This window comes from Streptomyces sp. NBC_01525 (assembly GCF_045040405.1).
GTDB lineage: Bacteria > Actinomycetota > Actinomycetes > Streptomycetales > Streptomycetaceae > Streptomyces > Streptomyces benahoarensis.
Genome location: NZ_CP109397.1, coordinates 1 through 57,671, shown reverse-complemented (window position 1 = coordinate 57,671; position 57,671 = coordinate 1). Strand labels below are relative to the sequence as shown.

Genomic DNA, 57,671 nt, shown 5'->3' with positions numbered 1-57,671 from the left:
AGGCCCGCCAACTAGCCCCGCTGTACGCCGAGTTCGGCGTGGTCGGCGGCGTCGCGTCGCTGGTGGCGGGCGTCTCCGGGGAGAACGTACGCCGGATGCGGCTGGAGTCGTACGTCCTGGCCGCCCGCCTGGAACAGGTCGCGGTGGTGGCGGGGGAGCGGCTGCAGCGGATGTCGGGCGGCCGCTACACCCTGGTGCACACGGACGCGCGCAGTGCCGGGTCGCGCCGCTCCGGCCTGGGACTGCGCGTGATCGACGCCTGGACGGGACGCGAGCGGGACACCTCCAGCCTGTCGGGCGGGGAGACGTTCTACGCCTCGCTCGCCCTGGCGCTGGGCCTCGCCGACGTGGTGACGGACGAGGCGGGCGGCACCCGCCTGGACACCCTCTTCATCGACGAGGGCTTCGGCAGCCTCGACGAACAGAGCCTGGACGAGGTGCTGGACGTACTGGACGGGCTGCGGGAACGGGACCGCAGTGTCGGCATCGTCAGCCATGTCGCGGATCTGAAGGGCCGCATCCCGGCTCAGCTGGAGGTCCTGAAGGACCGGTCGGGGTCGGCGGTGCGGCATAGGGGTGTGGGCGGGTAGGGCGGGCCGTCCGGAGAACGGGGTGCGCGGGAACGTCGCGGACCCCTGCCGGCGTGCGAGGTCGCGCCGGTACCAGGTGCCCGGCTTGCCGCCGAGGTCGGCCGGGTCCGGCGGGGCCGGCCGTGAGGAAACCGGCCTTGGCCAGCACCTTCCGGGACGCGGCATTCCCGTGGGCGGTGGCCGCCCTGAGGGTGCCCGGCCCGTACCGCTCCGCCGCCAGGTCGCACAGCTCCCGGACGGTCGCGGTCGCCGCACCGTGCCCGGCGACGTGCCGTGCGACCCGGTAGCCGAGTTCCGCGGTGCCGTGCTCCCCGACCGGCGGTCGTTGCCGCTGCTCGTCGGCGCGGGGCTGAGGTCCGCTCCCCCTACCCTCCCCGCCCGGCGTGTTCGCCCGCGCCGTTGAGGGGGGAGGCTCCCCGACGGTCTCGGAAACCCGCAGCGGTTTCGCGATCCGAGGCGCGTAAGTGCCAGGAACCCGGCGTATTCGGTGAGTGGGGGAGGCTGTCGATGAGGGTGAAGTTGCTCGGTACCGCCGCGGGCGGGGGGTTCCCGCAGTGGAACTGCGGGTGCGCGCTGTGTGCCCGGTGCCGCCGTGGCGAGCTGCCGTCCCGGTTCCAGGACTCCGTCGCCGTCAGCGGCAACGGCCGTGACTGGTGGCTGCTGAACGCCTCGCCGGACATCCGGGTCCAGCTGGAGGCGACGTCCGCGCTGGCCGCGGGCCCGGGGCCGCGGGACACCCCGGTGCGCGGCGTCCTGCTGACCGACGCGGAGGCCGACCACACCCTCGGCCTGGCGGTGCTGCGCGGCGGCGCGGACCTGACGGTGTACGCGGCGCCGCCCGTCCACGAGGCGCTTTCCACGGCGCTGCCGCTGCGGGGCCTGCTGGACCGCTACGCGCCCTGGCGGTGGCAGGACACCGACCCCCTGACCACGCAAGGCTCCACCGACCGGACGGCCGCCGCCTCCGCCCCGTTCACGCTGTCCGGGGGCCTCACCGCCACCCTGCACCCGGTCGGGACGAAGGCCCCGAAGTATGTCGCGGCGCCCGCCACCGATGTCCCCTGGGCGAGCGCGGTACGGATCGAGGACCCGGCGACCGGCGGGGCGCTGCTCTACGCGCCCTGCCTGGCCACCTGGCCCGACGGCTTCGACGACCTCCTCGCGTCGGTGACCTGCGCCCTCGTCGACGGGACGTTCTTCAGCGCGGAGGAGCTGGGGCAGGCGGTACGGTCGCCGGACGCCGGGCAGTCCCTGATGGGCCACCTCCCGGTGAGCGGCCCCGGCGGCACCCTCACCCGCCTCGCCCGCCACCCGGACCTACGCCGCCTCTACACACACTTCAACAACACCAATCCGCTTCTGGATCCGTCGTCCGATGCCGCAGATGAGGTGCGGCGCGCGGGGGTGGAGGTCCCGGAGGACGGGAGGGAGCTGACGGTGTGAGGGAAGGGGACAGGGCCGGGCGCCCGGCGGCCCAGGTGCACCGCATGGACCGGGCCCCGTCCCCCTGGACTCGTCCTACGAATCAGCCCCTACGCCGAGAACGGCGGCCGCGCGCCCGACCACGGCGCCGCCTCTTCGAGCTGGGAGGCCAAACGGATCAGCACGTCCTCCCGCCCGTAGGCCGCGACCAGTTGGACGCCGATCGGCAGGCCCTCGGCGTTGCGGTACAGGGGCAGGGAGACGGCGGGCTGGCCGGTGAGGTTGAAGGGCAGGGTGAAGGCGATGCCCTCGGTGACGCCCGCCACCAGGTCCATCGGCTCCTGCGCCGTCGGCGCGAGCTGTCCCAGCGGCCGCGGCGGCGTGGACACCGTCGGTGTGAGCAGGACGTCCACGTCGTCCTCCCAGAGCGCGGCCACACCGCGGGCCCAGCGCTGCCACGTCTGGAGGCCGGCGAGCCACTGCGCGGCCGTGACCGAGCGGCCCGCCTCCGCGAGCGCCCCGTTCATCGGCTCCAGGTCGCCGGGTTCGAGCCGCTCGCCGATCCGCTCCGACCAGTACGCCAACTCCCAGGTGACGATGGCGGCGAACAGGTTCGGCAGCGCCTCGAAGAGGGCGGGGGAGTCGAGGGCGGGCGCCGGTTCCGGGGCGACGCGGTGGCCGAGCGCGTCGAGCAGGTGCGCGGTGTGCTCGACCGCCGCCACACAGTCCGCATGGGCCGGGGCGGACGCGCCCGGCGGCGCCGTACGGAACCCGATGCGCAGGGCGCCGGGGTCGGCGCCCACCTCCGCGCGGTAGGGCCGCGCCGGAGCGGGGGCGGTGTACGGGTCACCGGGCGCCATCCCGGCGGTGGCGTCCAGGACCGCCGCGGTGTCGCGGACCGACCGGGTCAGAACGTGTTCATGCGTCCCCGGCCCCCAGTACTCGCCGAACTCCGGCCCCAGTGAGGTCCGGGCCCGGGTGGGCTTGAGGCCGACGAGCCCGCAGGCGCTCGCCGGTATCCGGATCGAACCGGCCATGTCGTTGCCGTGCGCCACCGGGACCATGCCCGCGGCGACCGCCGCCGCCGAACCGCCGCTCGAACCGCCCGGGGAGCGGGTCAGGTCCCACGGGTTACGGGTCGGGCCGTACGCCAGCGGCTCCGTGGTCACGCTGGTGGCCAGCTCCGGGACGTTGGTCCGGCCGCAGATGACGAATCCGGCGGACCGGAACCGCTTCGTCAGCGTCGCGTCCTCCGGGGCGCGCCAGCCGCGGTCGCGCAACGCGCGCATACCGCTGTGGGCCGGATCGCCGGCGGAGTGGCACAGGGCGTCCTTCAGCAGCAGGGGCACCCCGCGGAACGGGCCGTCCGGCAGCTCGGCCGCGCCCGCCGTGGCGAGGGCCTTCTCGAACAGGGGCGTGATCACCGCGTTGAGCTTGCCGTTGAGCCGCTCGATCCGGGCGATCGCCGCCTCGACCAGCTCGGTCGGCGACAGCACACCTCGGCGGACCAGATCGGCCTGTGCCGTCGCATCCAGCCAGGCGAGTTCTTCGTCCGGTGCCGGCGTCCCGTCCGGTATGCGCCGGTCGCCCCGAGTCTGACCATCTGTCATCTCTGCCTCTTCTCCTCGCGGTTGTGCCGCCGCTCACCGTAGGGGCGCGGAGATCGTGTATGTCGCGCCGGGCGCGCGCGGAGGTGCGCTTCACGTCACCCTCCTCAACCCGAGGGAATTCCGTGAATCGACGGCCTTCCGGGGCCCGGGAAAGGAGAGTGCATTCCGGTGCGTGGGGTGAGGGACGTGCCGAGCGGTGCGTCCGGGGAGAATTCCGGGAGAAGGATATAAAAATATTCTCGGGTTTTTCCGGAGGTGTGTCCGCCAGATTGTTACGGGGCATTACCGGAGCCAGGGTAATTCTTTATCCGTGACTCGCGGGTTTCGGTCGATTCGCGCCAACTTGATTCGCCGCCGAAGCGCCGAGCGGGTGTTGCTGCGTCTGCCGCATTGTACTCTTTGTGTCTTTTGAGGCCCGCGGCAGTGCCCGATAAATAGCATTTACATGCTTTCTGTGTGGGTGTGGTGAAGGTTCATGTCCCCTCTGGGGCGCCGCGTGGAGGAGAGGGAGATCCGCAGGTGGCGGACGCCTCCCGGGGAATTGCGCGGGACGGGGAGCCGGATATTCCGATGCGGGACGGTGATCCTTTTCCGTTCGCCGCGGGCCGGTGCTTTTTGTGGCCTGCACCCGGCTGGTTCGGGGGAGAGGGCGGTTCTACGTTCTTCAACGATCCCTTCGGTGGGGACGGGAAATGGGGGAGCTGTGCGGGAGAAAAGCGAGCGGTACGCGGACGACGCCGAAGGCGGCCGTCCGGATTCCCCGGGCGCCGCCACGCACCGATGAACCGCGGGTGCGCACCCCCTGACCCGCCATCGCCCCTCCGGCCCGACCACCACCGCACCTCGCCCGCGCGTACGGGCACGACGCGTCCAAGGAGTTCACGTGGGGAGAGAAGAACCGACCGGAACCACGCCCGGCCACCCGGACGGTGCCGCCGCACCGGCCACCACAGCCACCACGAACGGGACCGAGCCGACGGCCACCACGGACGGATCCGCACGGACTGCCGTGGCGAACGGATCCGCGCCGGCCGCCACCCCGGACGGGCCCGCCCCGGCGCCCGGCCCGCCCCCCGTCCTAGAGACCGTCCTCGCCGCCATCCTCGCCGAGGTCCTGCACGCCGAACGGGTCCCCGCCGACAGTCACTTCTTCGACGACCTCGGGGCCGACTCCCTGGTGATGGCGCACTTCTGCGCACGCGTCAGAAAACGCGGGGAGCTGCCCGCGGTCTCGATGAGAGACATCTACCGGCACCCGACCATCGCCGCCCTGGCGACGGCCTGCGCCGACGCCACCCCCGAGAACGAGGCCGCCCCCGAGCCCGGCACCCCCGCCGAACCCGAGGCCCCCGCCGGGCCACCGCCCGCGCACCCCACCGCGCGCTACCTCGCCTGCGGCGCCGCGCAACTGGCCTTCTTCCTCGGCTACTCCTGCCTCATCGCGTTCGCCACCACCCGCGGCTACACCTGGGTCTCCCACGCCTCGTCACTCCCGGCGCTCTACGGCCGGGCGGTCGTCTTCGGCAGCGCCGAGTTCACCGGCCTCTGCGCCTTCCCCGTCCTGATCAAATGGCTGCTCATCGGGGAGTGGACGGCCCGCGACTTCCCCGTCTGGGGCGTCACCTATCTGCGCTTGTGGATCGTCAAGGTGCTGGTGCACGCCAACCCCGTGGTGCTCTTCGTCGGCAGCCCGCTCTACGTCCTCTACCTGCGGGCACTCGGCGCGAAGATCGGCCGGCACGTCACCATCCTGTCCCGCACCGTCCCCGTCTGCACCGACCTGCTCACCATCGGCGCCGGATCCGTGATCCGTAAGGATTGCTTCTTCCTCTGCTACCGGGCCCACGCCGGACGCATCCGCACCGGCTCCGTCACCCTCGGCCGGGACACCTTCGTCGGCGAACGCACCGTCCTGGACATCGACACCGCCATGGGCGACGGCGCCCAGCTCGGCCACACCTCCACCCTCCGGCGCGGCGACGCCGTCCCCGCGGGCGAGCGCTGGCACGGCTCCCCGGCCCGCCCCACGGACGTGAACTACGTACGCGTCGCCCCGAAGCGCTGCGGGACGCTGCGGCGGGCCGCCTTCGGCGCGGTGGACCTCGCCAGGACCCTGCTCATCGGCATCCCGCTGCCCCTCTCGCTCCTCGCCCTGCTGTGGACCGGCGTACCGGTCCTCGGCGGCCACGGCGAACTCGACGAACAGCCCCTGACCTCCGCGGTGTTCCACCTCAACGCGCTGCTGCTGTCCGGGACGCTCTTCTTCGGGGCGGTCACCCTGGGGCTGGGCGTGCTCTTCACCGTCCCCCGCCTGCTGCGCCGGGCGATCGAACCGGGCACGGTCTACCCGCTGTACGGCCTCCGCTACGGCACCCACCGCACCATCGCCCGCCTGACCAACCTCAAATTCTTCATCCAGCTCTTCGGCGACAGCAGCTATATCGTCCCCTACCTGCAACGACTGGGGTACGACCTCTCCCGCGTCGAACAGACCGGCTCCAACTTCGGCAGCCTCGTCCAGCACGACTCGCCGTTCCTCAGCTCCATCGGCAGCGGCACGATGATCGCCGACGGACTCTCGCTCCTCAACGCCGAGTTCTCCGGCTCGTCCTTCCGCGTCACCCGCACCGCGATCGGACGGCGCAACTTCCTCGGCAACTTCATCGCCTACCCCTCCGGCGGCCGCACCGGCGACAACTGCCTCCTGGCGACGAAGGTGATGGTCCCGCTCGACGGCGAGCTCCGCACCGGCGTGGGACTCCTCGGCTCCCCCAGCTTCGAGATCCCGCGCACCGTCGAGCGCGATGCCCGCTTCGACCACCTCCGCACCGGCGACACCCTCCGCGACCGCCTCGCGGCGAAGAACCGCTACAACCTCCGCACCATCGCCCTCTTCCTGCTCATCCGCTGGGCCCACTTCCACGGCATCATCCTGCTGAGCCTCGTGACCACCGGGCGCGACGACGCGATCGGCACCCTGCTGGAAGCCGGATTCCTGATCGGCGTCATGACGTACACCGCCGTCTACTACGCCCTCGTGGAACGGTGCCTGATCCGTTTCCGGCCCCTGCGGCCCCAGGTGTTCTCCATCTACGAACGGGACTTCTGGCACCAGGAACGCCTGTGGAAGGTGCCCGAGACCCACTTCAACGCGTTCAACGGCACCCCCTTCAAGAACGTCCTGTGGCGGCTGCTCGGCGTCCGGATGGGCCGCCGGGTCTTCGACGACGGCTGCTTCCTCACCGAACGCACCCTGACCACCATCGGCGACGACTGCACCCTGAACGCCGGAAGCAAGATCCAGTGTCACTCCCAGGAGGACGGCACCTTCAAGTCCGCCCACAGCACCCTCGCCGCCGACTGCACCCTCGGCGTCGGCGCCCTCGTCCACTACGGCGTGACGATGGGCCGAGGCGCGGTGCTCGGCGCCGACTCCTTCCTGATGAAGGGCGAGGACGTCCCCGCACACGCCCACTGGGCCGGCAACCCGGCAGCCCCGGCGGACCCCAGCCGCCAGCCGTCCCCGACGCCGCCCCGGCCCCGCGACCCCGGCGCCACCGCCCCGGAACACGCGCCGAGCTGACCCGCCGAGAGCCGGCCCACCACCCGACGACGCCGTACGAGCTGCAGCCCCGCCGCGCCCCGCCCACCCAGCAGGAAGGATTCCTGATGACAAAACCGACCGACAACGACCGGGAGTACTGGCGCACCGTCCTGACCGACGCAGGATTCACCCCGGTCCCACGGTGGGCCCCCCACCCCGTGCCCGGCGTCGACACCCATGAACTCCCGCTGTCCGGCGAGCTGATGGACCGGCTCGACCGCTGGGGCGGCGAGCACGGCGTCCCCCGCGAAGCGATCCTGCTCGCCGCGCACACCGGAGTGCTCGCCGCCCTCTCCGGGGAACGGCAGGTCACCACCGGCTGCACTGTCGCCGCCACCGGCCCCGCACTGCCCTGCCGCCTCTCCGCCGCACCCGACACTTGGCGCGAACTGGCCCAGGAGGCCGCCCGCGTCCTCGCCGACCTCACCGCGCACCGCCGCTGCGCGGTGCCCCGCCTCGCCGCCGAACTCGGCCTGGACACCGTACTGTTCGAAGCCGAACTCGACCCGTACGGCCACGGCGGGGACCCGCTCGGCACCAGCGTGCTGCGGCTGTCCGTGACCCGCCACGGCGCGGGCGCGCGACTGCGGACGCGCCACCGGACCGACGCGCTGGACGCGGCGAGCGCCGCCCGGATCGCCGGATACCACCGCACCGCCCTCACCCACTTCGCCGCCGACCCCGACGCCCCCTACGGACGCCTCAGCCTGCTCTCCGACACCGAACGCCGCTTCCAGCTGGACGAGCTGGCCGGGCCGCGCCGCGCCCTGCCCGACCGCCGCTTCCACGAACTCTTCGAGGAACGCGTCCGCACCCACCCGGACGCCGTCGCCGCCGTCCACGGCGGCCGGCACCTCACCTACCGGGAACTCAACGACCGCGCCAACCGCCTCGGCCACGCCCTCCTGGCACAGGGCCTGACCCGCGAGGGCGTGGTCGCCGTCGTCACCGAACGCACCCTCGACTGGATGGCCGCCGTCCTGGCCGTGTTCAAGGCGGGCGGCGTGTACCTGCCCGTCGAACCGCACTTCCCGCCCGACCGCATCGCCGCCATGCTCACCCGCGCCGGATGCGGCCTCGCCCTGACCGAACCCGGCAGCACCACCACCCTGGACCAGGCCCTCGCCGCCCTCCCCGCGGTCCGCACCCTCCGCATCGACACCGCCCTCGCCGCCGGTCACCCCACCGACGACCCCGGCGTACGGGTCGCCGCCGACCAACTCGCCTACATCTACTTCACCAGCGGCTCCACCGGCGAGCCCAAGGGCGCGATGTGCGAACACGCAGGGTTCCTGAATCATCTCCACGCCAAGATCGCCGACCTGGGCATCGCCGAGGGCCACACCGTCGCGCAGACCGCACCCCAGTGCTTCGACATCTCCCTGTGGCAACTGGTCGCCGCCCTGCTGGCCGGCGGCCGCACCCACCTCGTCGAACAGCGGGTGATCCTGGACGTGGAACGCTTCGTCGACACCCTCGCCACCGCCCGCGTCACCGTGCTGCAAGTCGTCCCGTCCTACCTCGAAGCCGTCCTCACCCACCTGGAACGCAACCCCCGCCCGCTCCCGGACCTGCGATGCGTCTCGGTCACCGGGGAGGCGCTGAAGAAGGCACTGGTCCAGCGCTGGTTCGCCGCCCGCCCCGGCATCCGGCTCGTCAACGCCTACGGGTTGACGGAGACCTCCGACGACACCAATCACGAGGTCATGGACCGGGCCCCGGACGGCGACCGGATCCCGCTCGGCCCGTGCGTCCCCAACGCCCGCGTCTACGTCACCGACGAGCACCTGGAACCGGTACCGCTCGGCGCCCCCGGCCAGATCGTCTTCTCCGGCGTCTGCGTCGGCCGCGGCTACGTCAACGACCCCGAACGCACCCGGCTGGCCTTCGGCGACGACCCGCACCGGCCGGGCCAACGGCTCTACCAGGGCGGTGACTTCGGCCGGTGGCTCCCGGGCGGCAAGCTGGAATTCCTCGGCCGCCGCGACGCCCAGGTGAAGATCCGCGGGTTCCGCATCGAGATCGGCGAGATCGAGAACGCGCTGCTCCGCGTCGACGGCGTACGCGACGGAGCCGTCGTGGTGGGCGGCGACGACGGCCGCGGCACCCACCTGGTGGCGTTCTACAGCGGCCCGCGCCCCCTGGAGACCGACGTCCTGCGCGCGCGGCTGGGGGAGTCGCTGCCCGCGTACATGATGCCGACCGCCTTCCACTGGCACGCCCGGCTGCCGCTCACCGGCAACGGCAAGATCGACAAGCGGACCCTCGCCGCGCGCGCCGCCCGCCCCGCGCCCCCGGAGGAGCGGCACCGTCCGCCGCGTACCCCCGCCGAACGGCGCCTGGCCCGGGCCTGGTCCGACGTCCTGGGCGTCCCCGAGGAGACCGTCGGGCGGCACGACCACTTCTTCGACCGCGGCGGTACCTCGCTGGCGGCGGTGAAACTCGTGATCGCCCTCGACCGGGCCGTCTCCCTCAAGGACCTCACGCGCCGCCCCGTCCTCGCCGACCTGGCCGCCCTGCTCGACGACGACCGGGCCCCCGACCCCGGACTGCTGCACACCCTCGCCGCACCGGCGGACGCGCCCCGCGGCCACCTGGTGGGCTTCCCCGGCGCGGGCAGCAACGCCCTCGGCTTCCGCCCGCTCGCCGAGGCGCTGCGCACGGCCGGGTTCGCCGTCCACGCCGTCGAACTGCCCGGCCACGACCCGGCCGACCGCACCCCCCTCGTGCCTCTGGAACGGGTGGCCGAGGCAACCGCCGACGAGATCACCCGGCGCGGGATGACCGGAGTCGTCCTGTGGGGCCACTCCGCCGGTGCGGCGCTCGCCGTCGCCACCGCCCGGCTCCTCCAGGACCGCGGCGCGCCCGCCCACCATGTCTTCATCGGGGCACGGTTGCTGGCGGAGGCGAGCGAGGGGTCGGTGGCGCCCGGCGATACGGCGGAGGGGCGCGGCGATCCGGGGGAGGGGCGCGGGGGCCCCGGCGATACGGGGGAGGGGCGCGCGGCCTCCGGAAGCTCGGCCGAAGGGGCTGCCACCGGCCTGGCCGCCGACGGTACGACGGGCCTCGGCGCCGCCCGAACTGCCGCTGGCGGTGCGGCACTTACCGCGGCCCGAGCCACCGACGGCACGACGGCCCCCACCGCCGCCCCCGCCACCGGTGGCGGGGCGGGCCTTGCCACCGCCTCCGCCGCCCGCGCCACATCCCCCGCCGGCGCCCCACCCACGGACACGGCCACACCCCCGCCCCCTCCCGGCGACATCCCGGCCCCCGCCCTCCCCGACGACGTACACGCAGCCCGCGCCGCCGCCCAGCGGCACGACAGCGCGGCGGCCCACCGCTACCTCGCCGCCGCACTGGACCAGGACGGTCCGGGGCCCGCCCGGCTGACCGCGCCGCTCACCCTGGTGCTCGCCGACGACGACCCGCTCACCCGCACCACCGGTCAGCCGCACCACGCCTGGCGACGTCTGGCCACCGACGTCACCCTCCACCGGCTGCCGGACGGCGGCCACCACTTCCACCACACCCGCCCCGCCGCGACCGCCCGGGCCGTACTCGACGGCGTGGCCACGCCACCCGCCTGAACCCACGACCGACGCCCGAGCCGTCACCCACCTGATCGGCATCGCCCGCCCCCACCGAGTCCTCAGGCCACCAACCCATCAGGCCACCCCGCCACCAAGCAGTCCGCCATCCGTCACACGGCACCCGTCACGGAAAGAGGCCCCATGGCATCGCCCCCTTCACCGCCCCTGCCCGTCCCTCTCCTCCGGCCCGACCGGCCACCGGTCCTCCTCGTCGAGCCCGGCGGCGACCCGGCGCGCTGGGCGGCCCGCCACCGGGACGCCCTGCGCGCCCTCGTCACCGAACACGGCGCCCTCCTCGTCCGCGGCCTCGGGCTGCGCGACGCCGCCGGGACCGCCGCGGTCTTCGCCGCCCTCTCCGACGACCTGATGGCCGAGACCGAGAGCTTCGCGCCCCGCCGGGCCCGCGCCACCGGCACGTACACCACCACCCCGTGGCCACCCAACCAGCAGATGTGCCCGCACCACGAGCTGAGCTACGCCATGGAGTTCCCCGGCCTGATGTTCTTCGCCTGCCTGAGGGCGCCCGACGACGGCGGGGCGACGGCGGTGGCGGACGCGTCCGCCGTCCTCGACGCGCTGCCCCGGCGGCTGGTCCGGCGGTTCGCCCGGCAGGGCTGGCTGCTGACCCGTACCTACAACGGTGAGATCGGCGCCTCCGTCGCCGAAGCCTTCGGCACCGACGACCGCGCCGCCGTCGAACACCACTGCCGCACCCACGCCATCGCCTACCGCTGGCAGCCGGACGGCACCCTCTGCACCCGCCAGCGCCGCAGCGCCGTGGTCCGCCACCCGGCCACCGGCCGACGCTGCTGGTTCAATCAGGTTGCCTTCCTGAACGAATGGACGCTCGCCCCCGACATCCGCGCGTACCTGGTGGACAGCTACGGCCCCGACGGCCTGCCGTTCAACACCCGCTACGGCAACGGCGACCCCCTCGAACCGGAGACCGTCGAGCTGCTCAACGGCGTCTACCAGGCCCACACCCGCCGCACACCGTGGCGCTCGGGCGACCTGCTGCTCGTCGACAACATCCGTACCGCACACGGCCGGGAACCGTTCCACGGACGCCGCGAAATCCTGGTCGCCCTCGCCGACCGGGTATCCCTGACCGACTGCTCGCCCACCATCGAGGTGACCGCCGTATGACCATCACCCCGCACCCCACCGCCCCCACGCCGTCGTTCGCGGTGATCCCCGGCAACCAGGTCCAGCGCGCCCTGACCGGACGGGCCCGAGAGATCGTCGACCTCGTCGAAGCCACCTACCGCCTGCACGGCGACGGGAACTCGGTCAACCCGCCCTCGTACTTCCTGAAGTTCCCCGACCGCCCCACCTCCCGCATCATCGCGCTGCCCGCCTCGCTCGGCGGCGGCTCCCCGGTGGACGGCATGAAGTGGATCTCCAGCTTCCCCGCCAACGTCGGCGCCGGGATCCCCCGCGCCTCCGCGGTGCTGATCCTCAACGACCACGACACCGGCTACCCGTTCGCCTGCCTGGAGAGCTCCATCATCAGCGCCACCAGGACGGCGGCATCCGCGGCGCTCGCCGCCGACCGGCTCAGCCGGGGCCGCCCCCGCCCCCGCCGCATCGGCTTCTTCGGCACCGGCCTGATCGCCCGCTACATCCACACCTACCTGGCGGAGACCGGCTGGGAGTTCGACCACATCGGGGTGCACGACCTGTCCCCAAACAGCGCGGCCGGATTCCGCCTCTACCTGGAACAGTCCGGCGCCGGACCGGTCACCGTCCACCACGGCGCCGAGGACCTGATCCGCACCAGTGACCTCGTCGTCTTCGCCACCGTCGCCGGACAGCCGCACGTCGACGACGTCTCGTGGTTCGACCACCACCCGCTGGTGCTGCACATCTCCCTGCGCGACCTCGCCCCCGAGATCGTCCTCTCCGCCGCCAACATCGTCGACGACATCGAGCACTGCCTCAAGGCGGCCACCTCCCCGCACCTCGCCGAACAGCGCACCGGCAGACGCGACTTCCTCACCGGCACCCTCGACGACGTCACGGCGGGCCGGGTGACCGTCCCCGCCGACCGCACCGTGATCTTCTCCCCCTTCGGACTGGGCGTCCTGGACCTCGCGGTGGGCCGGTACGTCTACGACGAGGTGGCCCGCGCGGGCGAACTCCGCCGCGTCGACGACTTCTTCCACGAACTGCGCCGACATGGCTGACCGGCCGGGAGCGCTGCTGCCGAGGAGGGAAGCAGCATGACGATCATCTCCGGGCCCGCGGAGTTCAACGCCGAGGACCTCTATGTCGACCTGCGGCCCATCGTGGACCACTCCCTCTTCCTCAAATGCGAGGGCTTCAACTTCGCCGGTTCCATCAAGCTCAAGGCGGCCGCCGCCATGGTCGAGGCGGCCGAACGCGACGGCACCCTCAAACCGGGCTCCGTCCTCGTCGAATCCTCGTCCGGCAACCTCGGCGCGGCCCTGAGCATCATCGCCGCCAGCAAGGGCTACGGCTTCCTGTGCGTGACCGACGCCCGCTGCAACCTCTCGGCGCGCCGGTTCATCGAGGCGATGGGCGGCCGGGTGCACATCATCGCCGAACCGGCGGCCACCGGCGGCCTGCTCGGCGCACGGATAGCCCACGTCACGGCGTTGTGCGCCGCAGACGACCGGTACGTATGGCTCAACCAGTACACCAACGCCGACAACTGGAAGGCCCACTACCGCACCACCGCACCGGGCATCGCCCACCACTTCCCGCGCCTGGACGCCCTGTTCGTCGGCGCCGGAACCACCGGCACCCTGATGGGCTGCGCCCGCTACTTCCGCGAACGCCACCCGGCGGTGAAGGTCGTCGCGGTGGACAGCGCCGGTTCGGTGACCTTCGGCGGCGAACCGGGCCGCCGCATGATCCCGGGCCTGGGCACCAGCGTCCGCCCGGCCCTGCTCGACGAGTCCTACGTGGACGAGGTGATCCACGTCGAGGAGGCCGACACCGTCCGCGCCTGCCACCGCCTGGCCCGTCGCGGCTTCCTCTTCGGCGGCTCCACCGGCACCGTCGTCAGCGGCGCCACGGCCTGGCTCGCCCGCCACGGCACCCTCCGCCTCACCGCCGTGGCCATAGCCCCTGACCTCGGCGAACGCTATCTGGACACCATCTACCAGACCAACTGGCTGCACGCCCTCTACGGCGAGGACGTCCTCGGCCCCGACCCGGTCACCCCGGACCTCGAATCGGCCTGACGCCCCGGGACGGACACCGCCCGGCCCCGGGAAACCACCCCCGGGCCCGGGCGGCGCCCCGCCTGTCCTGATCCCGCTCACTCGTCCGAGTGGAGGTCGGGGAGAGCGGGGTGGGGATCCGGAGAACGCCTGTGGCGCTCCCTCCGGGGTCGCCAGGATGAGCACATGAGACATGGTGAGGTGAGCCCGGGCCGGAGCCGGCCGGTCGTGGTGAGATACCCGGACGGCCCCGTCGAGGCCGTCATGGAGGCCGACGCGCTCGACGCGATGTCGGACGTCGACGCGATGCTGGTCCGGGGCCCGTTGTTCGGCGTCGCGGCCCAGAGCCCCGAGGACGCGCCCCGGTGGCGGGTGGTCGTCCCGGTGACGGCGAGCAGCCCCCAGGAGGCCCGCGACAGCCTCAACTCGTGGCTGTGGTTCCGGGCGAAGGACGAGGCGCAGAGCAGAGCGGAACGCCGCGCCCTGCTGGCCGGGGTCGCCCGGCTGGAGAAGGAGCCGGTCGACGAACTCACCGTCCAGGACACCCGCTACCGCGTCGTACGCGCCGAGGAGTACGCGGGCAGCGGACGCGACGGCATCGAGCAGCCCCGCGCGACCGACCCCGAGCCCGCCGTCCCCGACTGGGAGCGCAGCGTCCGCGACCGGATCGACGACAACCTGCTCCTGGACCCGGAGGAGCCGGTCACCCCTACGCAAGCCGCCGAGCGTCTGGCCCTGCGCGCGCTCGTCTACGCCGGGTCCCGCTTCCCCGAGGAGGTGTGCCACGACTCCGAGTTGATCCGCGAGAGCCACCCCGACGTGGTGCTGCTGCCGCCCGCGTTCCGGGTCGTGGAGAAGGACGACATCGGCTGGAAGACGGGCAGCGGTCTGCACGCCAGCGCGCACGAGGCCCGCAAGACCCTGGACTTCTCGCTGACCTGGTTCGCGCCACGCCAGCAGGGACTCATCCCCTGGGACCTGCCCGACCGCACCGCCGACGCCCGCGCGGTGGCCGCCGAGTGCGATGAGGCGACGGCCGGTGAACTCGCCGAGTACCTCCGCGCCGCCGACCGCCTCCGCACCGAACGCGCCAACCAGATCGAGGTACGGGGCACCGTCCACCGCATCTGCCGGGCCCGCCGCCTGCTCCGCTGGGGCCCGGACGGCCCCGAAGGACCCCGCCCGTCCGACACCGACAGCCACCTCCCCGACAAGCTTCACCCGTTCCTCGACGAGGACGGCGTCGTGCACTTCGATCACGAAGGCGACGACAGCGAGGGAGCCGACGACGTCTGACGAAGGGGTGCGGGGCGGCACCACCTCCCGGCGCCGCCCCGCCCCGCGTCACGCCTTCCGCGCGAGCCCGCCGACGATGAGCTGTTCCCAGACGGTCAGTTCGGCCTCCGCCGCCCCGGCGTGGAGCGGGTCCGACGCCACATCCGGGCGCCACAGGGAACTCGGCACGATCCCCGGCTCCAATATCTCCAGGTCGCCGAAGAGCGCCCGGATCTCCGCATCGCTACGCCACCGGCCACGGCCGAACGCCGACTGGAGCACCGCCTCCGCCTCGGCGGTCTGCGGGTTGTCGCCGCTGCGGAAGTGGGAGATGAAGAAGTAACTGCCGGAGGGCACCTGCTCCTGCCAGTAACGGACCAGGGCGCGGGGGTCCTCGTCGTCGTTGAGGTGGTGCAGGATCGCGCTGAGGACCACCGCCACCGGCCGGTCGAAGTCGATCAGTTCCACGGTGTCCGGGTGCTCCCGGATGGCCTGCGGGTCGCGGACGTCCGCCTGGAGGACACGGGTGTGCGCGTGGTCCTCCAGCAGCGCACGCCCGTGCGCCAGCACGATGGGGTCACTGTCGATGTAGACCACGCGGGCGTCGGGGACCTGGCGCTGCGCGACCTGGTGGACGTTGTCCGCGGTCGGCAGTCCGCTGCCCATGTCGATGAACTGATCGATACCGGCGAGCGCCAGCTCCCGCACGGCACGCACCAGGTTCTGCCGGTTGGCGTGCGCGATGGCCACCGAGCCCGGCATGTCGTGCTTGAACGTATCTCCTACGGCACGGTCGACGACGTAGTGGTCCTTGCCGCCGAGCAGATAGTCGTAGACCCGGGCGATGCTCGGCTTCGACTGGTCCACGCCGGAATTGCCCTCGGTCATCGCCACTCGCGTCGTGGACCCAGCCCAGCCGGGCGGTGTCGCCGACCGTCAGCCGGGCTTCTTCGGCGGCCTCGCGCCGCAGCGTGGCCTCGAGGGAGACGTCGGCGGGCTCGACCGTGCCACCGGGGAGCATCGGATAGCGCTTCTCGGGATCGACGACGACCACCACCCGGCCGTCGGGCACGAACAACCAGCCCCACACCTGGGCCACGGGCATCCCGGCCGGGACCGGGCCGGTGTGCCAGGGCCAGCTGTGCCCCGGGCGGAGCCGGGGCAGCACCCGATGGCGATCCAGCGGCGGCGCCTCTCCCACATGCCGTCCGGATGCGAGGTCCGCGGTCGTACCGGACAGCCGTGCGCGCAGCGCGGCCGCCATGATCTCGGCGTCCACGGGAATCATGCGCTCCGCGGCTTCGGCGGCGTCGAGGAACACGAAGTCCGCCAGTTCGTCGGCGGGCAGGTGCAGGGCGGCGATGTCCGGCTCGGTGAGGACGCCGCCGTCGTACACGTACCGGATGTCCCCGGGAAAGGGCAGGTCAGGGGCGACATCCGGGTGGCCCGGCGGGAGAAAATGGGTGGCCAGAAGCCTGTCGGGACGCCGTACGAGCCCCAGCTCCTCGGCCACCTCGCGGGCGGCAGCCACCGAGGGTGGGCTTCCGGGGCGGTCCGTCGCGAGAGGGCTGGGTGGCCCGGTCTCGGGAGAGGCGGCGGGGCCGGGGAGGAACTTCGCGGTTTTGAGGGCCAGTTGGTGGCGTAGGTAATCCTCGGCGTCATCGGGGCGCATCCGTTTCAGCGCGACCAGGGCGGTGATGACCACGTCCGCGACCTCGGCGTGTACCTCCTCCCAGGGGACGGTCGCCTTACGGGGGTTGGTGCCGCGCGCGCCGATCACCGCCTGGGCGGCCTCGCCGGTCTCCTCCGAGATCTTCAGCACCTGCAGCGTCCACTGCTCGACTGCGCTGAGCCCCCGCGCGGTGTCGTGCGCGGTGAACCGCCCGGCGAGCCGCCCAACGGTCGCCGCGACGGAATCGCCCACCGGCCGCTCAGCGCCCGGGAGACGTACGGCATCGGCTACCCAGGCACCCGCACCGGCACCGGCTTCGGACCTGGCCAGGGCGCCGGTGCCGGGCTCGGCCGCGTGCCGGAACACCAGCTCGCGCGTGGAGTCGGTCAGCACCAGCCGGTGGAGCACCTCTGGCGTGAACCACCGGAGCATCACGCCTTCGGCCAGCCCCACGCGGTCGGCGTCGCCGTTCCAGCGGCCCGTGTAGATCTGGACGGGTACGCACAGTCCGTCGGCGCCGGTGACCTTCTCCACGGCGAACGGTTCCAGGGCGAGCGGACCGATACCCGGTGCCTCCTCGGCCAGTTCGCGCCGGACCGTGTCGAGCAACGACCGGTCCTGCGGCTCCCGGCCACCGCCCAACAGCCCCCACGCGCCGGGCTGCCGGATGCCGGGGCGGTTGTCCCTCAGGTGCAGCAGATAGCGTCCCTCGCCGTCATGGAGAAGGGCGGAGGAGTGCACCGGCTGCGGATGGCCGTCCACGCCACCGCCGTGCAGCTTGGCCCGCAGCGTCGGCGGGCCGACCTCGTCGGAACGTCGCCACTCCACGCCGGTGACCTCTTCCTCACGCACCACGATCTCGGGGGCGGTGTCGTGGGCCAGTTGGAGGACGAAGGTGACGTCGATGTCGTAGCGGCGGTGGGCGGGTGCGGGACTCCCCGTCGCCACGGCGGCGTCGGTGCCGTGCACGCCGATGTCGATCGGTGTGCCACCCAGCTGCGGCGTCAGGCACAGGTCGCCGGGACGGAGCCCGGTCTCCTGGCCCAGCCCCCGCAGCGCGGCGGCGAGCGGCGTCGCATCGTCAGGCTCCATGGGGCCGCCCGGGAGCGACACCCGGCCGCCGTCGGACCGGCGACGGAGGTGCAGGACGCGCCGGGCCCGGTCGATGACCACGGCACTACAGGTGAGGCGGCCCGGCGGCGTCGCCTCGCTCGCCTGGGCATCCAGCGCTGCCAAGAGTCCTTTCAGCGCCGGACGTTCGTCGGGGCGGCGTGCGAGGTAGGCGTGGACGAGGGCGCGGATCGTGGATCGGGCGGGTGTCATGGCAGTACCTCATGGGGTCGAGGCGGCCGTCGGCACTGTGGCGGACGGCCGCAAGGCGGTGCGCGTGTGGCGGCGCGGGGGCCGGGTCCCTCCTTCATCGGCGGCGCACGGAGGCGGACCGCCGACGAAGGGAATCGTCAGTGACGCCGACGCGTGCGGAGCCACGGGCAACCCGCGACCGGGCCGGGCTCCGGCGCCCCGGGACCGCTCACGCGGGCGCCCCGTACCGATCACCGTCACCACACGCCGTATCGGAAGTGATCTGACAGCCCAACAGCTCCCGGAACAGCCCGTCGTCCTCGGCGAGTTGTCGGTACGTGCCCTCCTGTACGACTCTGCCCCCGTCGAGGACGACGATCCGGTCGGCCACGGCCAGGTTGGTGAGCCGGTGGGTCACCAGCAGGACCACCTGGTGCCGGGCCAGGGACCGTAGCCGCTGGAAGATCCGGAATTCGGCCAGTGGATCCAGATTGGCCGTCGGCTCGTCGAGGACCAGCAGGCCCGCTCGGCGGAAGAAGGCCCGGGCGAGGGCGATGCGCTGCCACTGACCGCCGCTCAGCTCCTCCCCGTTGAGCCACTCGCGGGCGAGGAGAGTGTCCAGACCCGAACCGAGCGCCTCGACGACCTCGTCGGCGCCGGCTGCCTCGCACGCCTCACGCACCGCCGTGTCACCACGCGACGCAGGCTGCCCCAACGTGACGTTCTCGCGTGCGCTCAGCGGCCACCGCGCGTACTCCTGCGGTACGAGGGCGACCTGTTGCCACAGCGCCTGCGGATCGGCGTCGGCGGTGGGGACGCCGTCCCACCGGACCTGCCCGGAGCTGGGCAGATACAGGCCGCTGACCAGCTTCGACAGCGTCGACTTCCCCGAACCGTTGAAGCCCACCAGCGCGGTGATCTCGCCCCGGCGCAGGGTGAGGGAGACGTCGGACAGCGCGGGGCGGTCCTTCCCGGCGTAGTGGTGGGTGACCGACGTGATCTCGATCTTCTCGGGCGGCCCGGCGCGGTGGGTGCCCCGCCGCATCCGGAACCCTCCGGCCTTGTCGAGGAAGCCGCTCCAGTCGTCCATGTACAGCCCGGTGCGTACGGCCCGGGCGCCGACGCTCACCAGGCCGCGGACCGACTGCCCCACCGTCTGCAGCGCGAAGACCGCGGTCCCGGCGCGGCCGACGCTGATGCGACCGGTGGCCAGCAGGAACACGACCACCGCCCAGACGACTGCCGATCCCACACCGCCGCACACCGCCCCGACCAGGGACATCCGGGCCCCTTTGTCGGCCGCGATCCGGTCCTCACGGTTGATCCGGCTGACCGTGTCCCGGTACCGGCCGGAGAGGAACGCGGCCATGGTGCCGGCCCGGATCTGATCGGCGGCCTCCCGCGTGAAGATGTGCCAGCGCAGCACGGACAGCATGCGGTTGGCGCCATTGCTCCGCAGGTTCGCCAGGTAACGGACCCGGGCGGCGCTCACCTGCGCCAGGGCCTGCGGAAGGCTGGCCGCCACCAGCAGCGGGAGGAGTACCGGGTGCACCCCGGCCAGGACGACGGCCCCGGCGAGGAACGAGGCCGACGAGGCGATCAGGTCCTGTCCCTCGTCGATCAGGTCGCCGGTGACCTGCGCTCCGCGGTCGGCGGCCTCACGGTCGCGGTTGAAGGTGGGTTCGTCGTACGCGCACAGCTCCACCTCGGCGCAGCCCGCCAGCAGCATCTGCTCGGCCTCCCGCGACATCAGTGGACGCAGCCGTGAGGAGAGCCAGGTGACCGTGATCCCCAGGAGGGCGCGTACACCGGAGGCGCCCGCCAGCAGGGCCACGGACGGCCATGCGTCGAGCAGCCGGTGGTAGACATCGCCGCTGGTCAGCAGGGCGGTGAGGGTGCCGCTGATCGCGACCAGGCCCAGGGCCTGCAGCACACCGGCGACCGCCTGGCACAGCAGGAGACCGACGGTCGCCGCGCGGTCGACCCGCCAGGCCAGGGCCAACGACCGTCGCACCAACCGCGGCAGCCGCCGGGCCATGTCACGCATCCGGATCGAGCGCCCGGCGGCTTCCCGGCTGCCGGTCACGTCCACGTACTGCATCGTCGGCTCGGGTCCGGGCTCTTCCGCGCCGAGTCCGTCCGGGGAGGAGGCGCCCGGCGCATCGGCGGGCTCGGGTGGGGCGGTGCGCGGCCCCGGGACCGTGTGGGCTGCATCATGGGTGGGCTCACTCATACCGTCCACCCCCTGTCCGGGCACGGTGAGGTGCTGACGCCGTCGACGTCGTACGAGGTCGTGGCGGGCCGCAGCGCGCGCACCGGGAGGCGGTGCGTGAGGTGAGGAGTGGGATACATGGCGTCCTCCGGGCGGGGTGTCGGGCTGTCACGGCGTCCAACGAGAGACCCCGCCGCTTCGAACACATGTGTTTCGGACGTCGCCAGCACCCCGCAACGGAGCGAAAAGATGTTCGTTCCGAATACATCGACCCTTGCCGCACGGGGATCGCCCTCCGCGGCGCCGTGACCGAAACGCCGACGGTCCCGATCCGAGCCGAAGCCGGCGTGCCGGGGCCGGGGGACCGGAACCCGTGCGGCCGTTCCTCGCCCGGGACCGCTGCGGCCCCGGCTACGGCTCCAGCGGTTCCGGGTCGTCCCGGTGTGCGAAGACGACCTGTACGGAGTCGGGGATGGTGTGGGCGTCGAGCGGGTGAGGCGGCTTCGGGAGAACGAGGGTGTGCAGGTGAGGGAAGCGGGCGAGCCAGTTCATGCTGCGGAAGACGGTGGTGTACCCCTCGCGCAGCCACAGGTGGGTGAGCCGCTCCGCAGACAGGTGTGAGGCGAGGTCGCCGGGATGGTGGGTGCCGAGGATCTGGATCCGGGCACGGCCGCCCATGGCGCGCAGCGCACGGAGGTGTTCGGTGCTCGCGGCGGTGAAGTACAGCTCGTTGTCCTCCGGGAGGTGGGAGATGATCTCGTCGGCGTAGGCGGAGCAGTCGAACCGGTGCCATGACCAGGCCAGTTGGCGGCGCACGGCCAGTGAGGGGTGCGTCCGGAAGCCGGTCAGGTAGGCGATGGCGGCGTTGGACGCCAGCCGGGTGGCGGTGATGACGCATGCCTCGGCCTGGTCCTCGTCGAGGTGGTCAGGGCCGGGCAGCATCGCGATCACGTTCGCCCCGCCGTACTCGGCCAGGCGCCGGGCGGCGCCGGGGTTGCCCGGCGGCAGCAGGTCCCGGGTCAGCAGCATGATGCTCTCCTGGAGCACCGAGTCCACCTCCGGGGCGTGATCCAGGCAGGAGCGCGCGAGCAGGACGCGACGCAGCGGTAGCCGTCGTCCCCTGGTGGGCTTCGTGGCAGCCGACGTACGTGATCGTTGGAAGCGGAGTTGGGGTCGCCCGGGGCTGGTTTCCTCGTGGGGGAGCGTGTCGCCGAGGACGGGGACGAGTCCGCGCAGGATGCGGGCGCGTTCGTCCGGGCGGCCGTGGGCGACGGCCATGCGGATGACGTCCTCCCATTGGGAGTTGTCGGCGTTGTTCTCCAACCAGGGGAAGTCGCGGGCCTCGACGATGGCTTTGGCGGCGAGGTAGTCCTGGAAGGTGCGATGGATGAAGTCCACCGTGTCGGCGGTGGGTTGCCGCAGGACGCCGCTGCGGTCCAGCAGATGACGGAGCACGCTCTCGGCATCGGCGTTGAGGTGCGTCATCGAGGGCAGATGCTCGGCGAGGACGGCGTGGGCGTCGTCGCGGCCCATCTCGGAGCGGTCGTTGCGGACCATCCAGTGGGCGATGCGCTGCAACAGCGCGATCTGCGGTTCCTTCCCGATCCGCAGATCGCCCGGGCGGTGCATCCCGCGTTCGAGGTCGCGGCGTTCCAGCAGCATGGCCAGGGCGGCGTCGTAGAGCTCTTTACGGTCCTCGGGCAGGAATCCGTGGCGCTCGCGGTGCAGGGCGCACAGCAGGCCGCACATCAGAGGGTTGACGGCCAGGTGGCCCAGGTCCGGTTTGGTGCGGACGGCTGTCAGCAGGGCCTGTGCCGGTTCGTCCCCGGCCCGGGCCGCGGCGTGCCACCGCCGGATGAACGCGGCGATGTCCTCCTCCGTCATGGGCATCAGGGACAGTTCCTCGAACGTGTCCGTCTGGAGCCAGTCGTCCTGGACCGCCGAGGGGCGCGTCGTCACCAGCCACAGATTCCTCTCCGGGAAAGAGGCGATCAACTGGTGCAGCCACTGCCGTGCGGCCTCGCGCATGTCGTGCGGCACCTCGTCCACCCCGTCGACGAGCAGCAGCCCGCGACCGGCGGTGAGCACACGCTCCGCCCAGCCGGCGGGCTCCGTCAGGGGAAAGCCCACCGCGGACAGGAACTCCGCCGGGCGCGGCAGCGTCCCGCGGGCCAGGGTGCGCAGTGGCAACACGAACGGGATCCGGCCGCGAAGTGCCCCGAGTTCGTCGGGCAGTTTCTCGCGGGCGGTGGACACGGCCAGCCACTGCAGCAGCGTGGTTTTCCCGGAACCGGCCAGGCCGCGCAGCAGTACCCGGTCGCGACCGGCGAGGATGCGTTCGGTGGGGACGGGGACCGCCGGGCCTTGCCGGGTCTCGGTCTCCAGGGAGATGTACGCGGTATCGAGCTGCCATTCGCGGGCGTGGCGCAGATCCAGCCCGTAGATCGTCAACTCGCTGTGCCGACGGATGAGTTGCTGTGCGTACCGGGCCTCGAAATCCGCGTCCCGGGAGCCGACACCGGGGACGCGGTCCAGCAAGGTCGACATGTCGGAGCGTATGAGCCCCTGTCGCCGTGTCTGCTCCACGAGGGTGCGCGCCACGAACGCGGAACGCTGGGTGAAGAAGTGGAGGATGTGCCGGCACGCCACACGCAGTACGGCGTCATGCAGGACCACGGCGTCCTGCGACAGGAACAGGAATATGGACGCGGGCACCTTTTCTTTCAGGCACCGTGCCAGTTTGTCCTCGCCCAGCTCGACGGCCTGTACGTCGTCCATGTCGAGGTCGCCGAGTGCATGCAGGGTGAAGGCCAGGGCGTGCGCGGTGGAGGCCGTTTCGTCCGGGGCGGGCCGGTCGCTGGACGGCAGCGGCTCGACCGCCCGCCGCACCAGCTCCGATGCCAGCTTGTGCAGATCCTTCTCGCTCAGCCGCTTCTTCTCGCCGCGGAAGGACAGCCACCCCGTCAGCCGTACGGGGCGCTCGACGACGCCTGCGCCGGGTCCGTCCGCGACGAGCAGCTTCCGTACCAGCGGCTGGAGCGCGGCCGTCCCCAGCCGCGCCCCGATGACCGACGGATCCATCTGGCAGTCCCCTCCCGTGTGCCCTACCACATCCGGCCGTGCGGCTCGAGTATGGCGGATCTTCCGAAGGGGATTTCCGGGCCGGGGGAGCCCGTTGGCCCGTTTCGTCTGCTGTTCTCTCCGGCGGACTGTCGGCCTACGTGGTCCCGGAGGGGAGCGTCAACGCCGAGTCCGCGTGGAGCGTGACGTGCACGGGCGTGAACGTGGTGGCGTCGAGGGGGGAGTGGCCGGTGCCGGGGTGGCGGGCGTAGCGGGGGTGGGCGCCTGCGCTGATCTGCCAGCGGATGCGGTGCCCGGCGGCGAAGCGGTGGGCGGTGGAGCTCATCGGCACGGTGACGTGCGCGGGTGTGTGTCCGGTGGTCCGGGCCCGGCCGATTCCGTCGCAGACGTTGACGGAGCGGCCTTGTGGGTTGACGTCGCACAGGCGGGTGAAGACGTCGGTGTACCCGGTGTCCGTGGAGATGCTCAGCCGCGCGACGACCGGGCCGAGGATGTCGACGGGTTCGGTGAGGGGCGGTCCGGTGAACGTCAGGACGTCGTCCCGGGCCTCCAGGCCGCTGTTGTCCTGGGGACCGGCGGTGCGGGAGAGCAGCGGGCCGCCGACGGACGGGGTGGGGTCGGCCGGGTCGTAACGGAAGGACGCGAGCGGCGCGGAGCCCGTGAGGGCCTGCGGGGTGAGGCGTTGGTCCGGGGCGGGGTGCCATGTGGTGGGGGAGGCGGGCGGTGGCCAGTCGGCGAGGTCCCGCCAGGCGTCCTGGCCGCCGATGTGGACGCGTGCCGGGGTGGGGCGCAGGCCGGAGCGGTCGGCGCACAGGTGGGCGCGCAGCCAGGCGAGGCTTTCGGCGAAGACGGTGGGCCAGCCTTGACGGAGGGCGGAGGTGTGGGTCCAGGGGCCGACGAGCAGGGCGGTGTCGCAGCCTGCCCGGCGGAGCCGGTCGTACTGCGCGAAGGTCTGGTCGGCGAGTCCGTCGTGCCATCCGGTGATCAGCGCTGTGGGGACGTCGAGCCGTTGTGCGGGTTCCGCCGGTGAGGCGCCGTACCAGTAGGGGTCTTCGGGGTCGGGGTGGGCCAGCGCCGCGTCCAGCCAGGGAAGTTCGCCCAGGGCGGAGGTGTATGCGCCGCGCAGGGGCCGCGCGGTGACGATGTCGCCCAGGCGGCGCTGCAGGCGCAGTGCGGCTCTCAGGAACGGTGCCGTGCCCCGGTGCTGGTAGGCCATGCCGACCCCGACGGCGAGGGCGTTCTCCAGATGCACCGCGCCATCCGTGTGGAACAGGGCATGGGGGTCGTGCAGTCCTACCTGCACCACCATGGCCTTGAGCTCCGGTGGTGGATCGAGGGCGAGGGCCCATTGGACGTAGCCGAGGTAGCTGGGACCGATGGTCCCCAGCGTTCCGTTGAACCAGGGTTGCCCGCGCAGCCAGTCCACCGTGGCCCGGCCGTCAGCGGCCTCGTTGCGCCACAGGTCGAACGTGCCGCCCGAACCGCCGGTGCCGCGGCAGCTCTGCAGCGCCACGTGGAAGCCCTGTTCGGCGAGGAGCAGTCCGTACAGAGGGGACCACGGCAGGCCCCGGCCGTAGGGCGAGCGGACCAGGAGGGTGGGGAAGCCGCCCTCCGCCCGCGGGAAGTAGTGGTCGGTGACCAACGCACTGCCGTCGCCGCCCGGCACCACCAGCCCCGGCTCCCATCCGGCCTCGAACCGCCGCTTCGGCAGACCGCGCCAGGTGGCCCTGAGCATCCGCGAGGACAGCGGAGGCTTCCCGGCAGGCGGCACCCAGGCCGTTCCACCCCCGGCACCGTGCATGCGTGACGACATCGTCTCCCCCTTCGTTCATTCTTCATTCCGTACGTTGTACGAGAATAGAGGATGCTTGGATGACCTCCGCAAGAGCCACCCCACCAGGCAAGGAAGACGAGACCGTGCTCAACGGCGCACAGCCCGGCCCCGCGGGCACCGACCCCGAACAGCTCTGGCTACGCCCCGCCGAACCCCGCCGCGGCCGCAGGCCCTCCTTCAGCCGGGAGGCGATCATCGCGGCGGCCGTCGCCCTGGCGGACGCGGAAGGGCTGGATGCGGTCACGATGCGCCGGGTGGCCGCCGAGGTCGGAGCGGGCGTCATGTCGCTCTACAGCTACGCCCCCGACAAGGAGACGCTGCTGGAGCTGATGGTCGACCACGCAGCCGGCGAACTCACGGTCATGGCCCCGCCCACCGGCGACTGGCGCGCCGACCTGAAAACCCTCGCCCACCTGCAACGCACCCATATGCTCCACCACCCCTGGCTGCCCGCCACGCTCACCACCCGCCGTACCCCGGGCCCCAATACCCTGGCCTTCCTGGAACATGCACTCGCCGCGCTGCGCCCCACCGGCCTGGACGGCGCGGTCAAGCTGGAGGTTTTCGCTCAGCTCACCGCGTTCGTGGCCGGTCACGTCACCCACGAGATCGCGCAGGCCGCCCTCGCGCACTCCCCGGACCGGGCCGCAGCCGAGTCCCGCTACCTCGCCGCCGTCGCCGCCGACGGCTCTCACCCGGAACTCGCCGAAGCCCTTTCCGCCCCGGGCCGCCCCCTTGACGCCGAAGCGACGTTCAGCCGGTTTCTGGGACGTCTGCTCGACGGGCTGGACGCCGGTTGATCCGACCTGTTCGCCGGGATCGTCCGCTGCCTCAACATCGCCGCCGACGCACTGCCGAGCTCGTGGGCCCGTCTACGCTCGGGGCGCCGGCGGCCGCAGGAGCAGAAGGGGGAACGGGAATGACGGAGAGACGAGTGGTCATCGTGACGGGCGGGGGGACGGGCATCGGCGCGGCCACCACCCGGTTGCTCCTGCGCGCCGCGATCCCGCACCTGCTGCGGGCGCGCGGAGCGGTGGTCGCCGTGGCGTCGGTGTCCGCACTCCGCAACGGCCCGGGCGACGCGGTGTACGCCACCTCCAAGGCGGCCCTGCTCCAGCTGTGCCGTTCCCTCACCGTCGACTACGGAGGCCAGGGGCTGCGCGCCAACACGGTCTGCCCCAGTTGGGTGCGGACCGAGATGGCCGACCGGCACATGACCCGCTTCGCCGCAGAGGCGGAACTCGCCGACCACAGCGTTGAGTCGGCGTACGACGAGGCGACCAGGGCCCTTCCCATGGGACGGCCGGGCGAAGTCGCGGAAGCGATTTGCTGGCTGCTTTCTCCGGCGGCGTCCTTCGTCAATGGCGCGGTGCTCACCGTCGACGGCGGGGCGGCGGTCCTCGACCCTGGAACGCTCGCGTTCGACTTCCGCCTCACGCCACGCGGCGACGCGGGATCCGCGGACATCTCCACACCGGCTTTCTGACGGCCCGCTGCGTCCCCCCGTCCAGGACGGGGGCTGAGGTCACCGGACGGGGTCGTTCACCCCGGCCGGTGCCGCGCCGTATGGACGGCGTTACGGCCAGGCATCGACGGCCGGCTTCCGGACCTCCCGCCTTCGGACCTGCCGCCCCTGGGCGTCCGCGCGGGCATCCCGCCCTCTTCCCGGTACCCGTTCCACTTGGAACACTCCACTGTCCGTTCCACCCCGCACCGCCTGCCACCACGCCGCCTGACCACGGCACCCCCACACACCAAGAGGTACAGGCCCATGCCAGAACTCAACCGCCGCAGGTTCCTTCAGATAGCCGGTGCGACCGCGGCGCTGTCCGCCCTGTCGGGAAGCATCGCCCGCGCCGCGTCCATACCGGCCCGCCGCAGCGCCGGCACCCTCAAGGACGTCGAGCACATCGTCGTGCTGATGCAGGAGAACAGGTCCTTCGACCACTACTTCGGCGCACTGAAGGGCGTACGCGGCTTCGGCGATCCGCGCCCGGTGACGCTGCCGAGCGGCAAGCCCGTCTGGCACCAGCCCGACGGCACCACGGACCTGCTGCCCTACCACCCGGACGCCGAGAACCTCGGCATGCAGTTCATCGAGGGCCTCAACCACGACTGGGCGGGCGGCCACCAGGCCTGGCACGACGGCAAGTACGACCGGTGGATCGCGGCCAAGGGCACCGGAACGATGGCCCACCTCACCCGGAAGGACATCCCCTTCCACTACGCCCTCGCCGACACCTTCACCGTGTGCGACTCCTACCACTGCTCGATGATCGGAGCCACCGACCCCAACCGCTACTACCTCTTCTCCGGCCACGCCGGAAACGACGGCAAGGGCGGCGGCCCGGTCCTCGGCAACGAGGAAGCCGGATACGGCTGGACGACCTACCCGGAGCGCCTGGAGCAGGCCGGAATCTCCTGGAAGGTCTACCAGGACATCGGTGACGGCCTGAACGCCGACGGCGGATGGGGTTGGACCGACGACGCCTACCGTGGCAACTACGGCGACAACTCCCTTCTCTGCTTCACCCAATACCGCAACGCCCAGCCGGGCGACCCGCTCCACGACAAGGCCCGCACCGGCACGGACGCCAAGCACGGCGACGGTTACTTCGACCGCCTCAAGGCCGACGTCCAGGCCGGAACGCTGCCGCAGGTTTCCTGGATCGCCGCCCCCGAAGCGTTCTGCGAGCACCCCAACTGGCCCGCCAACTACGGCGCCTGGTACGTCTCGCAGGTCCTCGACGCCCTCACCTCCAACCCCGAGGTGTGGAGCAGAACGGCGCTGTTCCTGACCTACGACGAGAACGACGGCTACTTCGACCACGTCCTGCCGCCCTTCCCGCCGGCCTCCGCCGACCAGGGCGCCTCGACCGTCGACACCGCCCTCGACCACTTCCCCGGCAACGTCGCCTACGCCGCCGGCCCCTACGGTCTGGGTCAGCGTGTCCCCATGCTCGTCATCTCCCCTTGGAGCACGGGGGGTTACGTCTGCTCCGAGGTCTTCGACCACACCTCCGTCATCCGCTTCATGGAACGCCGCTTCGGCGTCGAGGAACCGAACATCTCACCTTGGCGGCGCGCCATCTGCGGCGACCTGACCTCCGCCTTCGACTTCACCCTCCAGGACACCGCCCCCGCCGCCCTGCCCGGCACCGGCGCGTATGAGCCGCCGGACAAGGACCGTCACGACAGCTACGTACCTCGCCCGCCCGCCACCCCCGCCCTCCCCAAGCAGGAGCCCGGCTCCCGCCCGGCCCGCCCGTTGCCCTACGCCCCGCTGGTGGACGGCGCCGCCGCTCCCGACACCGGCAAGTACACCCTCACGTTCAGCGCCGGTGACAACGCCGGAGCGTGCTTCACCGTCACCGCGGGCAACCGCACCGACGGGCCGTGGACCTACACCGCCCACGCCGGCAAGCAACTCTCCGACACCTGGAACACCGCCTACTCCCACGGCGTCTACGACCTCTCGGTCTTCGGCCCCAACGGCTTCCTGCGCACCTTCAAGGGCTCCGGCACCGCCACCGGACCCGAAGTCACCGCCCGGCACGACGCGTCCACCGGGAACCTCATTCTGACCCTCACCAACCCCGGCAGCACCGACTGCCACCTCACCCTCACCAACGCCTACGACGACACCACCGCGACCCTCACGGTCCCCGCGGGCGGCAGCGTCCAGCACACGGCGGACCTGCGCGCCGGAAAGCGCTGGTACGACCTGTCCGTCGTCTCCGACTCCGATACCTCGTTCCTGCGCCGCCTCGCCGGTCATGTGGAAAACGGCGAGCCAGGCGTCAGCGATCCGGCGATCATCACCGCTTGACCGGCAGGGGAGCGGGGCGCCGCGGACGGGAGCAAAGAACTGTCCCGGAGCTGAGCCGTGCACAGCGCCCGTACCGACCACGTCCGCGCCCGCCCCTTCCCGCGGCATCTCACCGGATTGAGCAGGGCTCCACCCCGGTTGCGTCACCGGCACCGCAGGGTGGGCGGAGCAGGGGAGAGCTGGACTGACCGGGCCGGATGCGGCCGCGAGCCGTCAGTCAGCAGATGTACCGGCAGTCAGTCGGTCCACGCATCGCCATCGCCTGCCTCTGCGCGAGCCACCTCGCTCTCAAAGCGGTGATTGTCAATGTTTTGACTACGGTAGCGGGAACTGGCACCATGAATGATGTGTCGGATGCGGATGATGAATGTGAGCTTGCTGCAGTGGTCGTGGCGCTGAAGGCAGCTGAGGAGCGCGTCGCTGCTGCGCTCCGTACCTATCTTGCCCGCGACCCCGTCACCGGACGCCCCCCACACGGTCGTATCGGACGCGCGGCGCAGATCACCGGCTGGGGCGAGCAACGGGTGAAGGAAACCGTCACCCCGGCCCTCGCCGAACGCCGCCGCGCCAAACGCGCCGCCACGGAAGCAACACCGCGATGAGCGACTTCGACGCGATCGACTCCCTCCTCGCCTCGCTCACCCCCGAAGCCGACCTCCCTGACGCCGAGACCCGCCGCACCCTCCGCGAACAGGCCGGACTCTCCAAAGCGCAGGTCGCCCGGACCCTCGGCGTCAGCCCCTCCACGGTCACCGGCTGGGAAACCGGCCGTGACCCCGCCGGACAGACCCGCACCACATACGCCGACCTTCTCGGCCACTTCCTTGACGGCTCCGGCGAGCCGGTCGAGGTCGACGCGGACCGTATGCTCGCCGACATGCCGGCCTTCCGCCGAAACGTGGACACCACCCTCGCCGAGGTGAGGAAACTCCCGGACGGCGCCTTCGAAAGCTCCTGGCAGAGCAGCGCCCCCGATCCGCCGCAGCGGTAGCGGAACGCCCCCCGGCGCAGGCGCGGGCCTCGGCCTCTCCCTCGTCGCGGGCATCGCCTGCACCCACGGCTGGCCGGTGGATGCTGCAGCCGGTGGTGAACGCTGCGGCTTGACCGTACGGTACGGCCTCCGGCGTCGTGACACCGGCGCGTCCGGTCCGCTCCCGCACGGCACACCACCGAGTGGCCGGCCCACCGCCAGCCCTCGGAATTCCTCGACCCGCCCCGTGACCCGCCCGCATCACTGAGTACATTTCAGATCGTCCCCAAGTCCCTTGGAAAGGACTGTTCATGAGCCGATTCCTGATGCGACGAGCGCTGGTCGCGTTCACCGCGGCGGGCGCGCTGTGTGCCTCGTCCACAGTCGCCGCCCCGGCAGCGCAGGCCGCCACACTCCCCGTCGGCATCAACGCGCCCTACCTGTACCTCGGTTGGGGGCACCCGCAGAACCCCGTCCGTGTCATGAAAGCCACGGGCATCAAGCAGTTCACACTGTCGTTCATCACCTCCGGCGGTACGTGCAACCCGAAGTGGGACGGCTCCCGCCCCCTGCGGGGAGGAGCGGAGGAGAAGGCCATCAAGAACATCCGCGCGGCAGGCGGCGACGTCGTCGCCTCCTTCGGCGGGTGGAGCGGCAACAAGCTCGGCATCTCCTGCACCACACCCACCGCACTGGCCCACGCCTACCAGAAGGTGATCAACGCCTACCGGCTCAAGGCAATAGACATCAACATCGAGCACACGGAGGACGACAAACCCGTCGTCCGCCAGCGCATCGTCGACGCGCTGAAGAAGGTCAAGGCGGCCAACCCCTCCCTGAAGGTCTACATCACCTTCAGCGGCCGGTCCGACGGGCCCGTCCTCACCATCCGCGACCTCATCAAGCGGGCCGGCGCGGCGCGCCTTCCGGTGACCGGATGGAACATCATGGCCTTCAACTTCGCCACCCCCAACACCATGGGCACCACCACCATGAAGTCCGCCGACGGCCTGAAGAACGCCGTCGCCGCCGCGTACGGCCTGAAATCCGACGCCGCCTACCGCCACATCGGCATCTCGACGATGAACGGCAAGACGGACATGAAGGGGCAGACCATCAGCGTCCGCAACTTCCGTACGATGCTCGGCTACGCCCAGCGGCACCACCTCGCCCGGTTCACCTTCTGGTCGGTCAACCGCGACCGCTCCTGCACCCGCGGCCTTGGCGCGGACTCGTGTAGCGGGGTCAAGCAGGCACAGTACGACTACACCAAGGTGGTGGCGCGCTACCACGGCTGACCCGCAGAGGTCCGCCTGACTCCTCCTGGGGCCGGCGATGCGGCGCGCTCCGCGCTTCCTCGCCGGCCTCCCGGAATCTCTTCGCGCTCTCGGTGCCCACGGCCGAGCAGACGTGGGCAGGCCAGGACGAGCGGGGCTTGCCCGCATCACGCCACCGGCCATCTCCTTCGTCACCCCTACGTGCCCACGCGGGAGGGAAAGGATTCAGTGCCGGTGAACCGTCACGAATCTTCGGGTACCCGAACTACGGACTCAACGCCGCTGTGGGGAATCGAGGGTGGAGGAGGGACGGGGATGTGGCCCTCATTCTGGGCCTGTTGGCGGTGTTCGACTTGGCCGCTCGGGTTGTCGCCTGGGTTTCGTAGCTCTATGAGACTGATCTCGCTTGTTGCGGTGGTGATGCACATCTGTAGATACCTGCAGATGACCGCTATGCCAGACGCTTGTTTGTACTGGTCAGGGACGTACATGGGCGAGGTGGACAGCCAGAGGACCGTCGGTGGCGCGCGTCAGCGTGCCGAGTTGGAACCGATGGCGATCACGCGGAAGGCATTGGAGGTGAGGCGGGTGTGACGTGGGCGAGGGAGGGCTGCCAGAGTGCGGGCGAAGGCGACGGATACCGGGTAGATCACCAGGCCACGGACCAAGAGAGCGACTGAGACATCTTGGCGCACTCCAAGCGCGCGCTGTCCATGACGAGGCGGTGCAGGCGGCATCACCAGCGGTCAGTGAGGCGCCGCTGGCGGCCGTACCCACGGGCGGTGATCGCGCGTGCCGTCATCCAAGTACTCCGGCCACGAGGAAGCCGAATAAGACGCTCGTGGGCGCGATGGGCGGCGCTGAACGCGGTAACTCCCCCGGTGCGTACCGAGGCGTCGAACCTGGCGTCGGGACCGCCTGGCGGTAGCGGACGCAGACGAGCCGGTGCCAGGGCCGGCGAACCCGCGCGGACCCGGCCACGCCCCGGCTGCGGTCCCATGCACACAAGGCACAGGCGACCACGGACTGGCATTCTCATCAAGCCCCCCAGCCTGCGGCGGCCGGACCAGTGCCCAGGCCACCGCCCTGCAACAGGGGCGACAGCGCGCGGGCGAGAGGCCGTGCAGCCGCGGACAGCACGACGGCGGACGACGGTGCTCGGGCCGGGCAGCGAGCTGCTGCGCGGCAACGGCCGACAGCACAGCAACGTGGGCCCCGGCCGGGTGGCCGCCGCACCGGCATCGTGCCGGACACGGTGCCGAGCGCGGCCGGGGCCCGCGGAACCAAACGGACAGGCAGCGGCCCGACCTGGCCGACAACCCTGGGCACCGCCGCGCCGGCCCGAGGAACAGCCACGCCGAACGAACCGCCCGCCGGCAGCACCGGCCACGCGACGCCTCCCGACCCTGCCGGGACAGCCCGCAGGGCGGCCAGCCCGGCACGGCGGGCTGGCCGCGCACCACGCGGGGCGCCCGCGAGAGCGGGCCCGGAGCGATGGCGTCGGCGGCCGCCGAGCAGCGGAACGCCGACGGCTCCGCCCCCCGCCGTCGGCGAAAGAGACCCGTTCGATGGCCGCTGCCTCGCCGCAAACGCCGCTCTGAGCGAGACGAGCGCTTACAGCGAAGGCCCGGCCAACGGCCGGTTCACAGCCCACACTGACGACCACCCGCCGCCGCGCCGAGGCGTGGACAGGAGGCACGACGCGACGGTGTGGAAACGCCTGGCCGAGCTGACCGAACGGAGGCAGGGCGCCGATCACGACAACTGCGGTGATCAGCAGGGCCAGCCCCACGCGCGGCTCGGCCCGCGGTGTCGCGCGCTGGCCGAGCCGCGTCGCTCGCTGCGGGCTGTTGCCCGCATGTCCGTACGGACGGTGCCCGCTCTGTCGCCCCGCTTCTACCCGTACGTCTGTGCGGCGGCACGGTCGCCGCCGTCCGGCCGCCATTTGCTGCTGTGCCTCACCGTGCCGCGGCCGTGGCAGTCGTAGCGCCCGTACGGACATGCCGCCGTCGTACCGCCAGTACGGACGCACCGGCCGCTGCCGCCGGCCGGTGCGCCCGCACGATCGGCACCGTCGGCCCGCCCGAGCTGGTGCCGGTTCGTGCCGCACCGTTGTTGTTCGCTCGTGGGTCCGTACGGTTATCGCCACCATCCCGCTGCGTTGCGCGTCCGTATGGACAGTGGCGTGCCGCCTGTGGTCGGGCTGGATCCGGTTGTCCGTATAGCTTCACCGCCTCGCGGCCGCGGGCCGATGGCTCCGCTGTGCCTGGACGTGCTGCCCGCGCCCGCCGTGGTGATGCCGCGCCCGTGTTGTCGGCTCGGCTTCGCACGGCCCAGTGGCTGTCCCGGGACCAGGAATTGACGTGATGTGACGCGCGCCGTTCAGCAGTGAGGCGTGGCCGCGTGACTGGAGCCGTGAGCCGAGAAGGGCGGGCCCGGAGCTGAGGCTCCGGACCCGCCCGAGTCACTCCTCGTTCCTCGATCCGGAATCGGGGCCGGGGGTGAGGTCAGACGTGGTGGTCAGCGGTTGGTCCACAGGACCCACTGAAGGTTGCCGTTCGCGCACTGGAACTCGTCCCAGTGGTGGCGCTGGACGCCGTCCTGCCCCGCCTCCACGCAGCCGCCGTGGGTCCAGTACTTGTCGCGCAGCACCCAGCCGGGGGGTGCGTCGGCGACATTGGCCGGGGTGGCCTGCTGAGGCGCCTGGGCGGGGGCGGCGGACGCCTGGGTGGTGCCCAGGACCACGGTCCCGGCTAGCGCGATAGTCGCCACAAGCGCGGCGGTAATTCGGTTACGCATGGTGTTCACTCCCCGTGTTGTTGGTTGCCTTGCACCCTCTACACGGACGGGGACGCTTCCCTGCATGACACAGGTGAATGTGATGTGCATCACGTAGGGGTCTGGTTCGTTCCCGGCCGAAGCGGCGGCGGTATGCCGAAGGGGAAAATCCCGTATCTCGCGCATGAGGGCGCGCGGGTTGCCAGCAGGCACCCTGCTCAACCCGTTCCTCGTCGGTGCTGTGGTCCGTGGGGAGGCGTCGTCTGCTGTACCGCGCCACCGGTGCCGTCTGGCTCGCGGTCCGTTCCTGCATTCCCAGGGCTTTCACCTATTGATCCGAAGTGCTTTGGGTTGGGGGTTGTTGACGGTGTGTGAGTGGTTTGGTGGGGGATGTACGGACCTGGTCGCCGGATGTGCAGGGGGCTGTGTGGTTGCTTGTGGTGTCTGTGCTGGTGGAGGGCCGGGGCCGTGTAGAGGTCGCCGCTGTGTTCAAGGTGTCGGCCAGGGTGGTGGGCAACTGGTGGGTCAAGTGGCGGGTCGGTGGAGGGGGCGCGTTGCTGTCTGGCGCCCGAGGTCGTCGCGCGGGGGAACATCAGGTTCTGTCTGAGGTTGAGCAGGTCGCTGTCCGGCAGGCGGTGTTCGATTACATCCCTTGCGGCCTGGGGCTTTCCGGTCAGCTGTGGGGTCGTGGGCAGATAGGCGAGCTGATTTTCAAGCTGTGCCGAGTCCGCTTCACCGAGCTTGGCGTGGGCGAGTACCTCACAGGCTGGGGCCTGACCTTCCAGCGTCCAGACAAACGGGCCGTCGAGTGGGATCGGGAAGCGGTCCGCCTCTGGCGTGAGGAGACCTGGTCGGCTATCTGGGCCGGGGGGAAGGCAGGGAATGGTGGAGTCCTTTTCGCCGGCCTGGTCGGCATCTGCTCGGGCCAGGTCAGCGGCCGCGCCTGGGGTGGGCAGGGGCGGGCGCCGGTCGTCCGTCGTACCGGGAGCTGGTTTTCCGTAAACGCGATGTCTGCGATCAGTATCTGCGGCCGTATGTGCTTCATGGTCTTCACCGAGTCGTTCGACGCGAAGGTCATGTGCCATTTCCTTGCCCGGCTCGTCGGGCATTTTGGCCACAAGGTCCACGTGATTGTGGACCGGCGCTCGGCCCACCGCTCGAAAGCCGTCCGGGCCTGGCTCGCCGATCGCCAGGACGAGATCGAGCTGCATTTCCTGCCCTTGTACTCACCCGAGCGGAACCTGGACGAGCTGGTCAACGCCGACCTCAAACGCAGCCTGCTCCACGCTCAGCGGGCCAGGAATCGGGCCGAACCTGCTACTGAAACTCGCAGGTTCTTCCACCGCCGGCAGCGTCAGCCCCATATCGTTACCGGCTGCTTCAAAGCCCCGCACGTTCGATACGTCCTCGACGAGTGAACCCAATGAGTTTCTGATCAATATGTCTGTCTGGGGTTGCATGGGCCGCGCACGTCGTCGCCCCGTCTCCACAGGGCACTTGCTGCACTTCCCGCATGCTGCCCCTGTGCCGCTCAAGCGCTGTGAGCCGGGCGGTCTCGCCCGAGGCCGCCCGACGCCATTGGGCTCAGGTGGGGAGCGTATTGCCGCGGGTTTCGGGGGCGAGGCGTACCAGGCCGATGCCGATGACGAAGACCACGGCGGTGAGGGTGAGCGGGATGGTGAGGGAACCGGTGGCGTGGATGCCGTAGCCGATGAGGAAGGTGCCGGCGGCGGCGAACCAGCGGGAGAGGGTGGTGGCGAGGGCGAAAGCGGTGGCGCGCATCCGGGTGGGGTACTGCTCGGGGAGCCAGATGGTGAAGACGGCGAAGCTGGCGCCGCCGAGACCGAGTACCGGCAGGAAGGTGAAGGTCAGGCCGATGGAGTGCATCGGGTAGGCGATGCCGTAAGCACCAACAGTGCCGACGATCATGAGGCCGTAGAGGGAGGCGAGCGCGCCGCGCCGTCCGATGCGGTCGGCGAGCCGGGGTACGGCGAAGCAGCCCACGATGGTGCACACGGCGACGGTCATCGACGAGAGGCTGGCCAGATGCACCGTGGTGTCGTGGCTGTAGCCGGCTTCGGTCGCCAGCGTGGTCATGGCGGTGGGCACGTAGGTGGCGCCGGCCCACAGACCGATGACGCACACCATGAGCAGCAGCAGATTGCCGATGGTGCGTGCGCGGTAGGGCGGTGAGAGCACCTCGGCGACGGGCTGCCAGAAGGAGCGGGCCTTCCGGCTCGACGCGTCTGCCTGCCAGCGCTCGGGTTCGGGGGTGGTGCGGCGCATGAGGAAGATGGCCAGGGCGGGGATGCCGCCGATGAAGAACATGCCCCGCCAGCCAAGCGCCGGACCGAAGAGGAGGTACACGGCCGAGACCGTGAGCACGCCGAAGTATCCGGCCGAGTGCATCGCGCCGCCGAGCCGTGCCCTGACGCGCTCCGGCATGACTTCGGCCAGCAGAGTGCCGGCCATGGCCCATTCGCCGCCGACGCCGATGGCAGCCAGGAAGCGGCATATGTTCCATTCCCACATGTTGGTGGCGAAGCCGGCCAGGGCGGTGAAGACGCCGTACATGAGGATGGAGGCCATCATGGCGGGCTTGCGGCCGAACCGGTCGGCGATGGGGCCCCAGATGAAAGCGCAGCCCCAGCCGAGAAGGAAGATCGCGGCGCTGATCTGCCCGTACCAGCCGATGTTCTCCGGGGTCGGGGTGATGCCGGCGGCGGGGAGCAGGGCGGTCAGCGTGGGGGCCAGGACAAGCCCGGGGATGGTCCAGCTGAAGCCGTCCATGGCCCAGCCGCCGAAGGAGCCCCAGAAGGCGTGACGCTGGGGGCCGGTGAGGCGGATGCGTGCAGGTCTGGCCGCTGGTGCCGTTTGCTTTTTGATCGCCATGGGGCCTCGATTCGGCTCGGGAGGTGGCGACGGGGGAGGGGGCGGTGCTTGCGTTCCGTCGCAGGTAGGCAGTGGGGGGGGAGAGAGTTGGTGAGCCCTTGCCGCATGCGGGGCGACTGCCGGTGGGGCGATGGTGGGAGGCGCCACAAGGGCCACTCGATAAACCTGGACCGCATTGCGGACCGCTTGACTTCATTGTGGTCCGCGGACCCTAGCGAGGTGGCCCCGCTCGCGTCAACGGTTGCCTCGGAATTGTGCTAGGCCGCCGCCCTCGATGGCGTCACTGCGTCGTCGTTGAGCGTCATGGGGTGCGCGGTTCCCGCCTGTCGCCACCTGCGGTTCGCCCGGTCAGGGAGGGGGCTGCCGCTCGAGGGTCCGCGTCTTTGACTGCTTGACGCCTTGACCGAGTGGCGCTCTGCCGCGGCCCCAAGGCTGCAGAGGCGTTCTTCGCGCTCTCCCGTCGCGCCACAACGCACCCCCTTGACCTGCTGCGCTGCGCGCCTATAGCCTCCGGACCACTCTACGGATCAGTGGACCGTAGAGTGGACCACTTCGGGGTGTCGATGACGAAAGCACCGTTGACCGGAATCACCAGGTGTCGGCCGGGATGTGTTCCGCCCGCCGACCGCAGGCCTACGACGGCTTGATCGTGGCCGTCGTACCGCTCCTCGTAGTGCTCGCCTTGTCTCCCCGGACCCGGGCTGATTCACCGGCCGGGCTGATCACCTTCCCCACGCTCATTCACCGCGTCACACCGAGGCTCAACCTCTGCACGACACAAGGAGAATTCAGCATGTCCGATCGCACCTGCCCACCTCCGGATGGCGCCGAACCGGTGTCGAGCGCCCTGGGCGAGCGACTGGCCCGCGGCACCTTCGCGGTCGGCCAGGCCGCCGCGTCCCCTGCCGCTCCGTCGGCTGCTCCCACCGCCACGCAAATCCTCCCGGGCATCGTGATCGACGAGGATTTCCCGTTCCAGGGGAGGCCGGACAGGTACCCGCAGCGCACCCCCGTCTCCGTCGACTTGGGGCGCTGACGCATGGCACAGAGCACCGCAGGCCCGCTGGAGAACATCGTCGTCGTCGATCTCTCACGCGCCCTGGCCGGGCCCCAGGCGACGATGATGCTCGGCGACATGGGCGCACGGGTCATCAAGGTCGAGGCGCCGGGACGGGGCGACGAGTCCCGGGGATGGGGCCCGCCGTTCGTGGGCCCGGAAGTCTCGCCGGAGTCGACGTACTTCCTGTCCTGCAACCGCAATAAGGAATCTGTCACCGTCAATCTGAAGTCGCCGGACGGCATGGACCTGCTGACCCAGCTGGTACGGCACGGCGACGTCCTCGTCGAGAACTTCAGGCCCGGGGTCATGGAGCGACTCGGCTTCACCGTCGAACGGCTCCATGAGATCAACCCCCGACTGGTGATCCTCTCGATCAGCGGCTTCGGCCACGACGGCCCCCAGGGCGGACGGCCCGGCTACGACCAGATCGCTCAGGGCGAGGCCGGGCTGATGAGCCTGACCGGCCCCGACGCGGACAGCCCGACCCGACTCGGGGTGCCGATCGCCGACGTACTGGCCGGGATGAACGGCGCGTACGGCGTGCTCTCGGCCCTGTACGAGCGTGAGCGCACCGGGCGAGGCAAGGTCGTGCGCACCTCCCTGCTCGCCTCGATCGTGGGGGTGCACGCCTTCCAGGGAACCCGGTACACGGTGGCCGGCGAGGTGGGCCGGCCGACCGGCAACCACCACGTGGCCATAGCCCCCTACGGACTGTTCCGCTGCGAAGGCGGAGCGATCCAGGTGGCAGTCGCGAACGAGGCTCAGTGGGCCACGTTCGCCGAAATCGTCGGGCTGGACACAGCAGACCCTCGGTATACCAGCAACGCCGAGCGTGTGGCCCACCGCGACGACCTCGTCGGGGACATAGAGAAGACGTTGCTGCAGCGGCCGGCCGCGCACTGGCTGGCCCGGCTGGACTCCGCGGGGATCCCCGCCGGGGAGGTCCGGACCCTCGACCAGGTCTACGACTGCCCGCAGACCCGGTCGCAGGGACTCGTGATCGAGGTGGACCACGCATCGCTCGGCACCATCGAACTCCCCGGGCCCGCCGTCCGCTTCGACGACGGCGGCCGCCTCCGACACGCCCCACCACCACGGCTGGGAGAGCACAACAGCACCGTTCGCGCATGGCTGCGGGAGCAAGAGGACTGACGTCGGCACTGCGGCGCAGGCGGACGGAGCGCTGCTCCGCCGGCGCGCGCAAGGCGTCATCCAAAACCCCGGATCCACCCGCGAACGCGGAGTCTCAGCCGATCCCTGTCGAGCCGCGGTTGCCGGCAGGACGAACGAAAGACACATGACATGACACCGTCCCTGCGATCGGGAGAGTCCGGACTGCCCCGGGTGCGAGCCATGAGCATTGGCTGCGCATGGTGGAAGGCGTACTGCGCACGTCGGGCAAGGACGTTTCGGGTGCGGCGGCTGAGGAAGCGCTGTCCATCACGCTTGAGGACGGGCTCATAGTCCGCCCTCTGTACACGCCGCGGGACACCGCCCTGGACACCGGATATCCGGGCTTCGCGCCCTATGTCCGCGGCGGGAGGCCCGAGGGCAGCGGGGCCGACGGCTGGGACGTGCGCCAGCGCCATGCCAGGCCGGAGCCGGAGCACACGAACGAGGCCGTGCTCGCAGATCTGGAGAACGGTGTCACTTCGCTGTGGCTGGCTGGCTGGCTGGCTGTTGGCGGCCCGGCCGGTGTGCCGGTGTCGGCCCTGGGTGATGCCCTGACCGGCGTCCACCTCGAACTGGCGCCGGTCGCCCTTGACCCGGGCGACGAATTCGAGGCGGCGGCACGCGAATTGCTGCGGTTGTACGAGGAGCGCGGGGTGCCCCGAGAGGCAGCGTGCGGCAATCTCGGAGCGGACCCGCTGGGACTGTCTGCCTGCACCGGCGACGAGGTATCCGGCATGGAGGAGGCCGTCGAACTGGCTCGGCTGTGCTACCACGACTACCCATTTCTGCAGGCCCTGACCGTGGACGTGCTTGCGTTCCACTCGGCCGGGGCCTCGGCTGCCCGGGAGCTTGGCTGTTCACTGGCGACCGGCGTCGCGTATCTGCGCCGCCTGACGGAGGCCGGGCTGAGCGTCGAGGCGGCCTGCACTCAGCTGGAGTTCCGTTACGCGGCCACCGCCGACAAGTTCCTGACCATCGCCAAACTCCGCGCCGCACGCCGCCTGTGGTCCCGAGTCGTCGAGTCATGCGGGGCGGCCGGCGATGCCGGGGCACAGCTCCAGCACGCAGTGACCTCCCCGGTGATGATGACCCGGCGGGACCCTTGGGCGAACATGCTGCGTTCGACCGTGGCCTGTCTCGCCGCGGGCGTCGGCGGTGCCGATTCCGTGACGGTGTTGCCCTTCGACCATCAGCTGGGTCTGCCGGACTCCTTCGCCCGCCGCATCGCGCGTAATACCCAGTCGGTGCTGCTGGAGGAGTCGCATCTGTCGAAGGTGATCGACCCGGCAGGCGGCTCCTGGTATGTGGAGCGACTGACGGACGACCTCGCCTATGCAGCTTGGGCGTTCTTCCAGGAACTGGAGCGGGCGGGCGGTCAGCAGGCCGCATTGCGCTCGGGCCTGGTCCGCGCCCGGCTCGCCGCCACCTGGGAGATCCGGAGTGAGAACCTGGCCCGGCGGCACGAAATCATCACAGGTGTCAGCGAGTTCCCGAACCTGGCCGAGAAGCCCGTGGAACGGGAGCCGGCGCCCGTGGAAAACGGCCAGGGCCTGCCCCGGGTCCGCCGCGATGAGGCGTACGAGGCATTGCGCGCGCGATCGGACGGGTATCTGGCGGCTACCGGAGCCCGGCCCCGGGTCTTCCTCGCCGCGCTCGGTCCGGCTGCCGCGCACACTGCACCGGCGGCCTTCGCCGCCAGCCTCTTCCAGGCCGGCGGCGTCGAACCCATCGCCCCGATGCCGGTGGACGCGTCCACGGCCGCCGAGGCGTTCGTATCCAGTGGGGCGGCCACTCCCATCCGCTCAACCGCAACACCGGCTGGACGATCACCGGCTCCACTCGCCGCAGATCGGGTCAGCCAAGTGATGCTGTCCCCTCCCTGAGCGCAGCAATGGCCTGTCCCTCCCAGGGGGAAGGGACAGGCCATTGCTGGGTGGTACCCCTTCGCGCGCGGCTTCTGGACCATGTCTACCGGACCCTATTGGCAGCCGTCGTGTCTCCGGGGCCGGTCGCCGCGCGACTGGGTCCGCGTCAGTGGACGCCATTGGAGGAGGGGAGCTGGCGGGCTATGCGCCGGGCGGTCTCGCACACCAGGTTCCCGACCTCGGCGTAGCGCTTGCGGGGCATGCGGATGTTGGGTGCGGAGACCGAGAGCGAAGCGACCGGACCCGAGCCGGGCGGGCAGATCGCAGCGCCGATCGAGACGATGCCTTCTTGCTGCTCCTCCTCGTTCACCGCGTAGCCGATCTTCCGGATCATCCCCAGCTGGGCGGACAGGAGGTCGGGGTCGGTGACCGTCTGATCGGTGACCTTGACCAGATTCGAGGCGAGGTACTCTGCGACGTCCTCGGCCGGGAGCGCGGCAAGTACCGCCTTTCCGTTGGAGCATGTGTGCAGTGGCATGCGGGTGCCGAGTGAGTAGAACGTACGCAGCTGGTGGGAGCTGTCGAGTCGTTCGACCAGCACGACCGTGTTGCCGTCGGGCACCATGAGGTGAACGGTCTCGCTCGTCGCCACCTGCAGTTCGCCGAGGAGAGGCAGCGCCACCGACCGCAGGTCCTGGTCGTTGGCGGCCTGGCTGCCGACGGAGAACGCCCGGCCCGTGATGGCCCAGCGCCTCTGCTCCTGACCGGCAGGCTTGATCCACTCTGCCTCGTGCAACGTGGTCAGACACCGCTGGACGGTGGTCTTGGGCAGCCCCAGCCGCTGCGTGAGGTCACTCAGTCCAGCCGGCTGGTGCTCGGCCACCGCCTCGAGGACCCTAAGGGCGTTCTTCACGCTCTGCATCGACATGACCCACTCCTTGACCATCGCATTTGCGGGCTTGTAATCTCAGAAAGCCCGTGGGCCATGATAAGGGCCAATGGTCCATGATGCGGTCCGAGTGAGGAAAATTTCCGCCGCCGCAAGCCCCGCCCCAGGACACCGAGGCCACCCATGGGGCACCACCGGTGATCGTGCCGGACCTCCCCGGATCGCCAGAGCCCGCAGGCGACCAGCGCACCCCCCGCAGGAAAGATCTGTCGTGACGCCACGACCCGGAAGGGGTGGCCCAGCAGGGGAGGGAGGAGCCGGGGCGAGCACCGCCGGGCAGATCGTCGCGGCCCTCGCGGGGGCGAGCGTCCGACGCTCCACCACGGGGCAGGTGATCCTGGACGGTATCGACTGGGCCGTGCGCTCCGGAGAGTACTGGGCCCTCCTGGGTGCCAACGGTGCCGGGAAGACGACCGTACTGCGCCTGATCGGCGCGACCACGCACCCCACGTCCGGAACAGTGGACGTCCTCGGCCACGTCCTCGGCCACGTCCTCGGCCGTGTGGACGTGCGCGAACTGCGTGCGCACATCGGCCTGGTGTCCAGCGCCCAGAAGGTGCCGCAGGACGCCACCGCCCACACCATCGTCCTCACCGGCGCGACCGGGACCGTCCAGCCGCTGTGGGGCGAGTACGACGCACAGGCCCGCGAGCGGGCGCACGAACTGCTGGCCGAACTCGACTGCAAGGAGCTCGCGGACCGGCCGTACCGCGTGTGCTCGGGAGGCCAGCGGGCCCGGGTCCTCATCGCTCGCGCCTTGATGCCGGATCCGTCGCTGCTCCTGCTCGACGAGCCGTTCAACGCTCTCGACCTCCCCTCGCGCGAGGAACTGATCGACGCCATGCACCGGCTGGCCACCGGTCGGCCTCACCTGGCGACAGTCACGGTCACCCACCACCTGGAGGAGCTCTCCCCGGGTATCGGGCATGCGCTGCTGCTGCGGGAGGAGGGCCGGGTGCAGGCGACGGGACCGGCCATCGACGTGCTCACGAGCGAGCGGCTGACGGCCTGCTTCGGCCGCCCGATTGAGGTGGCACGCCACGTCGGCCGCTGGCTTGCCCGCTCGGGGCAGGGGCCCCGCCCGCTGTAGTCGCAGCATGACCCTGGCCCCTCGCCACGGTGGGGTCCGGGTATCGGGGCGTTCGGCCCAGCGGATGCCTTTCCGCGCCGCGATGCGGGCGCGGTCGCTTCGTGGGGCGTACCGAACGTCCAGGACGTCGGGGTGACAGATGCCGAGTCCCTGCGACCGGGTCTGCGGGCAGTCGTGGACCCGGTCGAGGGTCCGGACCTCCCCGGCGGGGGCCCGGCGGTGTCCAGCCGGGTCAGCCGGTGCGCGGCCGGCCGCGCACCGGCGGAGGAACACCTCCCGCTCGAACGCCGTTGGCGTGGGTCGGGAGCAACTGGCGAGGAGCCGACTGCGGTTCGGCGATGGGGAACGCGAGCCGAGATGACGCCCGTGGCCGGTGGGCCTGCCGGCGCGTGGGACGGGCCGATCATGGCGGTATCGGTGATCGGTGCCTTCGGCATTCTCAATCCTTCCCTTGGGCTGCATTGAGGTCCAGCGATCCGCACAGTGGACCGAAAGTGATGGGGCGCGGCGTGGCGGGTCAAGGGTTGCGCACAGGATTGGCGCCCGATGTGCCTGGAATGTGTTCAGGGTCTTCGATGTCTCAGGGAAATGCCGATCGATTGGTCGCCGATCAAGTGGGGCCTGGTGCAATTCCTGCCTGACCCTTGACGTGAGTCGAGTCACCTCGTCAGTTTCCGGACCACATTGAAGTCAATTGGTCCGCAATGCGGTCCACGCGGTGTCGAGCAGCCCCTGCGCCTCTCGCGGCATTCGCCCGCACGCAGCACGGGCTCGGCGTATTCCCCTCCCCCCATCACCGCCGGTCTGCCCTCGATGGCAGGGCCGGCTCGCCACCCGTCGTATCTCCCGTACCGAAACCGAGATCCTCGTGACGATCAACAAACACCCAGCGCGGAGCAGCGCCACCGATCCCGCAGTCGCCCGTGTCCGCCTCACCAAACACCAGCGCCAGGCCTCCTGGGGCTCCTTCGGTAGCTCGGTCATGGACGGCTCCGGCTGGACACCCGGGCCCGTCCTGGCGCCCAGCCACCCACGCCCGATCACGCGTGCCATATCCGGGTACGGCGGCAGTGGCGCATACCGCGACCACAAGGCGTACGCCCTCCTCGTACAGAGCGCGGCCGGACCGGTATCCGGCACGGGCATCCTGGACACCCTGTCGAAGGCGGGCCCGTCCATCGCCGACGTCTGCGTCGGCATGTACACCTGCTCCGGCATGCGCACCCCGCTGGGGGAACGGGGCCACTGGGCATCCTTGGGCAGCCCGGTCGGCACGTCGCGCGGACTTGTCCCGGCGGTCACTGCCCAGGGGAGACGAACCGCCGCCTCAGGGCCTTCCCGCCTCTGGGGGAGCACACCGACTCCGTGCTCGCCCGGTTCGACCAGCGTGCATCGCACCTCCAGGACAGAGGCGTGTCATGTCCGCAGAACTGATCGGTGTACTCATCCTGGTCGCAGTCTTCGCGCTGGCCAGCCTGAGGGGGCTCAACATGGGAATCCTTGCGCTTGTCGCCGCCTTCGTGTTCGGCACCGGATGCCTCGGCATTCCCGCCAAGGAGGTTCTGGCAGGGTTCCCGGCAGACATGTTCATCGTGCTGTTCGCCGTGACCTTCCTGTTCGGCATCGCCCGTGTGAACGGGACGGTGGACTGGCTCGTCCACGCCGCGGTCCGCATCGCCGGCCATCGCACCGCCGTGGTGCCCTGGACGCTGTTGCTCCTCGCGGCCGGTCTGTGTGCCACCGGTGCCGCCTCTCCGGCAGCCGTCGCCATTGTCGTGCCGATCGGCATCACCTTCGCCGTGCGCCATCACCTCAACCCGCTGTACGTCGGGCTGATGGTGGTCAACGGAGCGGCCGCGGGTAGTTTCGCCCCCACCTCGATCCTGGGCGGCATCGTGAACTCCTCCCTCGAAGCCAGTCATCTGCGGGTGGGCGGCGCCGCGCTGTTCGCGGGCACCTTTGCCGTCAATCTCTGCGCCGCCGTCATCACCTGGTTCGTCTTCGGCCGCCGTCGCCCCACTGTCACCGAGGTGGCCAAGGACGAAGCAGCCGACACTCCCGCCCCGGCCCTGGGGGCAGAACAGGCCGTGACCCTCGGCGCGATGCTGCTGCTGGTTGTCGGCACCACCGTCTTCGCCCTGGACACCGGCCTCTTCGCCCTCACCCTGGCAGCGGCCCTGGCCGTGGTGTTCCGGCGCACGGCGCAGCTCGCCACCAAGGAGATCGCCTGGCCGGTCGTGCTCCTCGTGTGCGGGATCGTCACCTACATCGCCCTGCTGCAGAGCCTGGGCATCGTCGACTCGCTGGGAACGAGGATCGCGGCGATCGGCGCCCCGCTGTTCGCCGCATTGCTGATCTGCTATGTCGGCGGGATCGTGTCGGCCTTCGCCTCCACGACGGGGATCCTGGGAGCCTTGATGCCACTCGCCGCACCGTTCCTGGCCTCGGGCGCCATCACCACCACTGGTCTGGTCATCGCCCTGGCGGCCGCGGCCACCGTGGTCGACGCGAGTCCGTTCTCCACCAACGGCGCTCTCGTAGTCGCCAACACACCGGAGAGTGTCCGGACCCCGACCTACCGCGGCCTGCTGCGCTGGGGCGCCAGTATGTGCGCGCTCGCCCCCGTCACGGTCTGGGCCGCGTTCGTCGTCATCTAGCGTTCCGTAACCGGCCGAGCAGCTCGACCAGCCTCGATCAGCGGTCTCATGGCCATGGCCGTTCGCCACGCGCCGGGCCATGAGACCGCCGATCGGGCAAGCTGTTCGGAGCTGATGCCCGCTTCCCGGGCGAACTCGGTGAAGTTGTGGACGCCGCCGATCGCACGGCGACGTTGGAGACACCTGTGCACGGCGAAGGGCAACCCCAGTTGGGCTATGGGAGGGTGCATCGTAGATGTCCCACGCCGGGCGTGAACGCCGCCGCGTCCACGGTCCGGGGGATCTCGAAGGAAGCCAGGGGCGACCCGGAGCATCGGCACCCTGAATGCGGGGAGGTGAGGGCTGTCGGAGCCGTCCAGGAGAGTGACTGCCACCGGGCTGCCGCCGCATGATCAGATTCAGCGCGGTGATCCGTGGCTGGCTCGACGACTAGGTGGTCTCGTTTGGATCATCGGGCGGACCAGAGGAAGATGCCTGCGATGTGGAGTCCGGCCAGGTAGATGGTGGCGGTCTTCTCGTAGCGGGTGGCGATGCCTCGCCACTGCTTCAGGCGGTTGGTGCACCGCTCGACGGTGTTGCGCTGCCTGTATGCCTCCCGGTCGAAGGTCGGTGGCCGGCCGCCCTGGCTGCCCCGTCGCAGCCGGTGTCCGCGCTGGTCAGCGGGGACGGGGATCACTGCCCGGATGCCGCGCTTGCGCAGGTGCTCGCGGATCGCGCGGGAAGAGTACGCCTTGTCCGCCAGGACCACGTCCGGTCTGGTGCGTGGCCGTCCTCGGTGGCGGGGAACCCGCAGGCGGGCCATGACATCGGTGAAGGCAGGTGCGTCGCCGGCCTGGCCTGCGGTCAGACGAACGCCAGAGGCCGGCAGCGGTCGTCGGCAGCAAGGTGGATCTTTGTGGTCAGTCCGCCCCGGGACCGGCCGATGGCATGGTCATACTCCGGGGCCGACGGAACCCCGTAGACGGCTTCCGCCCACGCCGAGCTGGTGTTGCCGCCGACCTGCCCGGCATTGACGGGGCCTCGGCGTTCCCGCTGCCGCCGAAGCTGTCGGTCACGTCCTTCCACGGCGGCCGGGCTTCTCCGTCATCACAGACCGGTGCGAACTCAATGTCGACGTCCGCACCACTCCGACCTTCGACGCCCACGACGCCGAGACCCTCGTCCGCGAGGTCGTCGCCGAGCTCGACGCGGAGCTGCCCGCGGACGCGGGGCCGGCAGCGTTGACAGTGCTGCCCCGCGTACGCTGCGCATGCCCCGCCCCCGGGCCGTGGCGCCGCCCGTTCGCTGCCCCGCCGGCCGTGGCGCGGTCAGTCCTCCGAGCGCCGGGCCGTGACGCCCTCAGTCCAGGGTCGCCCCGGAGGTCTCGGGCGCCCAGGCGAAGGAGACCACCGCGCCGAGGACCAGGAACACGCTGAGGACTGTCATGGACGGCGAGAACCCGAGATGATCGATGCTCATCGGCAGCAGGAAGGTGCCCGCAGCGGAACCGACCCGGCTGAGGCCGTTGAGCAGACCGACACCGGAACTGCGAAGAGCGGTCGGGAAAAGCTCGGGGGGATAGACCTGATCGAGATTGGACGAGGCCGACATCATAAAGGTGAAGGCCAGGAAGAGAACGAAGAGCAGAAGCTTCGGAGCACCGGGCCAGATACCCATGGGGCCCAGCGCGACGGCCATCACCACAAAGGATCCGATAACGAATCCGCGACGCGAGAATCGCGAGACGAACCAGAGACCGGCGATGCTGCCGAGCAGAAGGAATACGTTCAGCAGTCCGTCGCCGAGGAATCCCTCCTTCAGACCGAAGCTGGCCATGATGATCGGCAGGAATGTGTAAATGGCGAAGTACGGGATGACTTGGCAGTTGTAATAGAGGATGCCGAAGGCCGTCTTGCGCCATTGCTCCGCGCTGAACAGGCCCCGGTACGAGGCTGAGGGAGCTTTGTCCGTGCCGGGCTCGGCCGCGATGGAGGCGAAGTCCACGTGCCGGCCGATGTACTTCTCCACGACGGCGCGGGCCTCTTCGACCCGCCCCTTGCTGATCAGCCAGCGAGGCGATTCCGGGGTGCCGATTCGCATCAGCAGGACCACGAGGGCGGGAAGGGCGCTGCTCGCCAGCAGCCACCGCCAAGCGTTGCCGCCCTGGTCGATGAGGTAGCTGCCGAAGAAGAAGGAGCAGACGTAGCCGATCGTCCACATGGCGGTGAGCGAGGCCAGCAGAAAACCACGGTGCCGCCGGGGGCAGAATTCGGCCACGAGCGTCGGGCCTATGGCGTAGTCGGCGCCGATGCCGATGCCGATGAGGAGCCGCAGAACGAATAGTTCCATCGGCCCGCCGACCCAGAACTGCGCGATCGACGCCAGGGTGATCAGGACGAAGTTCAGCATGTAGAGCTGCTGACGCCCCATACGGTCGGCCAGCCAACCGAGCGTGATGCTGCCGAGGAAGATCCCGATGAGCGCCGAGGCCCCGAGCAGGCCCTCCCAGGCGGAACCAAATCCCATCTGCGGCCTGATGAGTGTCAACGCGATACCGATGATACCCAGTTGATAGCCGTCGGAGAAGTTGGCTCCGAAGGTGAGTGCGGTGATCTTGACGTGAAATCTATTGAGGGGGGCGTCGTCGAAAGGGACGAGTCCCGGCTCTGATACCGGAATCGGAGCTAGCTTATTTTCAGGCATCGTCCCACTAAGGTCCTATCCGCGTGGAAGTTGTCTTTCTCGACGCCCGCCCACGTGCGGTATGTCCGGGCCGGCAGGCAGTGGACACCTCGCCCGCTCCGCACCCTTGCCAACGCCGTGAATAACAAGTTTCATGTAGGTTCATTGATGAATGAAAACGTGTCAAGGGGTGAGCAGCGATCGACAGTAACAGTCTCCGCATTGACGGCTCCCGACTGAGGTGCGACGACGTGGTCCGCGTGGCCCGGCGCAGGGCCTCCCTGGAGCTGGACGGCAAGGCACTGGAGCAGGCGGGTCACGCCTACGAGGTAGCGCGTGACAGCGAGACGAAGCGGGCTGTCTATGGCCGCACCACCGGAGTCGGGGCGAACAGGCACGAGGTCGTCGACCCGCACGGCGCCGACCAGCACGGCCTGCGCCTGCTGCGCAGCCACGCGGGCACCACGGGCGAGCCTTCGGACGAGGATCTCGTACGGGCGACACTGGTCATCCGCCTCAACCAGCTCGCCGCGGCGGGGAGCGGCGTCCACCCACGCCTGCTGACGGCCCTCGCCACGGCCCTGCGCGTCGGCGCGATACCGGTCACACACACCCGAGGTTCCATAGGCACCGGGGACCTGGGCCAGCTCGCGGAGATCGCGCTGACCTTCGCGGGAGAGCGGCCCTGGGGCACGGGCGGGATCGCACCGGTCCCGGTCAGCCCCGGTGACGCGCTCGCCTTCATCTCCAGCAACGCGGCCACCCTGGCGCGGTCGGTACTCGCCTGGAGCGACCTGCGGACTCTGCTGCGCGCCAGCCACACCGTCGCGGCGCTGTCGTTCTGCGCGCTGGGCGGATCACCCGAGGCCTTCGCAGCGCGGGTCCACGCGCAGCGCCCGCATCCCGGTTCCGTGCACTGCGCCTCGGAGATGCGCAGGCTGCTGTGGGCGGACACGGAGCCGGAGCCCGGCCGGCGCCTCCAGGACCCGTTTGGACTGCGTGCCTTCCCGCAAGTCCAGGGACCGGCGCTGGAGGCGGCCGACGCCCTGGAGACGGCGCTGACCGTCGACATCAATGCGGCGGCGGAGAACCCCTTCATCGACGTGGAGACGGGCGACGTCTACCACCACGGCCACTTCGCCACCTCCCACCTCGCCCTCGACCTGGACCACCTGCGGGCTGCGGTCCACCACGTTGCGGAACTCTCCACGGCGCGCCTGAGCGACCTGGTCGAACCCGACCTGAGCGGCCTCCCGCCGTTTCTCGCGGACGGCCCGGCGGGCAGCTCCGGCATCATGATCCTGGAGTACCTGGCCCACGACGCCCTCAGTCAGATGCGGCACGCGGCGGCCCCTGTGACACTCGGCACGGCCGTCATCTCCCGAGGCTTGGAGGACCACGCCAGCTTCTCCACCCAGGCGGCTCACGCCACGACGGCCGCGATCGCGTCGTACCGCACAGTCCTGGCCTGCGAGCTGCTCGGAGCCGTACGCGCCCTGACCATGAGCGGGGCACAGCTGCCCGGGGCACCCGTGCGGGACGCGCTGCGGCTGGCACAGCGGACCCTGCCGATGATCAAGGAGGATCACCCGCTGACGCAGGAGATCACCGTCGCGGAGGATCTGCTGCCGGCGCTGGCAGAACTCTGAGGGTGACCGGGCCACCGGGGACACCGCGGCGGACCGCGGCCCCCGACCCTCACACCGGCGCAGGCTGTGGTGACTGTGAATGTCCGTAGTCGCGTGCACGGATGAGCCGGGGGTTCGCCGTCGCGTGCAGAGAGGGTGTTCGATACTGATTCAGGCTGCCGCGGGCGGTTTCGGGCGGAGGTATTGCCCGACTTTGTTCGGGCTGGCGGTCAGCCGGTTACTCATGGAGTTGACTATGGCCCAGTGGGTCATTGACCGGGACCGGGTCGGCAGTGCCTCGTAGTCGCGGTGCAGAAGCCGGTACCGGTTCATGATCGCGAAAGTCTGCTCCACCGTCGTGGCCGCTTGCATCCGGCGGGAGCCGCCGGCCTGATCCCAGCAGGGCCCAGTGTTCGCTGCGATGTGGCCCTTGCCAAGCTTTAAATAAAGTGATTCATTCAGCCTGGCTAGTGAATGGATGTATGTCAAGCGCGAGGAGATGTCCGTGGCCGTCCACCTGGCGGAGCCCGCTGCGGACGGTCGCGCCCTGGCTGTCGCGCCGTCAATGCCGAGCGCTCCCACGGTGCCATCGGGACCGGCGCCGACAGCACGGGCTACCCGCTGACGGGTCCCATCACCGACTGCTGGCCGATCTGAGAGGACCCCCATGGCCGCCCACAAGATCACCAATGTCACCTTGGGTGAGGAGCCGATCACCATTGAGCAGTTCGTCGCGGTCGCCCGGCACGGCGCCCGCGTCGAGTTCGATGCGACGTATGTCGACCGAGTGCGCAAGTCCCGCGCGCTCGTGGAGCGCTTCCTGGCCGAGAACCGCTTGGTATATGGGGTGACCACCGGATTCGGCGACAACGTCACGGAGGTGATTGCCCCGGCGGATGCCGAGCAACTGCAGCGCAATATTGTGCGCTCGCACGCCGTGTCGGTTGGTGAACCCCTACCCACTGAGATCGTCCGCGCCATCGGGCTGATGGAGCTGGTCGGCCTCGGCGAAGGCTATTCCGGCATCCGGCTTGAGACCCTGGAGCTGATCCGGCGGATGCTCAACGCCCGGGTCACGCCGCACGTACCCAGTGAGGGTTCCGTCGGCTACCTGGCCCCAGAGGCGCATATGGCTCTTGTGCTGCTGGGAGAGGGCCGGGCCTGGTATGGCGACGAACTGCTGCCCGGGGCCGAGGCGTTGACCCGGATCGGGGAGGAACCGACCCGGCTTGGCTGCAAGGAGGGTCTTTCGGTCACCAACGGGACACACTCGGTCACCGCGATCGCCGTTCTGGCCGCCCATGACGCCGGCGTCGCGGCGGCCACCGCCGACATCGCCGCGAGCCTGTCGGTGCAGGCACTCAAGGGCACCGTTCGCGCCTACGACGCCCGGTTGCACGAGAGGAAGCGGCACCCCGAGCAGGCCGCGGTCGCTGAGAGCCTGCGGCGGCTGACCGAATCCAGCGCGCTCAGCGCCGAATTCCTCGACCATCGGCTCCAGGACGGCCTGGCCTTGCGCGCCGTTCCGCAGATGCACGGCGGTGCGAAGCGGACGCTCGCGCAGGCCCGGGAGGTCATCGTCGAGGAGCTGCACTCGGTGGGCGACAACCCGGTCATCCACCCCGAGGGCGAGGACGGGGTAGCGCTGATGGGGGCGAACTGCGACAGCACGTACGTCGGCATCCAGGCCGACTCCATGGTGAACGCGATAACGGTGCTGGCCAAGGTGTCCGAGCGCCGCACCGACCGCATGGTGAACAGCAACTTCAGCGAACTGCCCGCGTTCCTTACTCCCCGGCCGGGGCTGAACAGCGGCTACATGATCGCGCAGTACACGGCCGCCGCGCTGACCATGGAACTGCGCGGCATGGCGATGCCCGCATCCGCGGACAACGTCACCACCTCGGCCAATCAGGAGGACACGGTCAGCAACGCCTATCTGGCGGCGCTGAAGGCCTACCGGGCGGCGCGCAAGCTCGGCTACGTCGTAGCGATCGAGGTGATGTGCGCCGTGCAGGCGCTCGACCTGCTCGCGCCGCTCGCACCCTCGCCGGCCGCGGAGGCGCTGCGGGCCAGGATCCGGGAGACCGTTCCGACCGTCTACGAGGACCGGGTCTTCCACGCCGACATGGAGCACATCACCCACCTCGTGCGAAGCGGGGAGTTGCTGCGGGTCGCCGAGGACGTGGTGGGCCCGCTGGGTCGCTGAGGTCGGGCTGAGGACCGGCGGCGCGGTGCGTTATCCGCCCGCCGTCGACGGTCAACCTGACCTGAAAGGGCGAATCGTTAGCCTCGCCGTTTCGGTTGGGCTGAAGCGGCGTCGCTGAGGGGTCCACTATCGGGTGGCCGATGCGGTTTCGGTGCTCGGGCATGGCGGAGTCCCGGCGCGGTGGTCGGGTTCTCCGGAGTCCTTCGGTTCGTGGCGGGCAGGGGTTTGCCGGTCAGCTGGCGGGGCGGGGCGGGGCGGGGCGGGGCAGAGCGGCGAGGCGGTGGAAGGCCGTGGCCAGTTCGTGTCTCCAGGGCCAGGTCGCCGAGATCCGCAAGCGCAGGCGTCGGCCGCCGCGGGTGAGGCAGGCGGCGACGCGCAGCAGCCGGTAGCCGGAGCTTCTTCGGCTCGGCAGCCGCGAGTTCGCCGTCCAGCAGCAGGACACGCATCCAAGCCAGCAGATCGACCGCCGCGAGGCTGAGTTCGAGCCAGACGGCGTTGATGGTGAAGTCGCGGAAGGGGAAGCGGCCGAAGCCGGTGGTCTTGCCGCAGCGGATATGGTCCTCGGCCGTGGCATGCCCGCGGTGGCGGGCCTCCAGGAACTGTGCGGAGCCGCCGCCGGAGTACGGGGTGTCGGTGAGGAACACCTGGTGTCGCAGGCCCTTGCCCTATCCGGCGCTGCCGGACATTCTCAAGAAGCCCTCGAAGCGTGAGCCGGACCAGATCTGGGAGGCCCGCCCCGCCTTCCACCACCCCGACTTCTCCCTCAAGCTGCCCGGCAGCGTCCAGGTCACCGCCCTCGACGCCAACGCGGCCTACCTCTCCGCCCTCAAGTGCTGGCTGCCGATCGGCAAGTTGGAGCACACCACCGGCGCCGACGGCGTGGACCCCAAGCGCTCCGGAGTCCACCTGATCACCCCCGCCCCATGGCGCCACCCGCATCTGCCCAACCCCCTCGGCGACCGCGACACCGACGGGGCACTGTGGGTCACCGACGCCACTCTCAGGCTGCTATCGCGCCTGGCCGGACCGAAATACGGCCTTACCAGCGCGCCAGAAATCCACGAATCGTGGACGTCCGGCGCGACAGAGAATTTCCTCGACGCGCTCCGCAAGATTCTCACCGCCGCGCGGGAAAAAGCGATCGAGGAAGACGACACGGTCACCACCGAGTACGTCAAAGCGATGTATTCGAAGTTCGTTTCCACCATGGGCGAGTCGATCCACAACCGCGACGTCATCCGCCCGGACTGGATGCACAACATCCACAGCCAGGCCTACGCCAACCTGTGGGCCAAGGCCTACAAAGCCCACCAGGCCGGCCTCGACGTCGTCGCCATGATGGGCACCGACGAGCTGCACGTCACCGGCGACTGGCGCCAGGTCTTCGCCGAAGGCCGCGGCGTGGCCCAGATGAAGATCAAGCACGGTGACGCCAAGGCCTCCGGCGAGTACACCCTCGGCAAGGTGACCCGCTGATGGCCGGCACCGAAGCGGGCCGCTGGCGGGACCTGGGCGCCTACCGGGCCCGCGGCCTGCCCGGCTGGGTCGCCCTGGCCGAGGGCCTCGACCGCATGGTCACCGGCATCGAGTCACCCGTCGGCACCGCACGCGGCCTGGCCGCCCGCCTGCGCTACCTGACCGCCTCCGACGCCGGCTACGAGGCCATGGACCGCGCCGGCATCCACGTCCGCCCCCGCACCCTGATCGCCTGGCTCGCCGAGGAACAGACCCCCAGCAAAGCCAACCTCGCCCGCCTGGACGCCGCCTACTGGCAGCTGCGCCGCCGCAACACCGTCCCCGACCTCAAGCGCCGGCTCAACAACCGCGGCCGCGGCACCCGCATCGAGATCGACCCCGTCGACCAGTCCCAGGTCGAACGCCGCCACCAGCGCGACCTTCAAACCCGCTCCATCAACGTCCGCGGCGGCGTGTGGGACCGCGCCGTCGACGCCTGGATCGACGGCAACACCGACGAACTCGACGCGATCTGGGACGAGATCATCAGCAGCGGCCTCGGCACCGACTGGGACGCCTACACCCACGTCTCCTCCGTCGGCTGGGCCGCCTGACCACACGAACGAAGGGCCCGGAGTCACTCCAATTGACTCCGGGCCCTTCACCGTCACCGTAAACCCGCACCCGCCCGCGCTGATCTACGAGGTACTGCTTGGGTCGTTCACCTGCCCCGCTCGGCCTGCCGGAGCCGGCGCTGCCAGCTGCCAGGCCTCGGGGCGCCGGAATGGCCACTGCGATCACCCCCGGGGCCGGGCGGACGCGCCGCCCGGCCCCGGGGCAACCTCCCCGGGCCGGTGCAGCCACGGGTCAGGTGGTGCCGAGGGCGCGGTCTTCGGCCGGCGGCGCAGGGTTCTCGTCCTGCTGGGCGCGGGCTTCGAGGTCCACGAGGGTCGAGGCGATCTCGTCCTTGCGCCACCTCTCGGGGGAGTTGTAGGGCACCAGACCGCGCGCGTAGGCCATGCGCAGCAGTTCCGTCTTGGTGTGCTTGCGCATGAGCTCACGCAGGCGCTGCGCCCGCCTGCCGCTCCGCGCCGCCCGGGCCCTGTGCTCTTCCTCTGCCCCGGCGCCGTTTCCGTCGGCCGCCGGCACCCGAGCGTCTGACGGCACCCGAGCGTCTGACGGCGCGGGCGGGCCGGGCACGTCGCCGGCCGCCTCCGTGCTGCCGGGTGAGCTCGGTGGTGGTCCGGCCCATTCCAGTGCGAGGGCGGCGAGCGCGGCGAGCCGGTCCGCATGCAGTTTCGCGCGGCGGCTCTTGCTGTTCGACAAGAACACCCCCAGCTTCACCGCGTGCTCCTGACCGTCGACCACCACGGTCTCCACATGGGCCCTGGGCACCGTCACAGAGCCCGTACGGGCCTTGTACTGCACCAAGGCCGCAACCCCCCGATCGAAGGCCGCAGAGCCGCCCTCCGCGGCCCTGGCCCGGGCCCGCTCCACGGCGGCCGGCAGCGGCGTGACACCGAGCTCGGCCAGCCGCTTGCGTTGCCCTTCGCCCAGCTGCTGCCACCCCTCCCGCTGCGCGCGGAGCCAGGTGCCGATGTCCTGGCCGCTCACGGTGACGCCGGGCAGGATCTCGGGAAGGGTGGCCCCGTCGTCGAGGACCGCGGCGAGCGCGGCATACCGCTGCTGCCACTGGAGCGGCCACGGCGGATTCCAGTCCCGGTCGATCCGCTCCAGCGCCCGGCGCCGCTCCGCCGCGCGTTCCTCGTCCTTGCCCAACCCGCCCGCCTTGCGGCAGTTGGCCAGCCACTGACCGACCGCCACTCCGTCGAGGGACGCGTCCTTGGGCGCAGCGAGCGTACGGTGCACGGCGAAGTAGCCCCGGGCGGCGGCGAGGTTCTTGTAGAAGCGGGCATCGACGACTGACCAGACCATGCCCAGCTCGTCCAGCAACTGAGCCCGCCATGCCTTCAGCGTCCCCGCACGAAACGCCCGGCGCTGCTCGCTGACCCACGCTCCCAGCGCGTACGTCCCGCCGTTGCCGCCATCACCGTTGCTCTCGGTCGTCCCAAGCGGCACGACGGTGTCCATCGGCACCTGGGCATGCCCCTGCGACGCGACCCATTTGCGCAGGGCGTTGAGCCCGGACAGCCACACCTCGGAGTCCGGCCGCAGCACCCGGGTGCGCAGGAACGCGGCGATGACGTCGGGGTTGCGCGGCAGGGAGAACCGCAGCAACGGCACACCCCCGCGGCCGTCCTCGTCCTCCTGGCCCCCGTCCTCGCCGCCGGCGGCCCTCGGCCGCCGCGTCCGTCTCCCGGCCGTCCTGCTCCGCGCCCTCCCCGGCGCCGCCGTCGGAGGCCGGCTGCTCCTCCTCGGACTGCCCGTCCTCGCCCTCGTCGTGCTCGTCCTCCTCGCGTCCGGGATCGAGGGCCACCACCGAGGTGGCCTTGCCACGGGAGCTGGCGGTGCGCAGGACCATGCGCTCGATGAGCCGGGAGTCATGGGCACGCAACCCCTGCAACACCGCTACAAGGGGCCGGTAGGAAGCGGAGGCCATCATGTCCTCAGGGTCCTCCCCGGCCTGCAGGAAGACCGGCACGACCAGCCGTGCGACCTTCCCCTCACCGGGGGCCTGCCGCAGCCCCCGGCCGGTGATCTGCACGATCTGCACCGGCGAACTGCGCGTGTCCGCGAACACCACGCCGTCGACACCGCGCCTGCCGCGGATGTCGACCCCTTCACCCAGCACCTGGCACGACGCCAGGATGCCCAGGTCGGTCACCCAGCCGTCGGCGTCCAGCCCGTTCGCGTACCGGTCGAGCACCACCCGCCGGTGGGCTGCCGAATGCTCCCCGCACAGCCACTCGGCCCCCACCCGCTTCGGGTAGACCGCAGGATCCGTCTCGTGCAGCTCCGCGGCCGTCTCCGGCAGCGCCCGCGCGAACGCCATCGCCTCGAGCGTGCGCCAGTGGAACGTCATCAGATTCCGGACCCCGGTGGCATCCGCGTGCTTGAGCAACGCCGCCTGCAGAGCGGCAAGCCGCCGGCCCCGCACCTCCTCCGCAACGGCGCCCTCGCCCGGGGCCTCGGGGTCGCGGATCTCCAGCACATCCACCTCGAACGACGCGAGGATGCCCCGCTCCACAGCCTCCATCAGCCCGAGTTCGTACAAGACGGGCCCATAGAACTCGACGTCGTCCATCGACGCCACCAACCGCCCGCCCAACGCCTCTGACCGGCCTTCAGAGCCGCTCTCCGCGCCCTCCCCACCGGATGCCTCGCCGGATGCCGCAGCGGGCGCCCACAGGCGGGGCGTGGCGGTCATGTACAGCCGCCGCGCCGCCGAAATCCGCTCCTGATCGTGAACAGCCGCCCACGCCTTACCCATCGCCCCGCTCGTCCGGTGCGCCTCATCCACCACCAGCAGGTCGAACGGACTCATCCGCTGGCCGTACGAACCGCGCAGCGCCTGCTCCAGCACCCCCGGAGCCCCCGCACGCTCCTCGTCGGCCACACCCTCGCCGTCGCCGTCCTGGTCGTCCTCCAGACCCTGAGACACCAGGCTCGCGTAAGTCGCGAACACCACCATCGGCCCCTGACGCGCCCACAGCGCCAACTGCGTCGGATTCGTCGTGCACCGCACATCCAACGCCTCCAGCAGCGGATCCGCCCCCAACGAACACACCGCCACCGCAGGACCCTTGTGCCCCACCGCACGCCACGCCTGAACCGTCTGCGTCAGCAGATCCAGCGTCGGCACCAACACCCCCACCAGCCCCCGGGGCACCATCCGCA

The 57,671-nt window shown here is 70.8% G+C and carries 35 protein-coding genes and 6 pseudogenes (1 of these 41 running past the window's edge); 26 read left to right on the top strand and 15 right to left on the bottom strand.

Annotated elements, in window-relative coordinates:
• Positions 1-590, top strand: partial view of an AAA family ATPase gene (locus tag OG422_RS00205; RefSeq protein WP_405738223.1) — the 3' portion only. Its footprint begins 2,518 nt before the window's first position; only the last 590 of its 3,108 coding nucleotides appear in the window; the start codon falls outside the window, past its left edge; it ends in the stop codon at positions 588-590.
• 57 nt (positions 591-647) lie between these two features.
• Here OG422_RS00205 and OG422_RS00200 read toward each other — a convergent pair.
• A pseudogene (locus OG422_RS00200) lies at positions 648-900 on the bottom strand (GNAT family N-acetyltransferase); the annotation flags it as partial.
• Positions 901-1,097: 197 nt separating this feature from the next.
• Here OG422_RS00200 and pqqB point away from each other — a divergent pair.
• A complete protein-coding gene (gene pqqB / locus OG422_RS00195) occupies positions 1,098-2,033 on the top strand; it encodes a pyrroloquinoline quinone biosynthesis protein PqqB (RefSeq protein ID WP_405738220.1) in 936 nt (311 codons plus the stop codon).
• Between the two features lie 89 nt (positions 2,034-2,122).
• Here pqqB and OG422_RS00190 read toward each other — a convergent pair whose 3' ends face one another.
• Entirely contained in the window at positions 2,123-3,622 is a 1,500-nt protein-coding gene (locus OG422_RS00190) for an amidase (protein ID WP_405738217.1), read from the bottom strand.
• Positions 3,623-4,631: 1,009 nt separating this feature from the next.
• Here OG422_RS00190 and OG422_RS00185 point away from each other — a divergent pair.
• The 6 genes from OG422_RS00185 to OG422_RS00160 all read left to right on the top strand — a co-directional run bounded on the left by OG422_RS00185 (position 4,632) and on the right by OG422_RS00160 (position 15,300).
• Positions 4,632-7,205 carry a Pls/PosA family non-ribosomal peptide synthetase gene (locus tag OG422_RS00185; protein WP_405747579.1) on the top strand — a complete coding sequence of 858 codons (2,574 nt, stop codon included), beginning with the start codon at positions 4,632-4,634 and terminating at the stop codon, positions 7,203-7,205.
• Positions 7,206-7,291: 86 nt separating this feature from the next.
• Complete coding sequence (locus OG422_RS00180; protein WP_405738214.1) at positions 7,292-10,813, top strand: amino acid adenylation domain-containing protein; 3,522 nt, start codon at positions 7,292-7,294, stop codon at positions 10,811-10,813.
• A 144-nt stretch (positions 10,814-10,957) separates the two neighbouring features.
• Positions 10,958-11,962, top strand: coding sequence for a TauD/TfdA family dioxygenase (locus tag OG422_RS00175; protein WP_405738211.1), 1,005 nt, complete (start codon positions 10,958-10,960; stop codon positions 11,960-11,962).
• A complete protein-coding gene (sbnB, locus tag OG422_RS00170) occupies positions 11,959-13,002 on the top strand; it encodes a 2,3-diaminopropionate biosynthesis protein SbnB (protein ID WP_405738208.1) in 1,044 nt (347 codons plus the stop codon). Before OG422_RS00175 ends, sbnB begins: the two co-directional genes overlap by 4 nt.
• Before the next feature lie 36 nt (positions 13,003-13,038).
• Positions 13,039-14,025: a 2,3-diaminopropionate biosynthesis protein SbnA gene (gene sbnA, locus OG422_RS00165; protein ID WP_143942804.1), complete on the top strand. Its 987-nt coding sequence runs from the start codon at positions 13,039-13,041 to the stop codon at positions 14,023-14,025.
• Between the two features lie 207 nt (positions 14,026-14,232).
• Positions 14,233-15,300, top strand: coding sequence for a DUF5954 family protein (locus tag OG422_RS00160; protein WP_405738205.1), 1,068 nt, complete (start codon positions 14,233-14,235; stop codon positions 15,298-15,300).
• A 48-nt stretch (positions 15,301-15,348) separates the two neighbouring features.
• On the opposite strand, the gene OG422_RS00155 is transcribed toward OG422_RS00160, so the two are convergent.
• The 5 genes and pseudogenes from OG422_RS00155 to OG422_RS00135 form a co-directional block, all read right to left on the bottom strand.
• Entirely contained in the window at positions 15,349-16,167 is an 819-nt protein-coding gene (locus OG422_RS00155) for an SAM-dependent methyltransferase (protein WP_405738202.1), read from the bottom strand.
• Positions 16,168-16,207: 40 nt separating this feature from the next.
• Positions 16,208-18,274: pseudogene (locus tag OG422_RS00150) on the bottom strand (NUDIX domain-containing protein); the annotation flags it as partial.
• Positions 18,275-18,482: 208 nt separating this feature from the next.
• The gene (locus tag OG422_RS00145; protein WP_405747577.1) at positions 18,483-20,354 is read right to left on the bottom strand and encodes an ABC transporter ATP-binding protein; all 1,872 of its coding nucleotides are present in this window, start codon (positions 20,352-20,354) and stop codon (positions 18,483-18,485) included.
• 522 nt (positions 20,355-20,876) lie between these two features.
• Positions 20,877-23,546 (bottom strand): NACHT domain-containing protein, encoded by a 2,670-nt coding sequence (locus OG422_RS00140; RefSeq protein WP_405738199.1) that lies wholly within the window; start codon positions 23,544-23,546, stop codon positions 20,877-20,879.
• 136 nt (positions 23,547-23,682) lie between these two features.
• A complete protein-coding gene (locus OG422_RS00135; RefSeq protein ID WP_405738196.1) occupies positions 23,683-25,359 on the bottom strand; it encodes a CocE/NonD family hydrolase in 1,677 nt (558 codons plus the stop codon).
• A gap of 59 nt (positions 25,360-25,418) precedes the next feature.
• On the opposite strand from OG422_RS00135, the gene OG422_RS00130 reads away from it, so the two are divergent.
• The 7 genes from OG422_RS00130 to OG422_RS00100 all read left to right on the top strand — a co-directional run bounded on the left by OG422_RS00130 (position 25,419) and on the right by OG422_RS00100 (position 33,443).
• Entirely contained in the window at positions 25,419-26,180 is a 762-nt protein-coding gene (locus tag OG422_RS00130) for a TetR/AcrR family transcriptional regulator C-terminal domain-containing protein (protein ID WP_405738193.1), read from the top strand.
• 119 nt (positions 26,181-26,299) lie between these two features.
• Entirely contained in the window at positions 26,300-26,866 is a 567-nt protein-coding gene (locus OG422_RS00125; protein WP_405738190.1) for an SDR family oxidoreductase, read from the top strand.
• Between the two features lie 285 nt (positions 26,867-27,151).
• A complete protein-coding gene (locus OG422_RS00120) occupies positions 27,152-29,209 on the top strand; it encodes a phosphocholine-specific phospholipase C (RefSeq protein ID WP_405738187.1) in 2,058 nt (685 codons plus the stop codon).
• A gap of 224 nt (positions 29,210-29,433) precedes the next feature.
• The gene (locus OG422_RS00115; RefSeq protein ID WP_405738184.1) at positions 29,434-29,811 is read left to right on the top strand and encodes a hypothetical protein; all 378 of its coding nucleotides are present in this window, start codon (positions 29,434-29,436) and stop codon (positions 29,809-29,811) included.
• Positions 29,808-30,200, top strand: a complete 393-nt coding sequence (locus OG422_RS00110) for a helix-turn-helix domain-containing protein (protein ID WP_405738181.1) — start codon at positions 29,808-29,810, stop codon at positions 30,198-30,200. Before OG422_RS00115 ends, OG422_RS00110 begins: the two co-directional genes overlap by 4 nt.
• A gap of 290 nt (positions 30,201-30,490) precedes the next feature.
• Positions 30,491-31,477: a chitinase gene (locus OG422_RS00105; protein WP_405738179.1), complete on the top strand. Its 987-nt coding sequence runs from the start codon at positions 30,491-30,493 to the stop codon at positions 31,475-31,477.
• Positions 31,478-33,164: 1,687 nt separating this feature from the next.
• Positions 33,165-33,443, top strand: coding sequence for a hypothetical protein (locus OG422_RS00100; protein WP_405738176.1), 279 nt, complete (start codon positions 33,165-33,167; stop codon positions 33,441-33,443).
• A 533-nt stretch (positions 33,444-33,976) separates the two neighbouring features.
• Here OG422_RS00100 and OG422_RS00095 read toward each other — a convergent pair.
• Entirely contained in the window at positions 33,977-34,255 is a 279-nt protein-coding gene (locus OG422_RS00095; RefSeq protein ID WP_143944254.1) for a hypothetical protein, read from the bottom strand.
• A gap of 419 nt (positions 34,256-34,674) precedes the next feature.
• Here OG422_RS00095 and OG422_RS00090 point away from each other — a divergent pair, with 419 nt between their 5' ends.
• The gene (locus OG422_RS00090; protein WP_405738172.1) at positions 34,675-35,652 is read left to right on the top strand and encodes an IS630 family transposase; all 978 of its coding nucleotides are present in this window, start codon (positions 34,675-34,677) and stop codon (positions 35,650-35,652) included.
• A gap of 166 nt (positions 35,653-35,818) precedes the next feature.
• Here OG422_RS00090 and OG422_RS00085 read toward each other — a convergent pair whose 3' ends face one another.
• A complete protein-coding gene (locus OG422_RS00085; protein ID WP_405738169.1) occupies positions 35,819-37,126 on the bottom strand; it encodes an MFS transporter in 1,308 nt (435 codons plus the stop codon).
• Positions 37,127-37,919: 793 nt separating this feature from the next.
• On the opposite strand from OG422_RS00085, the gene OG422_RS00080 reads away from it, so the two are divergent.
• From OG422_RS00080 to OG422_RS00070, 3 genes and pseudogenes are all read left to right on the top strand, one after another.
• Positions 37,920-38,162, top strand: coding sequence for a hypothetical protein (locus OG422_RS00080; protein ID WP_405738166.1), 243 nt, complete (start codon positions 37,920-37,922; stop codon positions 38,160-38,162).
• 3 nt (positions 38,163-38,165) lie between these two features.
• Positions 38,166-39,338, top strand: a complete 1,173-nt coding sequence (locus OG422_RS00075; protein ID WP_405738163.1) for a CaiB/BaiF CoA transferase family protein — start codon at positions 38,166-38,168, stop codon at positions 39,336-39,338.
• Positions 39,339-39,505: 167 nt separating this feature from the next.
• Positions 39,506-41,149 (top strand): annotated as a pseudogene (locus OG422_RS00070) (methylmalonyl-CoA mutase subunit beta); the annotation flags it as partial.
• A 241-nt stretch (positions 41,150-41,390) separates the two neighbouring features.
• On the opposite strand, the gene OG422_RS00065 reads toward OG422_RS00070, so the two are convergent.
• The gene (locus OG422_RS00065) at positions 41,391-42,152 is read right to left on the bottom strand and encodes an IclR family transcriptional regulator (protein ID WP_221938146.1); all 762 of its coding nucleotides are present in this window, start codon (positions 42,150-42,152) and stop codon (positions 41,391-41,393) included.
• A gap of 301 nt (positions 42,153-42,453) precedes the next feature.
• Between OG422_RS00065 and OG422_RS00060 the strand changes: the two genes are divergently transcribed.
• The 3 genes and pseudogenes from OG422_RS00060 to OG422_RS00050 all read left to right on the top strand — a co-directional run bounded on the left by OG422_RS00060 (position 42,454) and on the right by OG422_RS00050 (position 45,920).
• Positions 42,454-43,263, top strand: a complete 810-nt coding sequence (locus OG422_RS00060; RefSeq protein ID WP_405747575.1) for an ABC transporter ATP-binding protein — start codon at positions 42,454-42,456, stop codon at positions 43,261-43,263.
• Between the two features lie 982 nt (positions 43,264-44,245).
• Positions 44,246-44,482, top strand: a pseudogene (locus OG422_RS00055) (CoA transferase); the annotation flags it as partial.
• A gap of 199 nt (positions 44,483-44,681) precedes the next feature.
• Positions 44,682-45,920: an SLC13 family permease gene (locus tag OG422_RS00050; RefSeq protein ID WP_405738159.1), complete on the top strand. Its 1,239-nt coding sequence runs from the start codon at positions 44,682-44,684 to the stop codon at positions 45,918-45,920.
• A gap of 448 nt (positions 45,921-46,368) precedes the next feature.
• On the opposite strand, the pseudogene OG422_RS00045 reads toward OG422_RS00050, so the two are convergent.
• Together OG422_RS00045 and OG422_RS00040 are read right to left on the bottom strand one after the other, a co-directional pair.
• Positions 46,369-46,853 (bottom strand): annotated as a pseudogene (locus OG422_RS00045) (IS5 family transposase); the annotation flags it as partial.
• A gap of 405 nt (positions 46,854-47,258) precedes the next feature.
• Positions 47,259-48,602 (bottom strand): MFS transporter, encoded by a 1,344-nt coding sequence (locus OG422_RS00040; protein ID WP_405738156.1) that lies wholly within the window; start codon positions 48,600-48,602, stop codon positions 47,259-47,261.
• A gap of 179 nt (positions 48,603-48,781) precedes the next feature.
• Between OG422_RS00040 and OG422_RS00035 the strand changes: the two genes are divergently transcribed.
• Together OG422_RS00035 and hutH are read left to right on the top strand one after the other, a co-directional pair.
• Positions 48,782-50,230 (top strand): aromatic amino acid ammonia-lyase, encoded by a 1,449-nt coding sequence (locus tag OG422_RS00035; protein ID WP_405747573.1) that lies wholly within the window; start codon positions 48,782-48,784, stop codon positions 50,228-50,230.
• Between the two features lie 646 nt (positions 50,231-50,876).
• Positions 50,877-52,418, top strand: coding sequence for a histidine ammonia-lyase (hutH, locus tag OG422_RS00030; protein ID WP_405738153.1), 1,542 nt, complete (start codon positions 50,877-50,879; stop codon positions 52,416-52,418).
• Positions 52,419-52,650: 232 nt separating this feature from the next.
• On the opposite strand, the pseudogene OG422_RS00025 reads toward hutH, so the two are convergent.
• Positions 52,651-53,080: pseudogene (locus OG422_RS00025) on the bottom strand (transposase); the annotation flags it as partial.
• Between OG422_RS00025 and OG422_RS00020 the strand changes: the two are divergent.
• Together OG422_RS00020 and OG422_RS00015 are read left to right on the top strand one after the other, a co-directional pair.
• On the top strand, positions 53,079-53,894 hold the full coding sequence (locus OG422_RS00020; RefSeq protein WP_405738150.1) for a hypothetical protein: 816 nt from the start codon (positions 53,079-53,081) through the stop codon (positions 53,892-53,894). The pseudogene OG422_RS00025 and the gene OG422_RS00020 sit on opposite strands and share 2 nt — an antisense overlap.
• Positions 53,894-54,487: a transcriptional regulator gene (locus tag OG422_RS00015; RefSeq protein ID WP_331757267.1), complete on the top strand. Its 594-nt coding sequence runs from the start codon at positions 53,894-53,896 to the stop codon at positions 54,485-54,487. Before OG422_RS00020 ends, OG422_RS00015 begins: the two co-directional genes overlap by 1 nt.
• A gap of 253 nt (positions 54,488-54,740) precedes the next feature.
• Here the strand turns inward: OG422_RS00015 and OG422_RS00010 are convergent, their stop codons facing one another.
• A complete protein-coding gene (locus OG422_RS00010; protein ID WP_405747571.1) occupies positions 54,741-56,030 on the bottom strand; it encodes a helicase associated domain-containing protein in 1,290 nt (429 codons plus the stop codon).
• The coding region (locus OG422_RS00005) for a DEAD/DEAH box helicase family protein (RefSeq protein ID WP_405738147.1) at positions 55,921-57,671 on the bottom strand (1,751 nt) is incomplete at its 5' end. The genes OG422_RS00005 and OG422_RS00010, both read right to left, overlap by 110 nt.

What these genes read in the sequence shown, in the direction of transcription:
- pqqB (WP_405738220.1), top strand. Translation starts at nt 1,098, where the DNA reads ATGAGGGTGAAGTTGCTCGGTACCGCCGCGGGCGGGGGGTTCCCGCAG.
- OG422_RS00190 (WP_405738217.1), bottom strand. Translation starts at nt 3,622, where the DNA reads ATGACAGATGGTCAGACTCGGGGCGACCGGCGCATACCGGACGGGACG.
- OG422_RS00180 (WP_405738214.1), top strand. Translation starts at nt 7,292, where the DNA reads ATGACAAAACCGACCGACAACGACCGGGAGTACTGGCGCACCGTCCTG.
- OG422_RS00175 (WP_405738211.1), top strand. Translation starts at nt 10,958, where the DNA reads ATGGCATCGCCCCCTTCACCGCCCCTGCCCGTCCCTCTCCTCCGGCCC.
- sbnB (WP_405738208.1), top strand. Translation starts at nt 11,959, where the DNA reads ATGACCATCACCCCGCACCCCACCGCCCCCACGCCGTCGTTCGCGGTG.
- sbnA (WP_143942804.1), top strand. Translation starts at nt 13,039, where the DNA reads ATGACGATCATCTCCGGGCCCGCGGAGTTCAACGCCGAGGACCTCTAT.
- OG422_RS00155 (WP_405738202.1), bottom strand. Translation starts at nt 16,167, where the DNA reads ATGACCGAGGGCAATTCCGGCGTGGACCAGTCGAAGCCGAGCATCGCC.
- OG422_RS00145 (WP_405747577.1), bottom strand. Translation starts at nt 20,354, where the DNA reads ATGCAGTACGTGGACGTGACCGGCAGCCGGGAAGCCGCCGGGCGCTCG.
- OG422_RS00140 (WP_405738199.1), bottom strand. Translation starts at nt 23,546, where the DNA reads ATGGATCCGTCGGTCATCGGGGCGCGGCTGGGGACGGCCGCGCTCCAG.
- OG422_RS00135 (WP_405738196.1), bottom strand. Translation starts at nt 25,359, where the DNA reads ATGTCGTCACGCATGCACGGTGCCGGGGGTGGAACGGCCTGGGTGCCG.
- OG422_RS00130 (WP_405738193.1), top strand. Translation starts at nt 25,419, where the DNA reads ATGACCTCCGCAAGAGCCACCCCACCAGGCAAGGAAGACGAGACCGTG.
- OG422_RS00125 (WP_405738190.1), top strand. Translation starts at nt 26,300, where the DNA reads ATGACGGAGAGACGAGTGGTCATCGTGACGGGCGGGGGGACGGGCATC.
- OG422_RS00120 (WP_405738187.1), top strand. Translation starts at nt 27,152, where the DNA reads ATGCCAGAACTCAACCGCCGCAGGTTCCTTCAGATAGCCGGTGCGACC.
- OG422_RS00115 (WP_405738184.1), top strand. Translation starts at nt 29,434, where the DNA reads ATGTACCGGCAGTCAGTCGGTCCACGCATCGCCATCGCCTGCCTCTGC.
- OG422_RS00110 (WP_405738181.1), top strand. Translation starts at nt 29,808, where the DNA reads ATGAGCGACTTCGACGCGATCGACTCCCTCCTCGCCTCGCTCACCCCC.
- OG422_RS00105 (WP_405738179.1), top strand. Translation starts at nt 30,491, where the DNA reads ATGAGCCGATTCCTGATGCGACGAGCGCTGGTCGCGTTCACCGCGGCG.
- OG422_RS00095 (WP_143944254.1), bottom strand. Translation starts at nt 34,255, where the DNA reads ATGCGTAACCGAATTACCGCCGCGCTTGTGGCGACTATCGCGCTAGCC.
- OG422_RS00085 (WP_405738169.1), bottom strand. Translation starts at nt 37,126, where the DNA reads ATGGCGATCAAAAAGCAAACGGCACCAGCGGCCAGACCTGCACGCATC.
- OG422_RS00080 (WP_405738166.1), top strand. Translation starts at nt 37,920, where the DNA reads ATGTCCGATCGCACCTGCCCACCTCCGGATGGCGCCGAACCGGTGTCG.
- OG422_RS00075 (WP_405738163.1), top strand. Translation starts at nt 38,166, where the DNA reads ATGGCACAGAGCACCGCAGGCCCGCTGGAGAACATCGTCGTCGTCGAT.
- OG422_RS00065 (WP_221938146.1), bottom strand. Translation starts at nt 42,152, where the DNA reads ATGTCGATGCAGAGCGTGAAGAACGCCCTTAGGGTCCTCGAGGCGGTG.
- OG422_RS00050 (WP_405738159.1), top strand. Translation starts at nt 44,682, where the DNA reads ATGTCCGCAGAACTGATCGGTGTACTCATCCTGGTCGCAGTCTTCGCG.
- OG422_RS00040 (WP_405738156.1), bottom strand. Translation starts at nt 48,602, where the DNA reads ATGCCTGAAAATAAGCTAGCTCCGATTCCGGTATCAGAGCCGGGACTC.
- hutH (WP_405738153.1), top strand. Translation starts at nt 50,877, where the DNA reads ATGGCCGCCCACAAGATCACCAATGTCACCTTGGGTGAGGAGCCGATC.
- OG422_RS00015 (WP_331757267.1), top strand. Translation starts at nt 53,894, where the DNA reads ATGGCCGGCACCGAAGCGGGCCGCTGGCGGGACCTGGGCGCCTACCGG.